At 33.7% G+C, this 57,671-nt stretch carries 56 protein-coding genes (1 of these 56 only partly in view); 10 read left to right on the top strand and 46 right to left on the bottom strand.

Features of this window, described 5'->3' with window-relative positions; genetic code table 11:
- From H0Z29_01785 to H0Z29_01760, 6 genes are all read right to left on the bottom strand, one after another.
- Positions 1 to 478 carry the start of a hypothetical protein gene (locus tag H0Z29_01785; protein ID MBO8130230.1) on the bottom strand. 689 nt of this gene lie to the left of the window's left edge, so the window shows 478 of its 1,167 coding nt (coding positions 1–478); the start codon lies at positions 476 to 478; the stop codon falls past the left edge of the window.
- 8 nt (positions 479 to 486) lie between these two features.
- Positions 487 to 1,431 carry a hypothetical protein gene (locus H0Z29_01780; protein MBO8130229.1) on the bottom strand — a complete coding sequence of 315 codons (945 nt, stop codon included), beginning with the start codon at positions 1,429 to 1,431 and terminating at the stop codon, positions 487 to 489.
- The gene (locus tag H0Z29_01775) at positions 1,419 to 2,345 is read right to left on the bottom strand and encodes a sulfotransferase (protein MBO8130228.1); all 927 of its coding nucleotides are present in this window, start codon (positions 2,343 to 2,345) and stop codon (positions 1,419 to 1,421) included. Before H0Z29_01775 ends, H0Z29_01780 begins: the two co-directional genes overlap by 13 nt.
- The gene (locus H0Z29_01770; protein ID MBO8130227.1) at positions 2,332 to 3,633 is read right to left on the bottom strand and encodes an oligosaccharide flippase family protein; all 1,302 of its coding nucleotides are present in this window, start codon (positions 3,631 to 3,633) and stop codon (positions 2,332 to 2,334) included. The genes H0Z29_01775 and H0Z29_01770 overlap by 14 nt, the downstream gene beginning before the upstream one ends.
- Positions 3,611 to 4,765 (bottom strand): glycosyltransferase, encoded by a 1,155-nt coding sequence (locus H0Z29_01765; protein MBO8130226.1) that lies wholly within the window; start codon positions 4,763 to 4,765, stop codon positions 3,611 to 3,613. Before H0Z29_01765 ends, H0Z29_01770 begins: the two co-directional genes overlap by 23 nt.
- 319 nt (positions 4,766 to 5,084) lie before the next feature.
- Positions 5,085 to 5,213 (bottom strand): 2-C-methyl-D-erythritol 4-phosphate cytidylyltransferase, encoded by a 129-nt coding sequence (locus H0Z29_01760; protein ID MBO8130225.1) that lies wholly within the window; start codon positions 5,211 to 5,213, stop codon positions 5,085 to 5,087.
- 282 nt (positions 5,214 to 5,495) lie between these two features.
- Here H0Z29_01760 and H0Z29_01755 point away from each other — a divergent pair, with 282 nt between their 5' ends.
- Complete coding sequence (locus tag H0Z29_01755; GenBank protein ID MBO8130224.1) at positions 5,496 to 6,449, top strand: sulfotransferase; 954 nt, start codon at positions 5,496 to 5,498, stop codon at positions 6,447 to 6,449.
- Here the strand turns inward: H0Z29_01755 and H0Z29_01750 are convergent.
- The 12 genes from H0Z29_01750 to H0Z29_01695 form a co-directional block, all read right to left on the bottom strand.
- Complete coding sequence (locus H0Z29_01750) at positions 6,426 to 7,268, bottom strand: glycosyltransferase family 2 protein (protein MBO8130223.1); 843 nt, start codon at positions 7,266 to 7,268, stop codon at positions 6,426 to 6,428. The two genes, H0Z29_01755 and H0Z29_01750, sit on opposite strands and share 24 nt — an antisense overlap.
- Complete coding sequence (locus tag H0Z29_01745) at positions 7,265 to 8,395, bottom strand: glycosyltransferase (protein ID MBO8130222.1); 1,131 nt, start codon at positions 8,393 to 8,395, stop codon at positions 7,265 to 7,267. Before H0Z29_01745 ends, H0Z29_01750 begins: the two co-directional genes overlap by 4 nt.
- Positions 8,392 to 9,333: a glycosyltransferase family 2 protein gene (locus H0Z29_01740; GenBank protein ID MBO8130221.1), complete on the bottom strand. Its 942-nt coding sequence runs from the start codon at positions 9,331 to 9,333 to the stop codon at positions 8,392 to 8,394. The genes H0Z29_01745 and H0Z29_01740 overlap by 4 nt, the downstream gene beginning before the upstream one ends.
- A gap of 10 nt (positions 9,334 to 9,343) precedes the next feature.
- Positions 9,344 to 10,024, bottom strand: a complete 681-nt coding sequence (locus H0Z29_01735) for a hypothetical protein (protein ID MBO8130220.1) — start codon at positions 10,022 to 10,024, stop codon at positions 9,344 to 9,346.
- On the bottom strand, positions 9,987 to 11,495 hold the full coding sequence (locus tag H0Z29_01730) for a tetratricopeptide repeat protein (protein ID MBO8130219.1): 1,509 nt from the start codon (positions 11,493 to 11,495) through the stop codon (positions 9,987 to 9,989). The genes H0Z29_01735 and H0Z29_01730 overlap by 38 nt, the downstream gene beginning before the upstream one ends.
- A gap of 24 nt (positions 11,496 to 11,519) precedes the next feature.
- Positions 11,520 to 11,720, bottom strand: a complete 201-nt coding sequence (locus H0Z29_01725; protein MBO8130218.1) for a hypothetical protein — start codon at positions 11,718 to 11,720, stop codon at positions 11,520 to 11,522.
- A 17-nt stretch (positions 11,721 to 11,737) separates the two neighbouring features.
- The gene (locus H0Z29_01720) at positions 11,738 to 13,492 is read right to left on the bottom strand and encodes a diguanylate cyclase (GenBank protein ID MBO8130217.1); all 1,755 of its coding nucleotides are present in this window, start codon (positions 13,490 to 13,492) and stop codon (positions 11,738 to 11,740) included.
- A gap of 181 nt (positions 13,493 to 13,673) precedes the next feature.
- Positions 13,674 to 14,261 carry a zf-HC2 domain-containing protein gene (locus H0Z29_01715; protein MBO8130216.1) on the bottom strand — a complete coding sequence of 196 codons (588 nt, stop codon included), beginning with the start codon at positions 14,259 to 14,261 and terminating at the stop codon, positions 13,674 to 13,676.
- A gap of 17 nt (positions 14,262 to 14,278) precedes the next feature.
- Positions 14,279 to 14,881 carry a sigma-70 family RNA polymerase sigma factor gene (locus H0Z29_01710; GenBank protein MBO8130215.1) on the bottom strand — a complete coding sequence of 201 codons (603 nt, stop codon included), beginning with the start codon at positions 14,879 to 14,881 and terminating at the stop codon, positions 14,279 to 14,281.
- 47 nt (positions 14,882 to 14,928) lie between these two features.
- Entirely contained in the window at positions 14,929 to 15,882 is a 954-nt protein-coding gene (gene holA, locus H0Z29_01705) for a DNA polymerase III subunit delta (GenBank protein ID MBO8130214.1), read from the bottom strand.
- 110 nt (positions 15,883 to 15,992) lie between these two features.
- Positions 15,993 to 17,456: a sodium-dependent transporter gene (locus H0Z29_01700; protein ID MBO8130213.1), complete on the bottom strand. Its 1,464-nt coding sequence runs from the start codon at positions 17,454 to 17,456 to the stop codon at positions 15,993 to 15,995.
- Between the two features lie 13 nt (positions 17,457 to 17,469).
- The gene (locus H0Z29_01695) at positions 17,470 to 18,273 is read right to left on the bottom strand and encodes an undecaprenyl-diphosphate phosphatase (GenBank protein ID MBO8130212.1); all 804 of its coding nucleotides are present in this window, start codon (positions 18,271 to 18,273) and stop codon (positions 17,470 to 17,472) included.
- Between the two features lie 38 nt (positions 18,274 to 18,311).
- Here H0Z29_01695 and H0Z29_01690 point away from each other — a divergent pair, with 38 nt between their 5' ends.
- On the top strand, positions 18,312 to 19,994 hold the full coding sequence (locus tag H0Z29_01690; GenBank protein ID MBO8130211.1) for a B12-binding domain-containing radical SAM protein: 1,683 nt from the start codon (positions 18,312 to 18,314) through the stop codon (positions 19,992 to 19,994).
- A gap of 254 nt (positions 19,995 to 20,248) precedes the next feature.
- Here the strand turns inward: H0Z29_01690 and H0Z29_01685 are convergent, their stop codons facing one another.
- The 22 genes from H0Z29_01685 to H0Z29_01580 all read right to left on the bottom strand — a co-directional run bounded on the left by H0Z29_01685 (position 20,249) and on the right by H0Z29_01580 (position 45,393).
- Positions 20,249 to 21,649 carry a DUF362 domain-containing protein gene (locus H0Z29_01685; GenBank protein ID MBO8130210.1) on the bottom strand — a complete coding sequence of 467 codons (1,401 nt, stop codon included), beginning with the start codon at positions 21,647 to 21,649 and terminating at the stop codon, positions 20,249 to 20,251.
- A gap of 424 nt (positions 21,650 to 22,073) precedes the next feature.
- Entirely contained in the window at positions 22,074 to 22,613 is a 540-nt protein-coding gene (locus H0Z29_01680) for a hypothetical protein (GenBank protein MBO8130209.1), read from the bottom strand.
- Positions 22,614 to 22,779: 166 nt separating this feature from the next.
- Complete coding sequence (locus tag H0Z29_01675; GenBank protein MBO8130208.1) at positions 22,780 to 23,121, bottom strand: carboxypeptidase regulatory-like domain-containing protein; 342 nt, start codon at positions 23,119 to 23,121, stop codon at positions 22,780 to 22,782.
- Positions 23,122 to 23,533: 412 nt separating this feature from the next.
- On the bottom strand, positions 23,534 to 24,172 hold the full coding sequence (locus tag H0Z29_01670; protein MBO8130207.1) for a hypothetical protein: 639 nt from the start codon (positions 24,170 to 24,172) through the stop codon (positions 23,534 to 23,536).
- A gap of 27 nt (positions 24,173 to 24,199) precedes the next feature.
- Positions 24,200 to 25,081, bottom strand: a complete 882-nt coding sequence (locus H0Z29_01665) for a hypothetical protein (GenBank protein ID MBO8130206.1) — start codon at positions 25,079 to 25,081, stop codon at positions 24,200 to 24,202.
- Positions 25,082 to 25,437: 356 nt separating this feature from the next.
- Positions 25,438 to 28,527 (bottom strand): right-handed parallel beta-helix repeat-containing protein, encoded by a 3,090-nt coding sequence (locus H0Z29_01660; GenBank protein MBO8130205.1) that lies wholly within the window; start codon positions 28,525 to 28,527, stop codon positions 25,438 to 25,440.
- A 445-nt stretch (positions 28,528 to 28,972) separates the two neighbouring features.
- The gene (locus H0Z29_01655; protein ID MBO8130204.1) at positions 28,973 to 30,064 is read right to left on the bottom strand and encodes a PD40 domain-containing protein; all 1,092 of its coding nucleotides are present in this window, start codon (positions 30,062 to 30,064) and stop codon (positions 28,973 to 28,975) included.
- Between the two features lie 91 nt (positions 30,065 to 30,155).
- Entirely contained in the window at positions 30,156 to 31,157 is a 1,002-nt protein-coding gene (locus H0Z29_01650) for a PD40 domain-containing protein (GenBank protein MBO8130203.1), read from the bottom strand.
- Between the two features lie 719 nt (positions 31,158 to 31,876).
- Entirely contained in the window at positions 31,877 to 32,728 is an 852-nt protein-coding gene (lipA, locus tag H0Z29_01645; GenBank protein ID MBO8130202.1) for a lipoyl synthase, read from the bottom strand.
- Positions 32,709 to 33,398: a lipoyl(octanoyl) transferase LipB gene (lipB, locus tag H0Z29_01640; protein MBO8130201.1), complete on the bottom strand. Its 690-nt coding sequence runs from the start codon at positions 33,396 to 33,398 to the stop codon at positions 32,709 to 32,711. The genes lipA and lipB overlap by 20 nt, the downstream gene beginning before the upstream one ends.
- A 2-nt stretch (positions 33,399 to 33,400) precedes the next feature.
- The gene (lpdA, locus tag H0Z29_01635) at positions 33,401 to 34,786 is read right to left on the bottom strand and encodes a dihydrolipoyl dehydrogenase (GenBank protein MBO8130200.1); all 1,386 of its coding nucleotides are present in this window, start codon (positions 34,784 to 34,786) and stop codon (positions 33,401 to 33,403) included.
- 10 nt (positions 34,787 to 34,796) lie between these two features.
- Entirely contained in the window at positions 34,797 to 35,645 is an 849-nt protein-coding gene (nfo, locus tag H0Z29_01630; protein MBO8130199.1) for a deoxyribonuclease IV, read from the bottom strand.
- A gap of 2 nt (positions 35,646 to 35,647) precedes the next feature.
- Positions 35,648 to 36,208 (bottom strand): GTP cyclohydrolase I FolE, encoded by a 561-nt coding sequence (gene folE / locus H0Z29_01625; GenBank protein MBO8130198.1) that lies wholly within the window; start codon positions 36,206 to 36,208, stop codon positions 35,648 to 35,650.
- The gene (nth, locus tag H0Z29_01620) at positions 36,205 to 36,849 is read right to left on the bottom strand and encodes an endonuclease III (protein MBO8130197.1); all 645 of its coding nucleotides are present in this window, start codon (positions 36,847 to 36,849) and stop codon (positions 36,205 to 36,207) included. Before nth ends, folE begins: the two co-directional genes overlap by 4 nt.
- A 123-nt stretch (positions 36,850 to 36,972) precedes the next feature.
- Positions 36,973 to 38,706, bottom strand: a complete 1,734-nt coding sequence (gene polX, locus H0Z29_01615) for a DNA polymerase/3'-5' exonuclease PolX (GenBank protein MBO8130196.1) — start codon at positions 38,704 to 38,706, stop codon at positions 36,973 to 36,975.
- A complete protein-coding gene (locus H0Z29_01610) occupies positions 38,699 to 39,553 on the bottom strand; it encodes an MBL fold metallo-hydrolase (protein MBO8130195.1) in 855 nt (284 codons plus the stop codon). The genes polX and H0Z29_01610 overlap by 8 nt, the downstream gene beginning before the upstream one ends.
- Positions 39,531 to 40,511 carry a TIGR01212 family radical SAM protein gene (locus H0Z29_01605; protein MBO8130194.1) on the bottom strand — a complete coding sequence of 327 codons (981 nt, stop codon included), beginning with the start codon at positions 40,509 to 40,511 and terminating at the stop codon, positions 39,531 to 39,533. The genes H0Z29_01610 and H0Z29_01605 overlap by 23 nt, the downstream gene beginning before the upstream one ends.
- Before the next feature lie 3 nt (positions 40,512 to 40,514).
- The gene (locus H0Z29_01600; GenBank protein ID MBO8130193.1) at positions 40,515 to 41,780 is read right to left on the bottom strand and encodes a histidine--tRNA ligase; all 1,266 of its coding nucleotides are present in this window, start codon (positions 41,778 to 41,780) and stop codon (positions 40,515 to 40,517) included.
- A 2-nt stretch (positions 41,781 to 41,782) separates the two neighbouring features.
- Positions 41,783 to 42,124: a DUF2007 domain-containing protein gene (locus tag H0Z29_01595; protein MBO8130192.1), complete on the bottom strand. Its 342-nt coding sequence runs from the start codon at positions 42,122 to 42,124 to the stop codon at positions 41,783 to 41,785.
- 11 nt (positions 42,125 to 42,135) lie between these two features.
- Positions 42,136 to 42,579 carry a PTS sugar transporter subunit IIA gene (locus H0Z29_01590; protein ID MBO8130191.1) on the bottom strand — a complete coding sequence of 148 codons (444 nt, stop codon included), beginning with the start codon at positions 42,577 to 42,579 and terminating at the stop codon, positions 42,136 to 42,138.
- Positions 42,580 to 42,757: 178 nt separating this feature from the next.
- Positions 42,758 to 44,836, bottom strand: a complete 2,079-nt coding sequence (fusA, locus tag H0Z29_01585) for an elongation factor G (GenBank protein ID MBO8130190.1) — start codon at positions 44,834 to 44,836, stop codon at positions 42,758 to 42,760.
- A 5-nt stretch (positions 44,837 to 44,841) separates the two neighbouring features.
- Positions 44,842 to 45,393, bottom strand: coding sequence for a nitroreductase family protein (locus H0Z29_01580; protein ID MBO8130189.1), 552 nt, complete (start codon positions 45,391 to 45,393; stop codon positions 44,842 to 44,844).
- Between the two features lie 203 nt (positions 45,394 to 45,596).
- Between H0Z29_01580 and H0Z29_01575 the strand changes: the two genes are divergently transcribed.
- The 8 genes from H0Z29_01575 to H0Z29_01540 all read left to right on the top strand — a co-directional run bounded on the left by H0Z29_01575 (position 45,597) and on the right by H0Z29_01540 (position 54,241).
- On the top strand, positions 45,597 to 47,045 hold the full coding sequence (locus H0Z29_01575) for an HD domain-containing protein (GenBank protein ID MBO8130188.1): 1,449 nt from the start codon (positions 45,597 to 45,599) through the stop codon (positions 47,043 to 47,045).
- 79 nt (positions 47,046 to 47,124) lie between these two features.
- The gene (locus tag H0Z29_01570; GenBank protein MBO8130187.1) at positions 47,125 to 47,805 is read left to right on the top strand and encodes a YIP1 family protein; all 681 of its coding nucleotides are present in this window, start codon (positions 47,125 to 47,127) and stop codon (positions 47,803 to 47,805) included.
- A gap of 14 nt (positions 47,806 to 47,819) precedes the next feature.
- Positions 47,820 to 49,121, top strand: a complete 1,302-nt coding sequence (locus H0Z29_01565; GenBank protein MBO8130186.1) for a TolC family protein — start codon at positions 47,820 to 47,822, stop codon at positions 49,119 to 49,121.
- Positions 49,122 to 49,137: 16 nt separating this feature from the next.
- On the top strand, positions 49,138 to 50,349 hold the full coding sequence (locus H0Z29_01560; GenBank protein ID MBO8130185.1) for an efflux RND transporter periplasmic adaptor subunit: 1,212 nt from the start codon (positions 49,138 to 49,140) through the stop codon (positions 50,347 to 50,349).
- Positions 50,346 to 51,092, top strand: a complete 747-nt coding sequence (locus H0Z29_01555) for a hypothetical protein (protein MBO8130184.1) — start codon at positions 50,346 to 50,348, stop codon at positions 51,090 to 51,092. Before H0Z29_01560 ends, H0Z29_01555 begins: the two co-directional genes overlap by 4 nt.
- Complete coding sequence (locus H0Z29_01550; protein MBO8130183.1) at positions 51,093 to 51,782, top strand: ABC transporter ATP-binding protein; 690 nt, start codon at positions 51,093 to 51,095, stop codon at positions 51,780 to 51,782.
- A complete protein-coding gene (locus H0Z29_01545; GenBank protein MBO8130182.1) occupies positions 51,779 to 53,014 on the top strand; it encodes an ABC transporter permease in 1,236 nt (411 codons plus the stop codon). The genes H0Z29_01550 and H0Z29_01545 overlap by 4 nt, the downstream gene beginning before the upstream one ends.
- A gap of 3 nt (positions 53,015 to 53,017) precedes the next feature.
- Positions 53,018 to 54,241 (top strand): ABC transporter permease, encoded by a 1,224-nt coding sequence (locus H0Z29_01540; GenBank protein MBO8130181.1) that lies wholly within the window; start codon positions 53,018 to 53,020, stop codon positions 54,239 to 54,241.
- A gap of 536 nt (positions 54,242 to 54,777) precedes the next feature.
- Here H0Z29_01540 and H0Z29_01535 read toward each other — a convergent pair.
- From H0Z29_01535 to H0Z29_01510, 6 genes are all read right to left on the bottom strand, one after another.
- Positions 54,778 to 54,999 carry a transposase gene (locus H0Z29_01535; GenBank protein ID MBO8130180.1) on the bottom strand — a complete coding sequence of 74 codons (222 nt, stop codon included), beginning with the start codon at positions 54,997 to 54,999 and terminating at the stop codon, positions 54,778 to 54,780.
- Entirely contained in the window at positions 54,996 to 55,145 is a 150-nt protein-coding gene (locus H0Z29_01530; GenBank protein ID MBO8130179.1) for a transposase, read from the bottom strand. Before H0Z29_01530 ends, H0Z29_01535 begins: the two co-directional genes overlap by 4 nt.
- Positions 55,133 to 55,321, bottom strand: a complete 189-nt coding sequence (locus tag H0Z29_01525) for a transposase (GenBank protein MBO8130178.1) — start codon at positions 55,319 to 55,321, stop codon at positions 55,133 to 55,135. Before H0Z29_01525 ends, H0Z29_01530 begins: the two co-directional genes overlap by 13 nt.
- Positions 55,322 to 55,801: 480 nt before the next feature.
- Positions 55,802 to 55,984: a hypothetical protein gene (locus tag H0Z29_01520; protein ID MBO8130177.1), complete on the bottom strand. Its 183-nt coding sequence runs from the start codon at positions 55,982 to 55,984 to the stop codon at positions 55,802 to 55,804.
- A gap of 37 nt (positions 55,985 to 56,021) precedes the next feature.
- A complete protein-coding gene (locus H0Z29_01515) occupies positions 56,022 to 56,501 on the bottom strand; it encodes a hypothetical protein (protein ID MBO8130176.1) in 480 nt (159 codons plus the stop codon).
- Positions 56,502 to 56,566: 65 nt separating this feature from the next.
- Entirely contained in the window at positions 56,567 to 57,562 is a 996-nt protein-coding gene (locus H0Z29_01510; protein MBO8130175.1) for a nucleoside hydrolase, read from the bottom strand.
- Between the last annotated feature and the right edge of the window lie 109 nt (positions 57,563 to 57,671).

Here is a 57,671-nt window from a genome sequence, read left to right as displayed (position 1 = left end):
TAAATCTATAAACACAATCCGAATAATGTCTCTTTTCTACTTTTTCTGGAGGAAAAAATAGTGTAGATCTGATATTACTCCTCTTCTCAACATTATAAATCAGATCAAGATTTGAATAGGGATCACTTGATTTAGTTAACCCACAAAAAACATTCAGAAATGAATCAACACCCATCGATAAATTCTTCTTCATTCTGCCTCTGGTCATTGTTTTAACAGCTTTGGTTATTGTTTTAAAATTTTGCAGAATATTATACCGACTTACATGATCAATGTCATGTGTTATGCATACAGCATAGGGCTTATTATTAGGCCATATTGGTTTAAAACCGCCTTTATTAAGCCAGTATTCATCCACTACTGGATAATATAGCTTTCCTATTATATTCAACGGAGAATATGCGAAATCGGGAACAAAATCCTTAACATTGGGATTATTATAATCACCAATTATAAGCTTAAATAAATTGATATCCATGTTATTTGTTACTTTAACCTCCTATAAATAAAATTTAATACACTTGGTTTTATTCTTGAAACTTCATAATAAGGATTAAGCTCACCACCGAAGGAACGAAAAAAATACTCGACTCCTTTCAAAACAGATCCCTCAAAATCAAAAACTAATCCTTTTTCCTTAGCTAGCTTAATTCCTTCCCATATTAAAAAAGATGATGTTAAACCTTCCTTATCTACTTTATCATCATATGCACCTATTAAGTAATAAAGAGCAAATTTGTCTTGTACGAAAAATGCTGTACCCCAAATTTCATCGCTATTTTGTTTTTTTGCATTAATAATTACACCTGAATCATTTTTCATGGATTGTTTATATATATCTGTCAACAGGTCTATTGAATCTGGGATGTTTTCATGCTTCCTTATAAAAGTTCTCATAATTAATTGCAGAAATTTTTCATTCACTGTACCCTTTTCGGCAACCAATACCTCAGAACCTTTTTTGATCTTTCTTCTTCTAGTAGCTGACATATTCTTAAAAATATTACCTAACATTTTTTGGCTCGTATCAATTCTATATGTATATCTTACCGAAGTATTAAATTTCTGCCAGATAAATGGCAGTAAATTCTTCACTCCAAGATTCAGTCTCTGTTTAAAAACATTATAAATGGAGATTTTTTTTAATAGAGACTCATAAATCTCAATTTCCTCTGAAATCGAAATTGACATATTCTTGTCTTTTAATATATAAGGTCCCAAATACTGAGTAAATGGAGGCATTCTTGAAATCTTGAGAAAAAATTTCTTCTCATGTAGTATTGGCCAAATAACGATTAAATTATTTTTCCTTGAAGCAATATAATGCCATCTATTGGAGGCGACAACATCAAGCCACCACTTTTTTAAAAAAATAGGCAGGTTTTCTTGAATTTCATCCGAAAAGAGTATGTCCTTGCCTAATTCTTCCATAGTAAGTTCACTTCTTTTACTATTCTGCTGAACATATCATCATCAACTCTTATTCTATTTGAATTTTGAAATTTATCAGGAGGATTTCTTTTCTGCTTTAAATTAACTCCAAATGCTTTCAATTTCTTTTTAAAATTGTTTAATACCACAAAAGGTTTTTCACATAGATACTCATATTCAACATAATATATTCTTTCAGTCCCTATACTTTTTAGGTCCTCTTCGATTTGCCTATATATTAGATAAACCTGCATAGCAACCTGTTTAATAGGATCCATCTTGATAATTTTTTCAACACCCTTAGGCGGTACAGACCACCATTTATTTATTCCACCTGTTTGGCTTATACGTGAAAGCAGTATTGATTGAATTATATAAACTGGATTTCTTTTACAAACTACAAAAATGGCTTGGTTAAATGCTTCATATAAAGGCTTTATTCTCATACTATTATACAAATTTTTAAAAACAACCGGTTTCCCAGAAATTCTTGAAATTAAAGAAATTCTATTTCTAATACTCTTCACTTTTCTTAATCCAATTTGATCTTTTTCTACATAAACATTCATCCCTTTTGGAAACCATTGATACCAGAAATCCGCTGCCTCGCTTGGACCAAGTGGACCTCTTGTTCTTCCATAATAAGATTTAAAATCCTCCGATCTTTCTACCGTGAACAATAACTTCTGAAGTATCCAACCTGTAATAGGGACTTTATAAAAATTGCTCATAAAATTAGATATGTAACACACGTCGAAACTATAAATAACAGATTGATAGAAGAGAGTTGAAGATGATCTTGGAGCACCAATTATAAATATTGGAGGATAAAATTTTCGCCCTCTATTGGCTACGTATAAAAAATATTCAACAGGTTCTAATACATTATTTATCGCTTTCTTAAATAGTCCCATCTCTTGTAATCTTTCTATCAGCTAATTTTACAACAATAATGACAAATAAAAATAATATGATATATAGAAGAGTAACAACCAGCGAGAAAATATTAACCATTTCAAAGAACTGGATGGAACCCCGTGGTAAATATAAGCACATAAAAATTCCTGCTAAGTAAATAAACTGCCATATTAAAGATACATATTGTTTATTTGTCGCTGCAAAAATAGAACTAATTGGTGAAACTGTCAATCTTGTCAAATATAGTGGAACCAATAGTGAAGCAACTTTTCCACTTTCTGACCACTCGTTACCAAAAACGAACATGAATATTTCTTCTCCCCAAAATTTAATGACTAATAATGGAAAAAGTACTATTATAAAAAGTTTCAAAGACGTAGTTATAACAAATTTTGTTATCTTAATATTATTTCGCAAATACTTCGAAATCTGCTGATAATAAACCTGCCCAATTGAATTTCCCAATATGTTAAAAGGAGTATTTAGAACTCGAATGCTTAAGGCATATAAACCGACTAGTTCTTTTGGATAAAAAGTCACAAGTAATAATACTGGCAAATTTAAACTCAATTTATTCAATAATATATTCCAGCTGGAGTATATTGGGAAATTTTTATATTTCTTTGCATTATATAACATTCGTGAAAAGCTTATATTCTTTAAAAACTCTGCCCATCCTTTTTTAAAATATTTAAACACAAGCCACAATAATTCAAACATTTGTCCTATAATATGTCCGAATATTAATCCTAATTTTTTCATTGCTATAACAAATCCAAAAAATAGTTGAAATGTCGATATGCTGGAACTTCTTATTACGGCACTCAAAGAAAGAGCCTTATAGTTTTCACTTCTAATATAAACAAACCTAAAAATATTTCTTAAAGCCTCAAAAAAAATAGACAGAGGTAAAATATAAATTATGTATTTATTCATTCTCAATTTTAAAATAAGTGAAATAGGTTCCTTAAACAAAAAGAAAATTATTGATATTATTGAAATTAATGCTAATGCCAGTAAAAAATTTAGAACTATTAGCGCATTACAATCCCTTTCATCTTTAACTAATGGAATAGCCATTTCATACCTTAGAGTAACAATTGAACCAATAATAGAGTATATAGATACGACTACAGCAAGATTAGCAAATGCCTCTGCTTGAAAAACCCGGGTTAAAACAGGTGATATCAAAAAAACAATCAGCTGTCCTAAAACGCTGCCTGAAGATAGTATTGCTACATTGGATGCAAAAGTACCTTTTTTAAGAATATTCTTTATTATCATAACGATTTAAATGTTCCTCTATAATTTGACAAAGTCTTTCAGAAATTTCTCTCCAGTCATTCTTCTTTGCAATCTCCAGCGATTTTGGAGGCAGTTCAGCTTTAATTGCTTTACCCACTAATCTTACGAATTCATCCTTTGTCTTTGCAACATAGATTATACCCTTTAGTTCCCTAATCCTCTTTGAAAAATCCATCGTAACTACCTTTAACCCTGCCGCTAAATATTCATAAAGCTTGTTTGGATTCAGTGATTTGGAAATTTCATCTTTTTTAAACGGAATTACAGCAACATCAAATGATTGAGTATAACAAGGTAATAAATGATAATCAACTCTACCCAAGTAATGAACATTCTTCAGCTTTCTCTCTATGATGTAATTCTTCAAAAAACTACCCCTTATTTCTGGACCTATTAATATAATACTGCAATTCTCATAAACACGTGATAGATCTTGAAGTAAAGAATAATCAATATAGTCTATAGTACCAGCATATCCAATTATTGGCTTTTTAAAATTTCTGATCTGTTCAGGAGGCTCTCTTCTTTTACTAAAATGTTCAAAATCCACACCATTACTTACAAGATAGGATTTTATTCTAAATACTCTTTGAATCTTTTCATTCAATTCTTCACTAACATAAGTCATAAAATTGCACGTCGATAAATATTTTTTTAGAAATTTCTGCGCCCACGGACAATTTTCCGCAAATTTCAAATGATCATCATTACAATCATAAAATTTTACTTTTGCTTTTAATCTGGAAGCAAAATCGCCCCAATGAATGCTACTAAGTGCTACAACTCTATCTCTCCCAGAAAATCCTAAAATATAGATCCAAAAAAGCGCTGTAAATTCACCAAAAATTTTAATAAACACACTCACTATTCTATTATATATAAATTTGCTTAATAATTTTTTATTGCTACCTCTCAAATAGGGAATCGTTACGATGTATATATTGTTTTCCCTTTTAGGTATGAAATGAGGTTTTTTATCTAATACTACAGGTTCAATAAATAATATTTTCCAATATTTTGGAAATCGTTTCAATATCTGCTGTTTCCGTGTCATCATAAAATCCCACCTAATTTCGGAAAACCAGACCATTTTCCTTTTATAATTTCCCATAATAATACCTTAAATTATAACTCAGTTTTCTCATATAGTAATACAATAAATCATCTTAAATCAAAGCGCCCAATTAAACAATAATTCTACTAAAATAATAACTATCTTTCCTTTATATTTCCATTACAAGTATAGGCTGGGCATCAATAACATCTGCTTTATCAAGTAAGTAAAATTCAACTACATCAATTGCAGTAGGCGGTTTCGTGATATTGGATAAGTCTTCTGTAAAATTTGCATCTAACATATCATAACATTCTAACAGAAACTCCAAATGGAACCGGGATTGTTGAAATATCGACTTTTTCTTTTACTTTCATTAATTCCAATACAAACTTGCTTCTAATGCATATATCATAATTGGCTTACCGTATACTCTTAAAAATTGTTTCGGAATTTTTTTCCTCATTCTAACGCCAAGTCCAACTGCTAAATAGATACAGTACATAGAAACATCTCCTTACTTAGAACTGATTATATTATTAAAATAAGCCCAAAATAGAAATAAAAAAACTTCGTCTATAGCATCATCAAACAATATGCTATCTGATTTTTGAATCGTTTTTAACAGTGAAAAAAGCATTATCGCGATTCTTTCATAACACTTTAACTATTCTAAATATTTACTATACCAGATTAATGAAATTCCTTTAAAATATTTCGCTAATACACTTTCCCAAAATATATTTCAAAATCCTCAACATTTTAGTTAAATTCACTGAGGATAAAAATGAATATTCATGATCTCATCCTACCTAACTTCTTCATAGTTGGAGCTGCAAAAGCAGGAACTACCTCTATATACAACTATCTAAAATCACACCCTGACGTATATATGTCTCCAGTAAAAGAGCCAAACTTCTTTAGTAAAGATATCGAATCAAGAAAATTCCGAAAGGATTATAAAAGAGAACCACTAATAATAAAAAACGAGGATAACATTCCAAATAAACATGTCGCTTTTATAAAAGATTTTAATTCATACAAAGCCCTATTTAAAAATGCAAAAGGCTTCAAAGCTATTGGTGAAGCAAGTACTAGTTACTTATACTCAGAAGTAGCTGCCATTGAAATAAAAAAGCACATACCATATGCAAAAATTATAATTTCACTGCGGAACCCTATAGATAGAGCTTTTTCGCATTTTCTAATGAACTTGAAAGACGGTCTCACGACCTATAATGACTTTTTAAAAGAGGTTTTTTATGACTATGAATCTATAAAAGATAGGTCTTGGGGAGTAGCTCATTTATATCTTGATTTAGGTCTATATCATAAACAAGTAAAAAGATATCTGGATAACTTTCCTTTGGAACAGGTCAAAATAATCCTATTTGACGACATCATTAATGACTTGCAAAACGTTATTCTTGAACTATTTGCTTTTCTGAATTTAAAAACTAATACTGACATAATCACAAATGTTTATAACAAATCTGAAATACCATCCCCACTATTCCAAAAAGTCGTTAGAATTCTAAATAGATACGGGATCAGAGAAAAATTCATAAGAAAACTTCCTGAGAAATTAAAGCAAAACATCTTAAAATTAATTCCCAAAACTAAAGAAAATCCCACCATAGATATTAATGCTAGAAGGGCACTAACCGACTTTTATAGAGAAGACATAGTAAAATTGTCTGATTTAATAGGAAGGGACTTATCTTTCTGGCTTGAATCCTAACTTTAAAATTAATAAAGCTACTACAGATGTTACCAAATACATTGTAATAGTGATGGGCAACATATAGTAAGGACAATGCCTTAGAAAAAATTTTATATTACTCTTGAATTTATTCCATATTTTAAAAAAAGAAACATTTCCTCCAGAGGATATAGAAAGCTTATGCCATATTATAGAATCTGACACATAAACAACTTTATATCCCATCTTTTTTACTCTAAAGCATAAATCCACATCTTCTGTATAAATACCAAAACTTTCATCAAAGCCACCAATTCTATCGAAAACTTGTCTTCTTATAAAAAGGGCACATCCACTAACATAGTCTACTTCACGAGCTACATTCCACCTACTGTCATCCTTCTCCCTTAGTCCATAATGTGCAATTTTCCCTGTCAAAAAATTCACATATCCACCTGCATGCCAGATCGTATCAGGTTTTTCACTGTAATAAATTTTCGGACTAACCACACCAACATCATTGTGCTTATCCATAAAATCTACAAGCCTTCTTAAAAATTGTCTATCAACTATAGTATCATTATTCAGAAAAAGTACATAATCAGGATCAAACCTTTTAGCATATTCATAACCAAAATTATTCCCACCTGCATACAATAAATTTTTTCCACTTCGTACTATCTTAATGCTTTCATTTTCTTTAATAAGACTTAACAATCTATTATACTTTTCAATATCACTTCCATTATCCACAACAATAATCACATGGTCTCTATACTCAATATTTCGTAGACTATCCACACATTCATGAGTAGTTTCTGGTTGATTCCAGTTCAAAACTATAATTGCTACCTTCATCTCAATTCACTATACAAATCCAATATCGTGGAGACCAATCCATTCCAACTATATTTTCTTTTAAACCTTTTTATATTATTGCTAAAAACATTCATATAATTTTCATTAAAAAACTTTATTATTGCCTCAGATAACTTTGTCACATCCATCGGAGGGACCACAAATCCTGTTTTTCCATCTATTACATCCTCCCTTAGACCACCAACATCAGTCACAACCACTGGTTTATCATAATGATAAGCAATCTTAATCACACCACTCTGTGTTGCTTCTCTATATGGCAATACTATTAGGTCAGTAGCAGAAAAATAAAGACTTACCTCTTCATCACTCACATATCTGTCAACAATGGTTACTAAATGCTTATTTTCTACGTTTTCAAGTATCTTTAGAAAGTCATTTTTATCTATATAAAATTCTCCAACAATTAAAACTCTTACTGGAAACACGGAGCATATCTTATCAACACTTTTTATCAGATAATCGATGCCTTTATACTCTCTTACCAATCCAAAATACAAAATGACTCTTTCCTCTTTTATACCAAGCCTATACCGAGCAATTTGCCTATCCAGTGCATCTGGGAAATGATTATATAAAGGATGAGGCGATATTCGATATAAGGGATCATCAACCAATAAGTTCAGTTGCTCGAGCAATTTCCCAGTGAGAAGAATAAAACCATCAAGTTTATTGAAAAATCTTTTTAAAAATAACTTATCAAAAAAATTCGGTTCATGGGGAAAAATATTATGGCATATTACTAAAAGTTTACAGTCTGTCTTCCTCTTTAAAAATGAACTAATCCTTGAGTATATTGGTGCAAAAAACGAATGCCAGTGGTGGAATATAACAAGATCTGGCTTCATAGTGGCTATTAATTTTCCGGCTTTATACCATGAAACTGGATTCAACGAATCTATAATTCGTATTGAAACATTTCGTGCCGGAGATATATTTTCTTCAAATTGAGTCTTACCAGGGAAAAAAATACCAGGATATAAACGCTTAAAGCTTATTGGGATAACCTCATACCCTTTTTTTCGAAGATGATAACAAAGCAGGCCATTAAATGTTGAAATGCCCCCTCTAAAAGGATAATAAGGACCTACTGAAATAATTTTCATCCAATTTTTTTCTTGATAATATATTCGTCTTTCTTATGACCATGAGCTATCATTTCAGCCAGTAAGCCGATTGAAATGAATTGTAATCCGACTATCATCAAAAGAATTCCCAAAAAGAATATAGGTCTATTGCCAATCCATATGCCTCGAAACCAACCAACTGCTAAATAAACTAATATTCCAAATCCAGCTAAAAAGCTTAATATTCCAGGCAAACCAAAAAGATGTAAAGGTCTCCTCAAATACTTACTTAAGAATAATACTGTGACCAGATCCCAGAAGCCATGATAAAACCTTTTACTACCATATTTTGATTTTCCATATTTTCTCGGATGGTGTAGTACTTCTTTTTCACCAACTTTATAGCCCATCAGATGAACCATAGCAGGGATATATCTGTAAAGTCCTCCATATATACTTAACTTACTTGCCACTTCTTTCCGATACACTTTTAAGCCACAATTAAAATCATGTATTCTAACACCAGTCATTAACGAAGTAGCAGCATTAAAAATTTTCGAGGGGATTACCTTTGTTATAGGATCTCTCCGCTTCTTTTTCCATCCTGATATAAGATCATATCCATCTTTTTCAAGCATTTCCAGCATCTTCGGTATTTCTGCTGGATCATCCTGTAAATCAGCATCTATTGTAGCTATGTAATCACCAGTAGCAGTTTGAAACCCAGCTGTTAATGCCACTGCCTTACCATAGTTTTTATTTAACTGGATTACTTTAACTCTTGAGTCTTTTTCTGCAATCTCTTCCTCAATATCACACGAACCATCCGTGCTACCATCATCAACAAATATTATCTCTATCTCATATTTACTATTTTCAAATACTTTACTTATCTTCTCATATAATTCTTTTAAAGATCCCACCTCATTATAAACTGGTATCACAATTGATAAAAGTTTATTTTCACTATCAACCATTATCTCTCCGTTACATTATTGTTAAAAAATCCTTCTTATACTTAATCTTTCTATACTCTAACTTTAGCTCAAATCCGAAATCATCACAGTTAATTTTCACCACTCCTGGAAATATAACTCCTTCTAAAAACTTATAATCTCCGTACTCAATTCTCAAGTTACACTCATCCTGATGGATTACCATATTCTTAACAAATGGTTTTTGTTTTAAAAGATATTCTGAACTAATACCAATGTCATTAATATCTCTTGCCAGTAGCAAATTACCAATATAATCAACTTTTATTATTAAAAATGGAATTAACTCCCACTGGAAGATCCCTCTTCCATTGTATGTCTTATTATCTCTCGTCCATATCGAATAATCATTCCCATTTACCACAACTTTTGAAATTAATCTCCCTATCTGATCATATATAAGCAATTTATAAATTGACATATCATCAATAGTAATTTTGAATTTAAATGATGACTTCTTACCTTCAACATTATTAGAGATAGTACCTATGCCACGTATTTCATACTCACCGCTTTTCAGGAAACTATTTATTCTATCTTTACCTAAAACCTGACTATTTCTTAACTGAAAATTATATCTCCCACAGGTAGTGAGAAAAAATTGAAAAGTTAAAATCATAGCTATTAAGATGTTTTTAATCGAATTGTTGAAGTTTCTTCCTAACACCTTCATATTCAGGATCGATTGTTAAAGCCTTCTTATAATATTCAAAAGCTTTTTTCTTTTTGTTTAGCTTTATATATAAATCACCGAGATGTTCAAGCACCTCAACATTATCTTTCGCTTTATTATATGCCTGTAGAATATATTTTAAAGCGTCTTTATACCTTCCTTCCTGATATAATATCCATCCCTTGGTATCAAGATATGACGGATTCCCTGGATTTAGCTGTAATGCCCTTTCTACCATTTTATAAGCTTTATCCAACTTCGCACTACGGACTGCAAGACTATAAGCATAATTATTCAAGGCGAGATGATCGTTGGGATTCTCAGTCAATATTATCTCATATAAGCTATCACTTTTTGTATATTTCTTTAGCTGATCCCAGACTATAGCTAACTGATGTCTTAAGGCAATATTGTTACTATCAATCTGCATAGCTTTTAAATAAACTGCCTCTTCCGCCTGGTAATTCTTTAAATTTCTATATACAATTCCTTTTTCTATATAAAGCTCCACACCATTAGGGAATTTACTAAGTGCAGAATCAAGGATAGCTATACACTCTTGAAATTTTTTATTTCTTCTCAGATAAGATGAATAAATAAGATATAACTCTTTTCTATCACCATGCTCCTTCAATAGTCGGTTCATATAATTAATAAAATATTCTTTATAGCTGTCATCATCCACATTAGCAAGTATCTCTGCAAATTTCATCTTTAACTTAATATCCTCAGGATCCTCATCAATCATTGTCTTGTAAACTGCAATTGAACTATCATAATCTTTTTTGAAAAATAAAATATCTGCAATAGCTTGTTTATATCTGCTATTTGCAGGATCAAGCCTTGATAACTGCGTAAAATATTGCAAAGACTTATCGAACATACTATCTATAAAGGTAAGCTGTGCCACTTTCTCTAAGGCTTCCATTTGCGTTGAATCGATACTAATAATCCTTTCAAATATAGAAAGAGCTTTCCTTAAATCCCTTTTATTCAAATAGACATTCCCCAGAAGATATAAGGAATGGATATCATCGGGCTGCAAGGAAACTAACTTCTTGTAATATTTTTCAGCTCTATTTAAATCTCCGCTAAGTTCATAAAATTTTCCCATTATTTCATTCGCTTCAATATTTTCTGGATCAATCCTAATTACTCTCTTCACATACCTTATTCCATTCTCTACCTTTCCCATATTAAAATAAGTTCTAGCCAGAGCAAGATACATAGTAGGAGATGATGAATCTGCCTCAAGAGCATCAAGAAATTCTATAACGGCCATTGGAAAATTCCCATTATAATAGTAAAACATACCATTCATAAAATGATTCATTGCCTCGGGGTTGTATGATGCATAATAAGATTTCATAGTTTTCTTTTCTGCTCTTCCACCATTAACTAATAATCCACTATAACATCCATAAAGGATCAGCGATCCAAACACTATTATAATAAATATTTTATTTTTCACAGGATTTTCTACCTCAGGCAAAACTTATTTAAAAATTTCCTGCCTTGTGCACTTACAAACTCTCTCCACTTTTTCTTTGAATCTGATCGATTTTTTCTTCTCATCTTCTACACTGATGATATGTTTGATAAATTGTATCGACTCACCACATACAGGGCAATGTGTGCTATAATCGGTCATTTGCTTTCTCAATTTATCAGCGAAACCTGAGACTTTCCTTGCCATTTCAACTCCTCCTATTGTTAACCTTTTAATTTATAAACTGTAACAGTGTTTCCACCTTTTCTTTTTGATTCATACATAGCCATATCAGCATTTTGAATAAGCAACTTTTCATCATCACCATCGATGGGATACTCTGCAAGTCCAATTGATATTGTTATATTCAATCTGATATTGTCTTTTTCAAAAAGAAAATCCTGAACATTGCTCTTAATTCTTTCTGCAGAAATAACAGCATTCTCTTTATTGGCATTTACAAGGATTACAGCAAACTCTTCACCTCCATACCTGGCCACGGTATCAACATTCCTAACGCTACCCCTAATAATTTTCGCCAATTTTTTTAAAACAAAATCGCCCATGAGATGACCATAGGTATCATTAATCCTTTTGAACTTATCCACATCAATAATCACAAGGGAAAAAATACCTCCGTATCTGCTCGCACGATTAATCTCTTCTCTTAGCCTTTCTCCGAAAGCTCTTCTGTTATATATCCCGGTTAAACCATCAACCATAGAGAGACTTTTTAACACATTGTAAGTTCTCAACCTACTGTACGCTGCTCCAACACACTTTCCAAAAATCTCAATAGCAAATATATCCTTTTCTGTATAATTATTTCTCTTCTTACTTTCAAAAATAATCCCACCGAGCATTTTATTATCGGACTTCAAGGCTATTCCAACACCTGATAATAAAGAAGTCGACAATATATCATCCGGCTGGAATCTGAAATCGACATTTTCGCTATCGTAATCGTTGATTACAATTGGATTATCAGTACTCAAAATATTTTGCCAGATACCACCAATTAAATCAATCCTATCCCCTATCGTAATGTCAGACTCTATACCGGAAACATATTTTATCTCCAACTGATTCTTATCTTCATCATACACTGCAATAGTCATTTTATCATAATCAATAAATTTTATTGAAATATCCCCGACTTTCTTGAAAAACTCCAGCTCATCCATACCTAAATGCGTAGCAGCCTGTAGTTTGTTGAGTTCCTGGTAAAAATTTACAATAGATGTTAACCTTTCAATTATATCAACCTGCCATAGAGAATTAGATAACAAATTTGAAAATTTTTCACCAATTTCTATATCTGATTCTCCCCAGGCACCTTCATCATTAGACGTAAGTAAGATAATACCTACAGGAATCCTTACACCCATACTTACTGGTATTATAAGTACAGAAGCAGACTTTCCAAGATCCAATTCACCAAAATTGGAGACATTTAATTCTGATCCCGAAAGTACCTTTGCCTTTTTTTGCCTGACTATGTCATAAAATATAGTATCCTTATATTCTATTCTATCATTAACCTCCAGATTACTTATATTGCCTGCCTCATAGTGCAGTATTCCTTTTTCCTCATTAACCAGAAAAAAAGCCGATAGGTTGGCAAAGAATGTGGCTCTCATGATCTCCAGTAAATCAGTAATAATTATACTGTAAACTTCCTCTGGGCTTTTATTAACTACTGTCTGAATATGTTTTATTCCTTCCGTCTCTTCATGGAGTTTTTTACTCAACTCCTCTGTTTTCTTACTCAAAGCTTTTGCCTTCCTGGAAAAATTCAGCAAGTCTATCAACAATAAAATAATCAGTCCGCTTGTACCAAGTGTTATAAATAATTTCATAAAAAGATAAAAGGTTGATCTCTCTCCACCAAAAATAGAGCTACTTGGATATACAAATGTCACCAGAGCAGCTAATATTAATGTAATTCCCACAAACCAATATAATTTTATATTACTCATAATTACAAAGCCATTCCAAAACAGAGTTAAAATACAATTAAAACATTATAAAAATCAATAGATTATAAAAAGCTGAATTGAATTAAACGAATAATATGAACATTTTTACCATATACTACAATGTCACCTTTTATGACTTGTTATAAATATTGATTATTTATTATACAGGTGGTCTTATTCCCTACTTACTATACTGAACAGATCTAACTTTTTTATCAAAATTTTGTTGCCTTTCGTTCAAATACATCTGTGCGGTATCAATCTGTATATATTGGTTGTCATCTCCATTATATTCATCACCGTCAATCGGTACAACTTGCTGATTTGATCGATCATGTGGCTTTAGAGGTCTATTCGAGGCACCTTTATTCAACATCTGCTGCTTAACATATGGCGGCACATTATAAGTCTCAGTATTTCCCTGCATTTTCATTACAATGAATGTAATAACTATAACAACGACTGCCGTAGCAAGACCGTAAATGGGGATAGGAATGGAAGAAAGTCCGAACTTTCTTTTCTTGAACTTTCTATTGATCCTTTCTCTTTCTTCAATAATTCTGTTCCTAAGATTTAAATAGAAATTTTCACTTACACTTACCTCTGGAAGATGATGAAGGTCTTTAACTACCACACTGACCGAATTAAAAAGCAGATTACAATGCTGGCAGGATTGCTTGTGTTCTTCAAATAACTTCCTTTTAGAATAACTTATTTCACCATCCAAGTACTCAGAGATTAACTCACGAAACTGGTAACAATTTAACATGGGCTCATAAGCCTCCTTTATCTTTTCCCCTTTAAAATTTTTGATATCTCCTTCTGGAGTCTGAGTCTTGCACGATTTATTCTCGACTTCACAGTCCCAATTGGAATTTCTAATATATTACTAATTTCTTCATAAGAAAGTTCCTGAATATCTCTTAAAATTAAAATCGTCTTAAAATGTTCCGGTAATTTTAACAAAGCTCTCTGAATTGTTTCCTCGTCAACTCTCATATCTTTTTCTATAATCCTGATCTCCTCTTCATCTTTAATCTCGAAATCTTTGTTCTCATCCGGACCCATTTGAGATAGGAACATTACTTTCCTGTATTTTTTCTTCCTCAAGAATGTTTTAGCCAGATTTGCCGCTATAGTATATATCCATGTGGAAAATTTTGCTATCTCTCTGTAGGCATGACGATTCATATATACTCTCAAAAATGTATCCTGAACTATATCTTCGGCTTCCTTTTTATCATAAACAAAACGGTATACAAAATTTAACAGCCGGCCAGCATATCGATGCACAAGTTCCTCAAAAGCACCTTCATCCCCATTCTGAAATTTTGCAATCAGTTCTTCATCCGTAAATTCATATTTATTATTCTTCTCTTCTTTAGTCATACATCCCAACTATTTTATGCATCAAAAAATTAATCTAATCAACAATTCTATAAAAGGCATAATTCCGCAAAAAATGGTAAAAGTAAATCCTTCCCGGAAATTCCTGTAGTCTTTGATTTCAGATCAATCTCAAGTAATCTTTTAAAAACCCTGCCGAAGTCTAATTTCTTATAATTTTCATAACCCATCTTACTTATTGTACTAAAATTACTCCTATCCTTAGCAGAATCATATAGCCAGAGATCGGTAAAATAATTCGTTAGAACAGAAACAATAAAAGGTACACTTGCGCCAGCATCAAGCATAAGCAAAATACATTCTATCATTTTTTTATGGTCCTTTTTCGAAATATAGTACAATAGATTATTTACGTTATATTGCCTTGTGAAACCTATTATTTTTTCTATATCCTCAGACTTTATATCTTTTCTATCACCAAGATACACAGTTATTTTTTCAACCTCAGATATAAGAGTACCCAATTCTTCACCACATCGCATAATTAACAAGTCCACCGCATCTTCATCAATCGTATAACCATGAGATTGTATATAGCTTTTTACCAGATCGGGAATTTTGTTATATCGGGGAGTCGACAGATCGACTATTTGAATAATTTCTCTATAATCTTTTATAAATTCTGGGACATTTTTTCCTTTGAATATAATTATAAGAGTTATTCCCTCAGGAACAGTCGCAATGAATTGTTTCAATAACTTCTCTTCATCGGTACTTATTCTAACAACATTCTTATAAACAATAAATTTATTTTGACTAAATATTCCATAATTAAACAGCTCATTGAAAACAGCCTTATTATTATTTTCATCTCCATAATATACATGACGTGATAGGTTACCTGCGAATTTATAAAGCAATTTCCTATGTAATAAGTCTATTAATCTCTCCTGTAGAAAGTAATCATCTCCATATGCAAAATATATTTTTTTTAATCTACCCTGCTCAATATCAGTAAAAACTTCAAGTGCAGATTTAATCATCGCCGTTTATACTTTTTTATTTCTTATTTTGTTCGAAAAAACTAAAAGTAATAAAAATCCGCCCCAGTAAAAGGTAAGAAAAAATATTAACCAGATTAAACTTCCTAAGCTCATTTTTCCAGCTCATGCAATTTAACAATTTTCTTATTAAAAATTATTGACAAAAAAATTATCAACAACCACTGACATAAAATAGTAGCAAGGGAATACTTCTTCAGGGGATTCCACCAATCATTTTCCCATCCAATTGATTTAGAGAACCACCATACTATAAGTATACCAAATTGTACAGGTATCAAAAAAATCAAATATTCAAACCACTTACCAATTCTAATTACGTTACCTCTATTTATGAAGTTCTCTCTGAATTTATCAACCCCATATTTTATAACGATTATAGAGAAAAATAGCCCATTTAATATCAGACCCATCCCCCATACCCAATCCTGATTTTCAAAAAAATCAATCAAGATTGCTGAAGGTAATCCAAATAACATTCCTAAAAGAGTTACAATAAGAGTTGCAATTTTTCTATCTATACCAAAGTCAATAAAAATTCTTGTACCCATTTCAACCATTGATATCAATGACGACATTGCGGCAAATGTTAGACCAAGAAAAAATAAAAGAGATAAAAAATATCCCATGGGAATGTGGGCAAATAAAGCCGGTAATGTTTCAAAAGTTAGACCTGTTCCCCCTCTTCCCGAAATAGATAAAATACCCATTGCTTCACCAAGAGATGAAGCTGTAGCGAATACAGTCCCGAAGACAACCATCCCTGCAAGTAGCGAAGCACTATTATTTCCAAATCCAGTCACCAATGAATTAAGGAAAACATCCTCATTCTTTTTCATGTATATAGCATACGTTAACACAAGACCCCATCCTGCACCAGTTGACCATGCCGACTGTGTAAGTGCCTCCAGCCACACACTATAATCTTTCAATCGACTGAAGTTAATGTCGAAAAGATATTCTATTCCCTTAAAGCCATTCCTGATTGTAATCACTCTTATTAAACACAATAATAATAGTAAAAATAGTGATGGAATAAATATAATATTCGCCTTTTCTATGCCTTTAACAACACCCTTATAAACAATAAATCCTGCCAATGAAATTGCCAGTATATGAAAAAATACCTGCCATCCCCCAGTAACAAACTTTTCAAAAAGTAACGAAGTGGATGGAAGATCAATATCAGTAAATCGACCCTCAGCAGAAAATAATAGATACCTTATACACCATCCGGTAACACTGGAGTAATAAAACATAATAGAAAGAGTGGTATAAACAACGAACAATCCCATCCAGGTTAGTTTTCCGTTTGAAATAGCCGAAAAAGAGTAAATCACCCCTCTCTTTGTACTCCTTCCTATCGAGAATTCAAGAATCATTAAAGGTATACTCCACATAAAAAGAAATATTGTCCATGGGATTAAAAATGCACCCCCACCTGTTGATGCAACAATTCTTGGGAACCGCCATATATTGCCAGTCCCAATTGCCATACCAAGCATTGTTAAAATAAATCCCAGATGGTAGGTAAATTCTTCCCTTTTTTCTTTCATTTCCCCTGCTAATTTATAGAAAGATTAAGATAAGTATCCCGAGAGATATACAATAAATACTGAATAAACTAAACCTCCCCGTTTGAACCATTTTGATCAGTACTTTAATAGCGATAAAACCCGAGATAAATGCAGAAACAAAACCAACTAAATAAAATAAAAATGGGATGGATGATTCTTCATTCCCCACCTGCATCAGCTCGAGAACGTTAGCACCCAAAATTGCTGGCAGAGAGAGTAAAAATGAAAATTTTACTGCCTCAGTTCTCGATAGCCCCATAAAAAGACCGGTGCTTATTGTAACCCCTGATCTTGATATACCTGGAAGTACTGCAAATGCCTGACTTATACCAACAATTACTGAAGATAGCAGACTAACCCTTTTATTGCCTATATATATAATCCTTGTGATGAATAAAATTACTCCTGTAATTATCAAAGTTATTCCAACAAGGTTCAAATTGTGAAAAATTGCTAAAATTTGATCCTTCAAGAACAACCCAACAATGACAGCAGGGATTGTACCAATAATTATATACACTGCCACTCTAAAGTCGGAATCAAGTTTTATATTACTGATTACATTCTTGCTGAAAAGCCCACGGAAAAAGCCAATTATCAAAGATATAATCTCTTTCCGGAAGGCAATCACAACGGCTAAAAACGTCCCGAAATGCACAATAACTTCAAATGTTAAACTCTGAAACTTTAACCCCAGAAAATGTTCCATAACGACAAGATGCCCTGAACTGCTCACCGGTAAAAACTCTGTGAACCCTTGTACTACCCCCAAAATTATCGAATCCCATATACTCATATGACCTCCAATAGAAAAATATTGGTTAAATTATAATCATGAAAAATGTTTATTTTATCCAACCGCAAATAGAGGATTTTTACACAACACCTATAAGAAATATCCCCCTTGGACTTATTCAAATAGCAACAACAGTAAAAAATTGCTATAATGTCAAAATTTTAGACTTTAGAAACAATAAAAAGAAGAAAATTAATCCACCGGAAATATTTAAACCGCTACTCCAATTTTATCATGAAAATACATCTCCATTTTCCCTTTATAAAAACTATTACCGATTTGGACTCAGTAAAGATGAAATGATGACCAATATACCAGATGATGGAGAAATTTTTTGTATCTCGAGTATGTTTACCACATACTCAAAGACTACATTCGAATTAATCGAATGTATACGAAAAAAAGTGCAGAATGCGAAGGTAATTGTAGGAGGTATTGATGCCTCAATAAGACCAGATGTATACCTAAAGAATGGCGCTGATTTTGTAATAATTGGAGAAGGTGAATTAAGTTTAGGAAACCTATTGGGCTATATTGAGAATAAAAGAGCTCCAATAGAATCCATTCCAAACCTTGCATATATAAAGAATGGAAAAACCACAATTAATAGAACATCTTTGATTGAAGACCTTGACTCAGTACCCCACCCTGATTACAATATTGATTATGTCAGTGATTTCACTTTAAATGGTAAAAAACATGCAATGATTATGTCATCCAGAGGATGCCCATACAAATGTAAATTTTGCTCAATTTATAAAGTAATGGGAGACAGGACAAGGACAAGAAGCGTCGAAAATGTGATTGATGAAATAGATGAAAAAGTAAAAAATGGTTTTACATCTTTTGACTTTGAAGATGATAATTTTGGACAAAATAAAAAATGGCTAAATAACCTTCTTGATTGTATCATAAAATATTATCCAAATAAAAATTTATCTCTTTATGCTATGAATGGAATCACTGCATCAAATCTTGATAAGAATACAGTACACAAAATGAAAAAGGCTGGTTTTGAATATCTAAACTTATCGCTTGTTCATACAAACGAGAACTTCCAGCAGGCTCTGATGCGACCTGTAACAACGGGATATTTTTCGGAAATTCTAAGATTTTGCGAAAAAATCAATTTACCGGTAATAGCCTATATTATCCTTGGTATGCCAGGTGATACAATAGATGATATGTTAAAATCAATCCTGTTTCTTTCTGGGAAAAAATGTTTGATAGGACCTTCAATATTTTATCTAACCCCCGAATCCGATTTATATAATAAAATAATCAAAGACAGATTTGAAATAGACTGTGTTGAAATACTAAGATCAACCTACATTGCTTACGAATGCAATGAATTTAAAAGAAAAAATATAGCCACATTATTTATCATTACGAGAATTATAAATTTTATAAAGAAGATTATTGATGAAAGTTTAAAACCATGCGAATTTAATATTGAAAATGGGAAAGTATATATCAAGGAAGAACTACCCGGCAAAGAAATAAAAATAACACTGGGATTTGCAATTCTTGATATACTTTTTAAAACAGGTAAACTTTTTTACACTGGCAGGAAAGAAAAAGGCAAATTTTATCCACTGATTGAAGAAAATGTTAACCAAAATATCATAGAAAATTTTCTAAATGCCGACTGGAATATTTGTGGCTTTCTATCAGGAAAAATCATGAGTAAAAAGCAGGTTATAAATATGTTCAAATCATAATAAAACTAAATTATGCCTTAAATTGATTATCGTTACTATACGCTTACCTCAGGTCATCACAAATAGATATAATTTCCGCTACAATTTCAAGAAAATTTTCAAGTGCTATCACATTTTACTAAATTGATCTTCATTGTAGCAGGATGTAGAATCCCAAACTATCTTTTTCATTTTCAGTCATTTAATATTTAACTGCAATACAAGATAAACTATCAAGTACCTTGGAAAATAAGGTGAGTCAAAGGAAAGATATTTTATTTTAAATACATCATCTTAACTGATTTTACCACTCTTCCTGCTCGTAGCTTTGCAAAGTATACACCTGAGGGTAAACCGTTTGGCTTCCAGACGAATTTATATTTACCAGAATATAGAGTCTTATCCACAAGCCTTACAACTCTTTGCCCCCTTATGTTGTAAATATCAAGCTTTACTTCCATATCTCTTGGTAGATAGAATTCAATGATCGTAGACGAATTAAAGGGATTGGGATAATTTCTATGTAGTTTAATTTCTGTGGGATTTACTCTTTCTCTACCACATATTGAAAGACCTACATCTTCAGCACCATCTCCAACAAGTTCTATTGTAGATAGTACATTCGTCCCCATACCAAGTTGATTGGCAAGATAAAGGTGATTATCACACTCATCACCTTCAGGTCTTTCTATCTTTTCACCTTCTGGATTCCTGCCCATTATATATGTGGCAATAGAATCTGTAGCTACAGGGTCTTTACCAGCAAGAAGGAAATGATACTCAGCTGGCTCAAAGGTTGGATTCCATACACCTTCTCCACCATTCGCACTCTTTATCCCATCGATTACTGCAAGGTGAACCGGTCGTGCTCTATTCAGATCAACAATAGATCGTGGGAGATATGACTTCTCCTCCTTTTTATCTGGAGACGTTTTACCACAGTGAAGCACCTCTCGTCTATATTCACCGGTATATATATCTCTTGGAGCTATTCCTACCTGATTTTTTAAAGACTGCGTAGTGCCTGCAGCATAGTGATGTTTCATTTTGGGTATTGAGATATAAACATCAATTTCTGTCAGGATTCTGTTGAGTGTAAATTTTTCATAATTGTAATAATTTTTACCAACCGGGACTTCTACAAATGAATCGTATGGCTCCTTATAGTTTATGTTTATAAAATTCAAACCTAATTTATCTACAACATACTCGTATCCAAAATCAGAGTATGATGTATCATCTCTACTTATTGCTTCCAAAACATATATATCCGATGCCTTCACTCCACTATCAATTATTAATTCACACACAGCCTTTAAAACAGCTGGATGAGTCCACATTACTTCTCCGATATCCTTTCCCTTCAATTTATCATGGAATGCAAATCCAGCTCCACCTGTGAGATTAATTTTTATACCCACTTTTTTACCGGACGATACGATATCGCTTATTCCATCCAGAGACTCAAAAAGATGCTGAACTTTATTTTTTATCAGACTATAATCATCATAACTGTTTGCACGAGTTACTGCAACTGCCGTCAGATAATCAAGTGAGCTATGTTTGCCAAATCCATATATTGATGATATTCTTCTAAAAGGATTTACAACAGCACCAGCTGTTAGTACTCCTAAACTTGCTATAAATTTTCTACGGGAAATCTTGCTACCACTCATATATGCCTCTAAATTTTATCAAAATTCATAATAATTAATATAACATTTTAAAGCGATTAAAAAAATATTTTTATAGAAAAAATATTTTACAAAAAATTATGTTTTTGCTAAATATAGTTAAAACATAGATTAATTCAATAAGAAATTTATAGTATAACTCTATACTCTAATTATTTCTTACTCACTACCAAATCGCAAGAAAAAGCCGACCCTTCAAGGTCGGCTAATATTAGCGAGACATCACTATTTTATTTTGTCAGTAAAACCTTTCTTACAAAAACCTTTGATTTACTGCCTTCATCCATTGGATCATAATTAATCCTTATAAAATATATCCCACTCGGCAAATTTTTACCATTGAAACTGATACTATAAACCCCTGGAATGTATTTCCTTTCTGTAAGTATTGACTCCCTCCTTCTTTTTATTTTGTGTTATTAAAATGAAACGAAAATCGAATTGCACTAACATTCTTTTCAAAGTTTAAATTATAGTAGAGTTCAACTCCAAGTCCTATTTCTGCAATGGGTTTAATAAACAATTGAGTATTTATAACAATACCGACAGTCTTTTTACTTCTCTCGCTCCCTTTATATTCCCTTCGGATATATGAAAATGCTGGACCTGAAAAAATTGATATATGTAAGAATCGGTTGGTTTTCCTCACACCCATACCGTAATTGATCGCACGTACGATGTGGAGAGGGGTCCCAAAAAGAGGGTGATCTTCAAAAAAGTTATATGCAACCTGGTGAAATGATCTATATCCGAAGTTATAACTTATAGCCATGTTTATCACAAAAGGCAGGGTCCCATGCCCTAATCCCATATTTATCCACTCTTTATAAATTTTTGTATTATTAGATAAATTTTCTGGAATTTTTCCCGAACTTCCATGAAGGTTTACAAATAATGAAAATGAAATTAAGATTAAAAATATTTTAGTTTCATCATTTCCTCCCAATTTTATTTTTCAATTATAATTTTTCACTTACTGTCACAACCCGAAATGAACACCTCATACCCACTATTTTCTAATAATTGAAAGCTTTTATTTTTTGATATGCTATGCCATACATGTCATAAATGATTGTACCAACTATTGAAAGCTCTGATATTTCAAAAGCTACTCACATCCAAGGAATGAAAGGATCAGGATAATTTTGATATAGTTTATATCCAAGTAGAGTGTTTTGCCCTTTTTTATCCCCAATTTCTATTATTGAAAAATTTATTGTATAATTACCCTCATTATCGGAATAAGTTGAAAATGTATCTTTGTATTCATTTATAAAACTAACCTTTGCTCCTTGAATACCGATTTTAGAGTAACTATCAAGTACTTTACCTTTTACTATTACTGAAGTTTGTGGACGTGATTTGGCAATTAAAAGTATTGTAAAAGTGGCAATAGTTATTATTTTAAAGGAACAGCATACAAATAGATGTAATCTCCCCACTGAATTAATCATAAGATTTATCTCCTTACAACTCTTCATTCTTAATTTTACATTTTACATTTATTATTTTACTCCCCCCATAATCTTTTGTCAAGTCTTTTATTAAATCTTTCTAAAATTTGTTTCTCCTCGAATTATAAAATTCTATCAAATATTTAAGCTTTTATGTCAATACACCTAATATTTATTAAACAAAGTAAAATGGTTCCAAAGAAGTCATAAAAATCACATTTTTTATAACCAAGCATGCAATGTAACCACGATGGAATGTAGTTGAATTAAGGTTACACTATATCACAAATCTCCGGCTTCATATTTATACCCCAACCTTGTTTATAATCACTGTACTCCATACTCATCATCACTACTAACCTCAAAAAGGATTTATCATCAATAATTATTCTAACAACACTAATTTTTCTCTCTATTCCTGATTTATTCTCTCTAACATCTTTGTACTTCCTCTCCTTATACAATCCTTCTCGCTTATTCCATTTATTCCAGAACAATAATCTATTTCTTCATATACCCATTCTGCTATGAGATACTCACCATCAACCACATTATCATCATTCATATCTCCATCATTGTAAAGATACCACTGTTCCTGAGAGATCCCTCCGTCTCCATTTATTGAAAAATTGTAATATGGATCATCTGGATGATTCTGTTCTGCTAACAATTCAGGAATTTCTATTAATTTAATTGATTCTATTATAGGTAAATTTAAATATTTCTTCTTTAATATCTTTAAATTTTTAACAGTATCTTCAAAGATTATTCTGTAGTATTGTGACATTTCATTATTAATTTCATCATTAAATACTTTTTCCATTCTCAAAACACTCTTCTTTATATTCAATCCATCTAAAGATTTTATCCCTGACGTATACCTGTACTTTTTACCTATCTTCATTCTCCTAGGTTTTACAATAACACCACTTTTTAGTTTTATCAAAAGTCTATCCTTAAAATATTTTTGTGCCATAATAGTATTACTACCTATGAACAAGATCAATGATAAAATTAATGTTATCAATTTACTTGGATTTTTTAGATACATCTTACCCTCCCCCCCTTCATCGTTTAGTTATCTTATAAATGTAATCTTTTCCTTATGCGTTTTTGCACTTGCTCCTTTAAGAGATACTTTGTACAAATAAACCCCGGTAGGCACTATGATACCATTCTTGTTTCTACCATCCCATTTTACTTCATTATAACCTGGTAAACAACTTATTATAGAATATTCCTTTATTACATTACCAGTTAAATCATAAATAGTTAACAATATATCCGAAGAAAAAGGTAAATAAAACACAATATTGGTTGAGATGTTAAACGGATTTGGATAGCTATACGTTAGAAACTCCAGAGGGTATTCAGCACCTACTTTCTCATTTATTTCCATTCCTTCGTATTCTATAACTGCCTTTATAAAAAGCCCAGGAGCACCTTTTTTTACCCATCTCATATTGGAGTATACAAATGTGTTCTCATTGAAAGTTGATAAAAAGGGGTTGTGCACCAGGCTTGATAAAACTGTCAAACCGCTAACCCAGAAATCACCAATAAGCCCACTTAGCTCTGAGTAACTTGATAAATCAATTATTTTCCAATTGGGATAAATCTCTGAACTACCATTAATAGTTACAGGAATTTCTAATAAAATTTTCCCCGGAGATGTATCTGTACCAGCACTATGAATACAAATAGGTGCGGTATCGCCAATTGAATAAAACCCGGATGGGTCAGGGGCTATAAGAAGGTGAATCTCTCTAATTGAGTAACTACGATTGCTTATAGGTTCAAACTTTACCGCAAGATTTACAATGCTAGCATGGAGTATTAGTGGACACGCTTCTATATTGTATGGATCATAGTAATACAATGTATCATAATTAGATTGAGCACCTACCTGTTCACTAAAAAAACAAATTAGTATTAATGTTAATAAAATTACCCTTAACATATTTAAATATTCCTCCTTATTACAGATAATACTACCACTATTAATATTTTAAAAACTCGTTTCCATTATTCACCATCTTTTATTATCTCTAAAGATATATCGAAATTATTAAAAGTTCTATCCCTCAAATTACTCACAATCTTTATCTTCTGATAACTTTTCATTTTTAATTCCGCTTTTTATATAAATAAATATAACCCCCCATAATCTTTTGTCAAGTCTTTTTTTTGAATTTTCTAAAATTTTTTCCCCTCGAATTAAACAATCCTATCAAATATTTAAGCATTATATCAATAAACCTAAATTTTATTAAACAAAGAAAAAGCCGACCTTTTAAGGTCGGCTAATATCAGTGTTTATTTTGCCAGTAAAACCTTTCTTACAAAAACCTTTGATTTACTGCCTTCATCCACTGGGTCATAATTAATCCTTATAAAATATATCCCACTCGGCAAGTTTTTGCCATCAAAACTGATACTATAAACCCCTGGAGTGTATTTCCTTTCTGTAAGTATTGACACCCTCCTTCCAAGTATATCAAATACCTCTGCTTTGAGCCTTGCTTCTTCGGGTATTTGAAAGGATATTGTGGTTATTGGATTGAAGGGATTGGGATATGGTGAGTTTAAAATAATATTATCATTTCTTGAAACAAGCATTCTTTCTTCTTCTGAGGTTTCTATCGGTTTTATATATCCTTTATTATATTCATATTCAATATTTTTAACTGTCTCTTCCATGAATACTACTCTATCATCGATTCCACATTTTTCTTTATATTTTTTAATCAGTCTTTCTGCCTTCTTAAATTCAAACATATTTGAGTAAAGATAAGCTAAATTTAGCATCATATATCTTTTCTCTTCACCTGCTTCACAAGCCAATGCTTCCTTTGAATGTGATATCGCTTTATTATAATCACCCTCTAACATCTTCCAGATTATCATATATTCAAGTGACTTTTTGCTAATCTTTGTATCAGGATACTGTTTCCGTAAATTTTTTAGGAAATTATAAAAACTTTTCCTTAAACCATATTTGTTTTCTCTAAAATCTTTCCTTGCTATTACATACATCCTACTTAAAAGTGAATCAGCTTCTGGAAAATATGGATTGCTTAATATTTTTTCCTTTAAACTCTCATAAGTTATATTGTCATCATCAGGATTATTATTATCTAAATTCATAGCCACTATCTTTGATAATCCTCCAGATCTCGTCTGACCTTCCCAGCTTGGTCGACCATATAGATATCCTACTATAGTTACATCTCCATAAAATTGAGAATAATCTGGCGGATACTCTCCCCACCAGGAAAAATAACAGAATATCTTCCCACTATTACGATTGTAAACTTCATATCCATTGTCATCATGTATTGAACTGTATCCTACCTCTACTTTATCATCATAATACGCAGATACCTCAGATGAATAATTATTTCTGATTGTATTACAGGAGACAATATAGTAAATATCATTCCAATTTGTATATATCCCATTCCTTGTACTTGAACTGCCCAATCCATTATTTTCTATAACATTCCCATATAACTCTACATAATTCCCATTACTGCTATAAATACCATCCCTGTCTCCATTATAAATCCTACATCCTTCTATGTCTACATCCTGATTTCCTATTAAAACTACGTTATGCCTGTTGTCATATATCTGACAGTTCCTTACATCTACTGTATTATTCTCTATTCTCAATCCTTGATCATTTTTCCTGAATATACAATTTTCTACTACATTACCACTTGCTGGTGAGGGCGAACCTCTTAATTTTAATCCCCAATCACCATACTCAACTATACATTGTTTCAAAATGTTATTACTCCCATTAACAAATAGTGTCCCCCAGGTACGCCTCCCAGATGGATTTGCTGCGGTGAAATATATGGGCTGATCTTCTGTTCCTTCTGCTATGATTTTTCCACCTTCTTGAACAGTAAGATTGTAGTAACCACCAAATTCCACTGTTACTCCAGGTTGAATCGTCAGTGTTGCACCTGATGTAACAGTAACATTCCCAATTATGATTACAAAATGGTCAATTGTAATATCTCTTTTAATTTTTCCTGCTAAATAAGTTCCATCTATTTTATGGTTGTTAATAAACGCATCACATATTTGATCATCATGGGGGGTACCATTGTAAACATTACCATCATCATCATCATCTGCTAAAATCATGTTATCAAGAAAATCAGCAAAATTATAGGCATGATGCTGCATTTGAAGTGCATCAAAAACGATCTTATTGGTGATGCTACTGCCAATTTGTTCTCGTAAATCCCAGCAAGCACCTCCTATTACACGACAATTATAATACTTATTTTCACTTGGATCCCATTCTAATATGTTATTCAAATCTCTACTAACACCAACTGACTCACCTTGGATATGATCATTGTTTATCGTACATGCAAAAAAATCAGCGAATCCTTCGTCCATTGCACTTCCTTGAGTATACCAATTATTCGGATCACCAATCCAATTGTTTCCATATAAATGATAAATTGTATTATGTGTATATTCGTGGTAAACTACGTCACTCGATCTTGCCCAATATTGTCCGTATTGGGAACCAAACCCTATACTATTTCCATCAGCCCATCCATTATAAGAGCTTCCTTGATTGATGAATGCATCCATTCTATAATCCATACCATCATAATTAAATGGTGAATTCTTAAAGAAGTCATGAATTAAATTAACATGATGATAAACATTACTTTCATCTGTTGCATCCCACGATAGATTATATGTTCCTGGAAGCAAAGATTTTGTAAGACCATTAGTATTTCGAAGTCTTACATAGGAATTCTCAAATTTAGCAGTGAGAAAATATGTATTATATGCTAAATTGCAAAAACTAACATAACCAGTTGAATTAGTATTTTTTGTATCCACTGCTTGACCCAATAAATTATAAAGTCTAACCTTTGAATTTCTATATACTTGGTCACCACTTTGTTGGTCATAGTAATGTTCTGGCCAATATTTATAATTTAACGTTGCATTAATACAATCATTCATAATATTTGAATATTCCTTTATAATTTCGCCTGTTTTAGCATTAATAAAATATACTTGACTGTAAACGTTTAATGAGTCAATATATTCCAATTCAATATTGTACGAAAGAATATAACTGAAATTTTTTTCATTCTCTACTGGGAAAATAATGAGCTCTGGCTCTTTTCTTATTACCAGAGAATCCGTACCGGTTAATTCCATGAAGTTGGATTGAGCGATCTTCAGGGCTTCATCCGAGGAAATGGAAGGAGTAGCATCGATGGAAATATCCGGATATACGTCCGATCCCACCAATACCACATTTCCATTTTCGTGGACTGTAAATCCTACATTCGCTCTATAGACCGGAACTCCTTTGTATTGCTGCTTAAAGTTGATGTACCATCTTCCCTTGTTGTTCACGGCACTCTCAAACTTTAAAGCCCCTGGTTGAATCTTCAGCAACTTGGCATATTCTGCTAAAAATTGTCTGCTGAGTCCCTGTACGTTTTGCTCCGTGATGTGTCCGTAACGGTTGTTGAAGTTTACTTTCAATCAGTACAGACGGTAAGGCGCTCCAGTTTTGCTGTTGACCTTCATACGGATTGCATTTCCTTCTGAATCTGTAGTATTCACCCAAGTGTACTGGGAAAAAGATTCGCTGAAGAATAAGGCCAAAAACAGCAAAACCGAAATCGTGAAATAACTTTTAGTTCCACACATTTTAAACACCTCCTCTCAGATTAACGATTAATATGTTGATATAATATTATCCCGACAATTCTTTCCTGGGACAAATAATTAGAGTTGACTTAATCGTTATGTAAAACCTGAAAAGAACATTTTCATCATAGCGGTCACCTATTTTTTATTTCCAGTCCATTACCGCATTACTGATGCTATCCTGGGCTGTATTCGTTAATCTATTAACAACCCCTGTCTGAATATCTATGATAAAAATATCGCTATAAGGATTATAACCTTTTGACTGATCGGATTTTGAGCAAGCTATTTTTCTCCCATTAGGTGACCAGTTGAAAAATAGATAAACATCTGTAGAACCAAAAGTTAGTTGTCGGAGACTATCTCCGTTTGATCTCATTAAAAATAAATTATTTGAAGGAGAACCAACATTGCATGTTGAATACGCAATTAAGCTTCCATCTGGAGATATTTTAGCCCGACCTTCTTCTAAATCATTATCTGTGAGATATTGTTTGGTATTGTTTAAAAAATCATAGATAAGTAGCTCATCATCAGTTTTTGTTTGTTTGCCAGTTGAGTCCTGATAAGAATAATACTCATTTAAAATTAATTTTGTATTATCATCAGGAAGTATATCTAAAAGTTGATAAATATATCCTGAATTACTACCGGGTGGCCCTGTCTCTGCAAATAGTAATGTTTCTTCATTTAAAGTATTAATATTTATCTTGTAAATATCATTCGTAAGAGAAAAATATCCTCTTCTTCTTGAATAAATAACATTTTCACCATCTGAAGTCCAAATTGGTATGTTACCATTCCATATCAATCGATACATTAGATTGCCTCCCATATCCATCAGCCACAGAGGGCAATATTCTAGTGTGCTATCTGGGCCTCCCTGCACCACAATTTTTGATTTATCCGGTGACCATCGAGCAAACATGTACCCTTGGGGATAATATACGTCATCACTATAATCATGATGTGCGATAACTTTTATACCAGACCCATCCGGTTTCATGGTGCATATTTGACTTAGTTTTCCTTTAACATTCCTGATAAATAAAATCCGCTCTTCTTCAGGGGATGTTGGTTCGTTATTATCCACTGGATTTTTTTCACAACTCAATATTAAAACTATCAGACCGAAAACAAATAGTGCTTTTTTCATGATAATCCCTTGTTTTCTTGGTTTAATTATAGCTGCACTTAAAAGTAACACTCCTGCTAACAAAATGGATCTCTTAATCATCGGTAACCTTCATTAAAATTGGTTAATAAATTGTTAATTTGTTATGAAAGACTTATTGGTTGTTATTTCATCACCTCCTTCGTAACACTTTTTATTTCCAGTCCATAACATAGTTAGAAATTGAATCTTTAGCTGTATTTGTTAAGTTTAGAAATGCTTTTGTATTAAGATCAATTGCATAGATATCATAAAACCTGTTATTTTCAATAGAACTATCTAAAATTGAAGCTAAAACCTTTTTTCCATCCGGAGACCAACATAGATGCAAAAATTGTTGTTTTTTATTAGTATTTGCTATCACTTCTTCAATATTTTCACCAAATTTATCCATCAAATATAGTCCATCATTAAGATGATATATTATAAAATTACCATCATTTGATATTCGTGCCCAACCTTCATTCAGATCATTATTCGTGAGATATGTTTTTGCTTCAGTTAAATAATCATAAATGAGCAGTTCAGAATCTTCTCTTATTTGTTCACCACTGGTTGTATCACGATATGTATAATATTCGTTTAATAAAATTTTGTTATCCTCTCCAGGAAAAATGTCCAACAACTGATATATGTAGCCAGAGTTTGGCCCTGAAGTCCCTGTTTCGGCCCACAATATGACTGATTCTTCCCCTGTGTTAATATTAATTCGATATATATCGAACGTCTCAGAAAAATATCCTCTCCTGTGGGCAAAAATTATATATTCTCCATTTGATTCCCATACAGACATAAATCCATCAGTTGCAATCTTTCGACAAAAATTCCCACTCATATCAATAAGCCATAATGGGAAAATATCAGGAGAACTTTCAGGGCCACCAACAACTACAACCTTTGATTTATCGGGTGACCATCTGGCTTGGATATAACCAATGTTATGTAAATTAACTTCTGTTTGTGAAATAACCTTTATGTGTGAACCATCAGGCTTCATGGTGCATATTTGACTTAGTTTTTTTTTAACATTCCTGATAAATAAAATCCGCTCTTCATTTTGGGTATTCGAATCATCATTATTGTCACCATTAACAGGGTTTCTTTCACAATTGATTAAAAGTAAAGAACAAAATAAAACTATTATAATACGCAACATGGCTATGTCCTTGCATTTTTTACCTTCATTTATAATTATAATACTTTCTATATCTCTTTGTCAAGCCCTTTTTTAAATTTTTATGGGAAAGTTCATGCACATGGTGGTACGTTAGAATTGATTAAATTAAGGGTAATGAGTGATGAGAGCATAGCCCGTGGACAGGCTATGCTCTGTAAAATTTTTTAAAAAGAGATTTGAAAAATCTCCCGATGAAAAGATAAAAAGAAAAATCTTAAAGATCTCTATGGAAAAAGTTAAGTAAGATAAATGGATTTGAAGTAAAAAGATTTAAGTCCGAAGTACCCTTTATAGTATGGGAGCTTAGTCTTCCTGTGAATTCTGACGCTATTTACAGGTTATTAAAAGAAAATAAACTCATAGAGATAATCAGAAAGAAATATAAAATGAAAAAAGAAATTAAACCACTTTAGCCAATATAGAAGGTTGAAAAATATTTTGATGATTTTTCTGACACTACCGTAAGTAAAAATTTCCAAGATATCAAGTCACAATAAGGGTTGTTTGCGATGGAACGCTACTTTTTAGTATTAAATCTCTCACGAGAATCGTTCAGGTATAAAGCTTCATACTACCAATTCCATTTTAATTTCTTAGGGAAAAACTTACATATAAAATTCAATTTTAATTAAATCACAAGTTGTTGCGCCACATTAGATTGAATTTCTCTGGCTGCAAAGCCAATTTATCATTTTGTATTATAACAATACATCTTCCGCATGATAAGAACTCCTTACAAGGGGTGCCGAAAAAACATGCTTAATTCCCTTACTAACAGCATAAGATTTAAATTCATCAAATTCATAGGGGGGAACATATCTATACACAGGTAAATTATCTTTTGTAGGCTGGAGGTATTGACCAACGGTAAATATATCAACCCCTATTTCTGAAATATCATCAATCAAAGAAAATACCTTATCCTTCGCTTCACCAAGACCAACCATTATACCTGTCTTTGTTATAAATCCTCTATTTTTTGCTATTTTTAATAAATCGAGAGATCTATGGTAATCAGCTTGCGGTCTGATTTTTTTATATAATTCTTTTATGGTTTCAAGGTTATGCGCGAATACATCGGGGTTTGAATTAAATACGCAATCTAACGCTTCCTTATCCCCCTCAAAATCAGGTACCAGCACTTCCACTTTAATACCTGGATTTACCTTTCTTATCGTTTCAACTGTATCTGCCCAGTGTTTTGCTCCCCCATCCGGAAGATCATCACGGGTAACAGATGTGAGGACACAATATCTAAGACCCAGCTTCTTCACCACATTTGCAATTTTTTCCGGTTCTTTCTCATCCAGTGGAGAGGGTATTCCATGCTTCACCGAGCAAAACCTACAATTGCGTGTGCATATATCACCACAGATCATAAAGGTTGCTATTCCTCTGGCCCAGCACTCATGCAAGTTAGGGCACCTTGCCTCAACACAAACAGTATTTAAATTATTATCTTTTAAAAGATTTGATATAAATTTTAACTCTTCATTTACAGTCAGCTTTATTTTTAGCCAATCAGGTTTTCTAATTCTCATCTCGCTCAATATCCTCTGTATATTCCTCCCTTACTTTATAGCTTTCAAAATTGAAATTATATAGAAATTTGTTTATCAGTATATCTTTCACCATTGATAAGCTAACTTCAGGTTTTAAATCAATAATCCGAATTATTCCCTTATCCCTTATCCCGCATGGTATTATCCCGGAGTAATAGGATAATTCATTTGCTACATTTAATGCAAAACCATGCATTGTAACCAATTTAGAAACCCTCATACCTATTGCTGCGATTTTATTATCCCTGACCCACACTCCAGTCAACCCTTTGATTCTATCAGCTTCTATACCTATCTCTTTTAATGTATCAATCAAAACCTGTTCGATTTTATTTACGAACCAGGATACACTTTCCTTATGTTCCTTCAGATTGAATATGGGATATCCAACCAGCTGACCCGGTCCATGATAGGTTACATCACCACCTCTATCTACATGATAAACCTCAATTCCCCTTTGCTTAAGATACTCATCACTTACAAGGAGATTCTCCCGTGTGGCATTTTTACCAAAAGTATAAACATGATTATGTTCAACCAGAATCAACGTATCTGGAATTACACCTTTTACTCTAAGAAAATGTAGCCTTTTCTGTAACTCCCAGATTTCTCCATAATTTCTGTATCCAAGGTCGAGCACTTCTAATATTTTACTCATATCTAAATGTGAATTTGTTCATTATAGGCTGAGAGAATCGCTTCATGGATAGCCTCAGATGCTGTGGGATGAGCAAATACCGATTTTTTCATATCCTTATATTTCAACTTATTTTCAATCGCATCTATGAAGATATGAACTAACTCTGATGCCTCATGACCGACAATATGAGCACCTAATATCGTATCATCTTTTTTATTGAATAAAACTTTAACAAAGCCATAAATATCACCGGAAGCAGTGCATTTGCCATTTGCACTAAAGGGGAAAATTCCAACATTATAATCAACTGCACTATCTTTAGCCTCTTTCTCAGTTAATCCTACGCCAGCTACCTGTGGCTTTGTATATACAGCATAGGGGATTGCCCGATAATTTACCAGTGCATGTTCTTTGCCTGCTATCTTTTCTACTACATACAATCCTTCTTTCGATGCAACATGTGCAAGTGCCGGTTGCCCTATTACATCACCAATAGCATATATATTGTCTATATTCGTTTTGAATGATTTATTTACTTTTATAAAACCTTTTTCTGTTTCTATTCCCAGATCTTCTAAACCCAAATTCCCAGTATTACCAATTATTCCAATAGAAATTAAAGCATAAGCAGATTTTAGAATTTCGGTTTCATTCTGATTAGAAATTTCCACCTCTACGCTATCCTTATTTTCTAATATATTTTTAACTTTTGTAGAAGTATATATTTTAACACCATGTTTTTTTAGCGCTTTTGATAGCTCAGTTGATACATCCTCATCTACCGCTGGCAGCACCTGAGGTAGAAGTTCAATCAAATTTACCTTAGAACCCAATGAAGAAAAGATATAGGCGAATTCCGTCCCTATTGCACCAGATCCAATAATAGTTATGGATTCCGGTAATTCATTTAAAATCAATGCTTCTTTTGAGGTAAGAACTCTATTTGATATTTTTACGCCGGGAAGTAAGACAGGTCGTGCACCAGTAGCTATTAAAATATTTTTGCCGGTTATTTTTTTACTGTATCCATTACTGTCGATCTCAACTGTATTACTATCAAATATTTTACCCCAACCTTTTTCTACACTAACTCCATACTTTTTAAAAAGATATTCAACGCCTTTTGAAATTTTTTTTGCTACTATCCTGGACCTTCTGATGATATCAGAAAAATCAAAACTCAGCCTGTCTACCTTTATTCCATATCTGTTTGTATCTTTTAAATCATTAATGAGATCGACGCTCTTAATTATAGCTTTTGTGGGTATACATCCCCAGTTGAGACAAACTCCGCCAAGCTCTTCTTTTTCAACACATAATGTTCTCAGACCTAATTGAGCAGCTTTTACTGCAGAAACATATCCTCCAGGACCAGAACCGATAATTATTAAATCATAATCTTTCATCTGTTTTCTCCTATTTATTTTTTAGAGCTTTCTTCAGAATTGCAATCTCCTTTGCATAATTCTCATCACCACCTGGAGTTTCTAGTATCATTGGAAGTTCCTTAAACCTCTCATCATTAATAATTTTGTAAAAGGTTTCCCATCCAAGGTAACCATCACCCAGATTACAATGTCTATCAATACGAGAACCTAACTCTTTCTTTGAGTCATTTAAATGAAAAACTTTTAACCTTTCAAGTCCAAGAATATCATCGAATTTCGTCCAGGTATCTTTGTATCCTTTAAATGATACTATATCATAACCTGCTGCATATGCATGACAGGTATCAAAACAGATTCCGAATCTTTCAGGATAACTTGAAAGTTCAATTATCTTTCTCAATTGCTCAAAAGTGTATCCAACATTGGATCCCTGACCGGCTGTTGTTTCAAGGACAAAAGATATATTAGAATCAGGACGTTGTTCTACCATATAATCAATACTTTCTGCTATTATCTTCAAGCAATAATCTTCGCCTTTACCCATATGACTACCAGGATGAAATACAAGAAGCTCTATCCCCAGTTTATCACATCTATCAATCTCTTCTAAGAAAGCCTGACGTGATTTTTCCAGTTTCGCCTTATCAGGACTGCCAAGATTTATCAGATAAGAATCGTGGGAAATCGTAACCTTTATATTATTTTCTTTCATAGATTTCAGGTAATTTACCTTAGCTTCATCAGTAATTGGACGACCTTTCCACTGCATCTGATTAGAAGTAAATATTTGCATGGCATCACAGCCTAATTGTTTACCTCTTGCTGGAGCATTTTCTACTCCACCACTTATCGATATATGACATCCAATTAAAGGCATATCTACACCTCATAATTTTTATTGACAAGGTTTAAAAATTCGTCTCGAGTTTTCTGGTCATTTTTAAATGCACCGAGCATGACACTCGTCTTTATTTTTGAATTAACCTTTTCAACACCTCTCATCATCATACAGAGGTGCTGAGCTTCCACAATAACCCCCACCCCCTTTGGTTGTAAATGATCCATCAATGTTTCTGCCAGTTGCTGGGTTAGTCTCTCCTGAACCTGCAACCGTCTAGAAAATACTTCTACTAATCTTGGGATTTTACTTAAACCTATAATCTTTTTATCAGGAAGATACCCAACATGAACCTTCCCATAAAAAGGCAGGAGATGATGTTCACAGGTACTGAAAAAATCTATATCTCTAACCACAATCATTTGATCATATTTCGATTCACATACCGATTTAGAAAAAAGTTCCTCTATATTCATCTTATATCCAGATGTCAATATCTCCCACATTTTTTTAACCCTTCTCGGGGTGTCTTTAAGATATTCATCATTAGGATTTAATCCAATGCTTTCAATTAAACCGCGTATAATAGCTTCTATTTTCATATATCCCTCTTATTATAAAAATCACATAAATCTTCCAGGAAACATACCTCACACTTTGGGTTTCTTGCATTGCATACCTTTCGTCCATGATCAATCATCAAATGTCCCAGTTTTATCCAGGTATCTTCTGGAAAAATTTTCATCAAATCAAATTCAATCTTAACTGGGTCCTTTTCATTCGTTAATCCAAGTCTTCTCGATATTCTTTTCACATGTGTATCAACCACTATACTAGGAATCCCGTATCCATCACCCAGGACTACATTCGCCGTTTTTCTACCGACGCCAGGAAGTTTTATGAGTTCTTCAAGGCTTCTGGGTACATTTCCATTATAATCTTTTACAATAATCTGCATCGATTCTTTTACCGCTTTTGCCTTGTTTTTAAAAAATCCTGCCGGCTTTATAAGCTCCATCAATTCATCCATATCTATCCTGACAAAATCCTCCGGAGTCTTACATTTTTCAAAAAGTTTTGGAGTAATTTTATTAACCTGTTTATCAGTGCATTGCGCAGATAAAATAGTAGATACAAGCAATTGAACCGGGTCCTTGTGGTTTAAAGAGCAGGCCGCATTCGGATAGTTAGTATTTAATCGGTTATATATCTCAATCGCTTTTTTCTCAAGACTTTCGGCCATTATTTTGTTTCACAAATATCAATAATTACTACGTTAACTTAGTAAAAATAAATAGTAGATTCAGAAAAAATATCATCCAAATTTCTCTTATTATATATATTTAACAGATATACTCAAATAGTGCTATTTTACTCTCTTTCTAAAAAACTCCTCCAGCTCTCCTACTTCCCACGTATTTAGTATATTTTTCTTTGGTATTCCTGATTTTCGTGCCACATACATACCATATTCTACATCTGTAATATCATCGATATTGTGAGCGTCAGGATTTATTGCCACTTTTAAATTAAGCTCCCTGACCAGCGGTCCCCATCTCCAGTCAAGGTCAAGCCTATGGGGACTTGCATTTATCTCTACTGCCTTATCCAATTTTGCAAGCTCTCTTAAAACTTTTTCCAGGTCAACATCATAACCTTCTCTTGCAAGAAGAAGCCTCCCCGTTGGATGACCTAAAATTTTTACAAAGGGATTCCGGATTGCTCTTAAAATTCTGTTTGTTTGTTCTTCATTTGATAGATTAAATCGAGAATGGACTGATGCAATTACAAAGTCAAATTTGGCTAATATATCATCCGTATAATCAAGACTTCCATCAGCAAGGATATCGGATTCTATACTCTTGAAAATCTTAAAATCTGGATATTTCTTATGTACCCTCTCAATTTCTTCCCACTGCTCTTTAAGTCTTTCCTCATCAAGACCATTCGCATAAAATGCAGACTTACTGTGATCTGCAATTGAGATAAAACTAAATCCTAATTCCCTTGCCTTCCATACCAGTTCCTCTATCGTCGATATCCCATCACTAAAATTGGAATGAATATGAAAACAACCTTTTATATCTTTCCATTCAATCAATTCTGACAATTTGCCTGAAGAAGCAAGTTCAATCTCTCCAATATTTTCCCGCAGTTCTGGCGGTATAAATGGAAGTCCGGCTATCCTATAAATATCTTCTTCATTTTCAATAGTCACCTTACTTTTACCTTTTTTCAAAAGAAAGCCATCAAAGTCAAACCCCTTTTCTATCAATCGGCCTTTAATATTATTGTAATGCGCTTGACTTCCAGTATAATAAAAAAGTGCTACAGGAAATTCCTCATCTGTAACGATATATAAATCAACAGATAAGCCCCCAGGTGATGAAAACTCTATTCTGTTCTTTTCTATTTTTGCTCCTCTGTCAATTTTCTCCTTCATAAAATTAAAAATCTTCTCGAGATCAAATGGTACAGATGATATTACCACATCAATATTTCTAACTATCTCCAGTTTTCTACGTATAGAACCGGCGACTGAAATTCTATTTATTAATTTACACTCTTTAAGAGCATCTATAACTTTTTTTGCTTGATCAATTCCTTCTGATATATAATGCTTATCTGAATATTTTTTTAAAAACTTTATTCCCTCAAGTATTTTCTGCTGTGTTTTTAAACCAAATCCTTCCAGGCTAACAAGCCTATTAACATCGCAGGCATATTCAAGCTCACCAATATTTGTAATACCAAGATCGACCCATAACTTTCTGATCTTCCGTGGACCTAAACCCGGTATTTTTAGCATTTCAAGAAGACCTTCAGGAATACTACTTTTTAAGTCTTCATAATAAGGTAATTTTCCTGTTTCAATCAGTACTTTACTTTTTTTAATTACCGCATTCCCTATACCCTTAATATTGGAAATTTCACCTGAATCTATCAGCTCTTTCATCGGCACTGGAAGTTTTTCAATAATCCTTGCAGCGTTATAATATGCTCGAGCTTTAAAAGGATTTTCTCCCTTTATTTCCAGTATAGCGCCAAGTTCTTTAAATACTTTTGCTATATCTTCATTTTTGATATCCGATTTATTCATTATCTCTTTTTTCTATTATTTCGCTTATCTCAAAATATTTTTCACCTTTTTTTACCTTAACAGCTTTAATATACGGATCATGAGGAAAAATTATTGTCCAATTATTTCGAGCTGCCTGATCAAGATAATATTTTTTTTCTTTTATGAGATCAACAGGAAATAAGTCAAATGCAGTAATCCAGGTAGTGGGTATATGATGGGACATTGGAATCAAGTCACTGGCAAAAAAGACAGGATTTTCACTATCCCTAATAAAAACATGTTGCAGACCAGGTGTATGACCATCTGTTACATATACCACAATATCACTGGTTAAATAAAATTCTCCATCTATTATATCAAGCACGTTATTTTCCAATAGGGGCATAAAATTTTTCTTCATAAAGCTTGCTCTGTCTAACTCAGTTGGATTGTTTGCCCAGTCAAATTGCTTCCTTTGCACGTAGTACCTCGCATTTGGAAACGACGGAATGTATCTGCCATCAATTTGCTTAACGCATCCACCAACATGATCAAAATGCAGATGCGTAATAATCACATCGGTAATTTCTTGTGGTTTTATACCAAAATCTGTAAGGCTCTTTTCGATATCATAATTAAAATCAACTTTATAGATTTTTTTAAGTTTCTCCTCAAGCTTATTCCCGACGCCAGAATCAATCAGAATTTTTCTATCTTTTCCTATAATAACAGGGGTAGTAAGGCTCATTGTTACTCTATTTTCCTCATCAACATCGACCTTTCTACTCCATAGCGGCTTTGGGATGACACCAAATACAGCTCCGCCGTCGAGAGCAAACCTCCCGGATTCGAGCAGGTGAATTTCATAATTTTTTATCTTTAACATCTTCCAATACCTCCAATTTTTCTTTTCTCTCCATATACTTATATCCCTGAAAGGTTTCACGAGATTCCAGTATTTTCTTTATTTCGGCAACTATTTTTTGTTTTGGCATTTTCCATCTTGGCGCTACAAGTGTATTGTTTTTGGCTTCACCAATAAGTCTTTGAATTACTATATCAGGTCTCAACAATTCAAGGAAATCAGCCATTAATAAAATCCATTCTTCTTCGCTATATAATTTAAAAGGTTTTTTCTTATAATAATTCTCAAGCGGCGTACATTTTACCACGTGCAAATTATGAATTTTAATAGAATTTATAGGCAGTCTATTTATTACTTTCGCAGAATTCAGAACATCTTCATTACTTTCATCCGGAAAACCAAAAATTATATGAATTGCTATATCCAGTCCGTATTTATAGGTTTTTTCTATTGCAATTATAGAGGTTTTAAAATCATGCCCACGATTTGCCCAAAGCAAATTTTTGTTATAAACAGACTCAACTCCATATTCAATGGATACAAAGTAATCCTTATTAACATTTGAAAGCATAGTGAGAATATCATCATCAATGCAATCAGGTCGCGTACCAATACAAATCCCTACAACATCTTTGAAGGTTAAAGCCTTGCTATAAATTTTTTCCAGTTCGCTCACCGATGCATAAGTATTTGTATACGATTGAAAATACACAAGAAATTTTTCAACTTTTTTCTTTCTTTTTAATATCTCAATTGCTCGCCCAACCTGTTCTTCAACCGGCATTAAACCTTCTCTTCTATCGGTAGAAAAGCTCAAGTTGTTACAATAAAGACACCCATTAGTTCCAAGAGTACCATCTCTTGTAGGACATGTAAATCCCGCATCTACCGTGATTTTATATACTTTGGCACCAAATTTTTTCCTTAAAAAATAATTATAACGATAAAATCTATCCTGTAGAGGATAAGGAAGCTGCATATACTATGTAGTTAGTTTCTCTTTTAAAATTTTTATCAATGAATCTACAGAAATCAATTCCTGGATACCCTCTTGCATATCTTTTAAAACAACCATATTCTTTTTTAACTCTTCATTCCCCACAATAATTGAAAACCTCGCCCCCTTTTTATTTGCATCCCTCATCTGCGCTTTTAAAGACCTTCTCAATAGGTCAACCTCGTATGATATACTATTCTCAGACAACTCCCTTATAAGATTAATTACAAAATCTTTAACATCATCGCCAACAGATGCTATGTAAACAAAATCTTTATTATCAGTGGGGAATTTTCCAATTTCCTCAAGAGCAATCCAGAGTCTTTCTATACCTCCTGCCACTCCTACTGCGGGTGTAGGTTGTCCTCCCAGGTCCTCAACAAGATGGTCATATCTTCCGCCACCGCACAGGGCATCCTGAGCTCCCAATAGATTGCTTGTAATTTCAAATGTTGTACGGGTATAGTAATCAAGTCCTCTTACAAGCTTGTGATCAATTACACATTCCACACCAGCTTTTTCTATAAATCTCAAAACCTCATCAAAATGTTCTCTATCATCTTTACTAATATAATCAATGATCCTCGGAGCATGCTCATCAAGTATAGCCTGACAGGATTGTTCTTTACAGTCAAATAATCTCAATATATTTCTTTCAAATCTTATCTGGCATGTCTTACACAATTTTTTCTTTTGTGGTTCTAAAGATTCTCTTAGAATTGATAGATATTTCTTTCGTGATTCCCTATCACCAATCGAGTTAACTTTTACCGTCATGTTTTCGATTCCAAATCTTCTTAGAAGCTGATACGATAAAAATATAATTTCGGCATCTGCTTCGGGATAGGAACTGCCTATTATTTCAAAACCATATTGATGGAACTGCCTGAGTCTACCCTTCTGCGGTCTTTCCTGCCTGAATAATGAATCAATATAATATAATTTTATAACCGACGCCAACTGATTTAATCTTTCTTCAATATAGGCTCTGATAACAGGAGCAGTCATCTCCGGTTTCAATGTTAAACTGTTATTCCCTTTATCTTTAAATGTATACATCTCTTTTGAAACTATATCAGTATCATCACCAATACTTCTTATAAATAGATCAGTTACTTCAAATGCAGGTGTTTTTATATATTTATAATTATGGATATTAGCGAAGTTCTTTATCTTGTCTTCAATATACAACCATTTATACGAATCCTGGGGAAGGATGTCCTTTGTTCCCCTAACCCTTCGATACTTCATTTTCAAGATAAATCAATATCCATATGTTCCTTTAAAATCTCTCTTGCCTTATTAACCGATCCCTCTGGAACATAAATCTTTGCAAAAGTACCGGCCAAACCTGTTCCTGAAGTCGCCAGTGCACCATGGAAAAAGTCAGTAACGACTAAAGCCGGAATGTCATTCTTTTCCAAAAGCTCCCTCGCCATATCACCGTACATGGATGATTTTAATGTTCCAACAGGTACCCACTTCACATCTACAATTTCATCTTCATTTAAAGTATCTACAAGTTTCTCACCACAATCGGGGCATGTTTTTACACCTTCTGTGAATTCATACTTACATTTCGGGCAAAAGGGCATTTATATTCTCCTTAAAATTTTTCATCATATTTATAAAAAATCTTTGCTATCTCCTCGGGTGAGTTTGCTTCAAGAATTTCCTCCCGAGCTTGAACAGTACTTAAAATCCTAGAAAATTTGCTCAAAAGCTTCAAATGCTTGGTAGGTTGTTTCTCGGGTGTAAGTAACAGAATAAAGATGTAAACAGGTTGACCATCTACTGCATTAAAATCAATACCCTTTCTGGAAATACCAACTGCAACAACTACATCATCTATATAGGAATACTTGCCATGTGGAATGGCAACTCCCCGTCCCACACCGGTACTCATCAATTTCTCTCTTTCAATAACAGCCTTTTTTGCAGAATCGGGATCCGGTACCTTCCCTTCTTTGTAGAGCAAATCTACAAGTTTGGAGATCACTTCTTCTTTTGTACTCGCCTCCAATGGATAAAGAATAAGATTAGGTGTCAAAATCTGTGAGAGCTCCATTTCAAATTCCCATCAAAATTTACAAAGTGAAATTTACGCCAAATTTTAACCAACTTCAATTTAATGACTAACAGAATGAAATATTTTATTTCTTACCGATTTTTATTGAGGTTATTTACTTAAAAGGTAATCATTTTATAAATCAGATCAATAAAAATTATTAACGTTTGGCTCTTTTTCTTGCTTCCTCTACTACCTTACCTTCTATATTTGGAGGTAACATGTCATACCTGAGAAATTCCATGGAATAACTTGCCCTACCACTGGACAGCGTCCTGAGAGCCGAGGCATACCCAAACATTTCCATTAAAGGTACAATTCCTGTCAACTTCTGGGACCCTTTTCTGTATCTTCTCATTTTATCAATTCTACCACGTCGTCTATTAATATCACCTATTATATCACCCATATATTCGTCAGGAGTGTTTATTTCTATTTTCATAATCGGTTCAAGTAGCCTAGGTGATGCCTTCATTACCGATTCCTTTAAAGCCTGTACAGTGCAAATTCTAAATGACATATCGCTGGAGTCAACTGGGTGGTATGAACCATCAATAAGGACAAACTTAATATCCACAAGCGGATAACCAGCATATACTCCCTTCTCTGCTACTTCATAGAAACCCTTCTCTACCGATGGTATAAACTCCCTTGGAATATTTCCACCTTTTACATGATTGACAAACTCCAGGCCACAATCAGGATTAGGTTCAATACGGTAAATAATGTGAGCATATTGACCTTTACCACCTGTTTGTTTTTTAAATTTATGCTCGTGTCTATACTCCGCAGTAATAGTTTCTCTAAACGCAACAGACGGCTGTCCTACCTTAATTCCAACATTATACTCCGTTTTAAGCCTATCAATTATTATCTCTAAATGCAGTTCACCCATACCAGAAATAATAGTTTCTTCAATTTCCTCATCATATTTTACCCTGAATGAGGGGTCTTCTATTGCAAGTTTACTTAGGGCATGAGATAATTTATCCCTTTCCTTGGTTGAAACAGGTTCAATTTTAAGATCGATAACAGATTCAGGTACATGAATCTTCTCAAGTAGTATTGGATTATCAGGATCACACAGAGTATCACCTGTTGTTGTTATCTTGGTCCCTATAAGAGCACCTATATCTCCAGCTTTTAGTTCCGATACTTCCTCTCTTTCATCAGCGTGTATTCGTAAAATCCTGCCTATTCTTTCAAGTTTACCTTTTGTTGAATTTAGTACCATATCACCTGTCTTTATTTTTCCAGAATATACTCGTATAAAAGTCTGCTGTCCTACATAAATATCATTAGTAATTTTAAATGCAATAGCACAAAATGGTTCTGTAACCGAAGGAATTCTGGAAATAGTCAATTCAGGATTATTTACATCTGACCCTGTTATAATGCCTCGGTCTATAGGAGAAGGAAGGTAGTTCACAATTGCATCAAGTAGTGGCTGGCAACCTTTATTCTTAAAAGCAGAGCCACAAAAAACCGGAGTTATACAAAGGGACAGAACAGCATGGCGTGCAGCATCCATTATATCTTTAATTTCAATTTTCTCATCGTTCAAATATTTTTCCAATAGTTTCTCATCAAAATCAGCAAGTTTTTCTATAAGCTTTTCTCTATATTCCAGAGCAGTTTCTTTGTAACTATCAGGGATTTCCTCTATCAACAAATCCAGGTCATTATAGGTTATATATTTCATGGTTACCAGATCTATCATCCCTCTGAATTCATTTTCTTTACCAACAGGTAACTGGAAAGGAACTGCATTGGCTCCAAGCATTTCATTCATCATATCAACAACGTGGAAGAAATCAGCCCCCTGTCTATCCATCTTATTTACAAAAGCAATTCTCGGCACTTTATATTTATCAGCTTGGTGCCATACCGTCTCACTCTGCGGTTCTACACCTCCAACGGCACAAAAAATCATAACAATACCATCGAGAACTCTTAAAGACCTCTCAACCTCAATAGTGAAATCAATATGCCCTGGTGTATCTATTATATTTATCTGGTGCCCTTTCCAGCTGGTAGTAATAGCGGCCGAAGAAATTGTTATACCGCGTTCCTGCTCCTGCTTCATAAAATCCATTACCGCTTTGCCATCATGAACCTCACCCATCTTATAGGTTTTCCCTGAAAAGAAAAGCAATCTCTCTGTCGTCGTAGTCTTACCTGCGTCTATGTGGGCTACCAGCCCTATATTCCTTATCTTGGATAAATATGAATTTGGCATAGTCTTTATTTCTCCTTCTCGAAATAGGTTCTTATCTCATCTATCCTTTTTCTCTTCTTTTCTTTAATAATATATCCTTCTGGAGGATATCCCATTGCAAGCATTGTTACTACCCTTTTAGTCCTCGGTATATTCAAATATTTCTTTACTCCCTTTTCATTAAACCATCCAAGCCAGCAGGTGCCAATACCTAACTCTTCAGCCTGTAATACAAAATGCTCAACCCCTATCCCAATATCAATAAGGCTGAACTTCACATTTCTCATTACACCTGCAGCTCTAGCAATAATATTTTTACTGTTATCCAGAACCACAACTAGAACGGGAGCTCTCTTCGCAAAAGAATTCATTGAATATACCCCTGAAAAAGCTATATCTGCTAGCTCGTTCTTTTCCTTTTCTTTATCAACTATAATAAAATACCATGGCTGAGAATTATCCGCTGATGGAGCAAGTCTCACAGCTTCAAGACATTTTTCTATATCCTTTCTTTCTATTCTTTTATTAGAATAATTCCTCAAACTAAATCTCTTTTTGACTAACTCTAAAAATTCCATAAAAATAACCTCCCATAAATCAGGCACGAATTATAACATTTAAATTTCAAATTGTCAAGAAAAGATATTACGGCGAAAAAAGAAAAACTTAATACAATATTTACCCTTTAATGTAAGAGAGATGTTTTATAAAAAACTGAATATTGTTGTATACAATTTTTGCTTATATTAAGCTTCTTTGATAAATTAGAGTGATTTTAACCATGGCATTTTTAAAGTACTTATTTCCTGAGGAAGACAGGTTAACGAAAATAATAAAACGAATAGGGAAATTAGCCGATCAAAATAATGTAGAGGTCTATCTTGTAGGCGGTGTCTTAAGGGATAAGCTTCTCGGTAGACCCACAAAAGATATAGATATAACAGTGATTGGTGACGGTATAGACTTTGCGAATAAAATTGCTCATTCATTTAGATTAAAAAGGGTAATAGAATATAAAGAATTCGGAACCGCCTCTATACCCTATCGCAACGTAAATATCGAAGTAACAACCGCAAGAAAAGAAATCTATAAATCAAATACTCGCAAACCTATTGTATTTGAAAGTGGGTTGCACGAAGACATTGCAAGGAGAGATTTTACTATTAATACACTTGCAATGCCACTAAATGAAGATAGAATCTTCACACTCATAGACTATTTCGATGGGCTAAGGGACCTGGATGCTGGTATTATACGCACGCCACTAGATCCAATAACTACTTTCTCTGATGATCCTTTAAGAATATTAAGAGCTATAAGATTCGCCACCCAGCTGGGGTTTAGAATTGAGCAAAATACTTTTAACGCAATCAAAAAGGTTAAGGATAGACTGTCTATAATATCCCAGGAAAGAATTACCGAAGAACTAAAAAAAATTATAATGGCTCCTTTTAGACCATCACAGGGATTTATACTAATGCAAAAAGCTGGTATTTTATCTCTGATTTTACCAGAAATTGATGCTCTCAAAGGGGTAGAACAGAAAAATGGGTATCACCATAAAGATGTATTTTATCATACTCTTCAGGTACTTGATAATATTTCCAGATACACTGATAAATTTGAGCTCAGATTTGCTGCTTTAGTTCATGATATTGGTAAACCTGTTACAAAAAAATTCATTGAGGGTAAAGGATGGACATTCCATGGACATAATGAAGTGGCAGTCCCAATGATAAAAACCATATGCAGAAGGCTTAGGTTGCCAAATAAGGTAATGAACTACGCTGCGAAATTAACAAAACTGCATCTACGTCCTATCGCACTGGCTGAGGACGGTGTTACTGATAGCGCAGTTAGAAGATTAATTGTTGATGCGGATGAAGACCTTGATGACCTGATAACACTTTGTAGAGCAGATGTAACTTCAAAAAACCCCGAAAAAGTTGCTGAATATATGGGTAATTTTGACAGAGTTGTAGAAAAAATAAATCAAGTAAAAGAAAAAGATAGATTAAGGGCATTTCAATCTCCAGTGCGAGGAGATGAAATCATGAAAATCTGCAACATAAACCCTGGTCCTGCCGTCGGATATATAAAAAAGAACATTGAAGAGGCTATTCTTAATGGAATAATACAAAACAACCACGATGATGCTCTGGACTACCTATTAAAAAATAAAGATAAATGGCTAGAGGAATTCAATAAAAAAAATTCAAAGGACAACTAAAAGACAAAACCGCTATCTAAGTAATTGATTTTTACCAATCCAATAGGCAAAAGCCATAACAAAAAAGTAGGGGGTAAAAATGTTATATTTAAAAAGAATAATTAGCCTATTCTGGGAACCAACCAGATCCTTTACCTCCATAAAGGATGAAAAAGTTAACTGGATGGACTTCCTAATTCCATTTTTAATAGTAACGATCATCTCTTTAGCCACACTACCATATGTTACACCAATAGCAATTAAAGAGCATATTGCCCGGATAGAAAAAAGCGATAAAATTCCTGAGGCTCAAAAGGAGCTCGCTATAGAAAGAATTGAGAGTGGACAAGGCAAACCCTTTGCTTATATTATGTCACCTGTAGGTATTGCAATATCATTGTTTTTCATTGCACTACTTGTACAACTCATTTCAAATTTTTTACTCGGAGGAGAGATAAAATATTTGAAATCATTAGCAATAGTATCATATACACAAATTATTCCTACTATCGGATATTTAATAAAAGTTCCTCTCATGGTCTCAAAAGACTCAACCCAGGTTTACACTAGCCTTGCTCTTTTCCTTGAGCCAAATGGTTCTTTTTTATTCAAATTTTTTAACTCAATTGATATTTTCACTGTTTGGAGGGTCTTACTCATTGGCCTTGGTATAGCTGTACTGAATGAAATAAAACCAGGGAAAGCAATTATCACTTTTATCCTATTATGGCTGGCATTTGCAGCTATAATCGCTGCAATACCAAATCTTTCCGCATTTTAATTAGGGAGTAAGAAATGAAAAGAGTTCTTGTTTTATTCATCATTTTATCAACATTTATAATTATAACCGCTCAAAATACTCCATTGACGCTTGAAAAATGCATTGAAATAGCTCTAAGGGAAAGTCCTGACTACATACTGGCAGATTATCAGGTAAAAATCTCAAGAACTGGTATCCTTTCTTCTTATAATGGTATTTTACCTAGAATATCAACTGATTTGAATGCGACCAGATCAACACAGGGTCCAAGTGAATATGTATATAATAATATTGTTTTTAGTAGAGGAGATACAACTACATACTACTATAGAACAGGATTATCTCTATATCAAAATATCTATGACGGGGGAAAGTGGTGGTATAATATCAAATTAGCACGGAATTTATACCTGAATTCTGAAATATATAGAGAGCAAATTCGACAGTGGATTATTTTGAACGTCACTCAGAAATATTACGAAGTATTAAAAGCTCAACAGATGTTGTATGTTTACCAGTCTGCTTTAAAAAGCAGTGAAGAACAATTGAAAAAGTCAGAGGAATTATATAAAGTAAAAAAGGTCTCTCAGCGAGATGTATACAAAGCCAAGGTAAATCTTAGTAATAACAAACTCAATTTATTGCAACAGAAAACAGCTCTTGAAAATGCTAAAATGGAATTAAACATTGCGATGGGTAGAGATGCATATATTCCTATCGAAGTGGTCGAGAAAGAGTACACACCTCCTGTGAAATTTGATGAGGAAAAAACAATCGAGACAGTACTTGCAAACAATATCGAGTTAAAATTACTAAACATTGAGAAAAAAACTTCTGAAATTCAGTATAAAATAAACAGGGCAAATCTTTTCCCCAGTCTTTATTCAACATTTTCCTATTCAAGAGGCGGTTCAGATTTCTCGAAAATTTATAAACCAATGGATAAATGGTGGAACACCTCTATAGGAATAACTTTGAGCTGGTCAATATTTGATGGATTCTCCAGAAAGGCAAATATTACAAAAAGTTATTTGGAATATAAATCATATGATGAACAGATAGAAAAGAAGAAACAGGATATAATAAAACAGATTGAAATTCTACTGAACCAACTTAACACCCTTCTTGAGATGTACAATATCAGTAAAATTAGCGTAAAATCAGCTGAAGAAGACCTCAGGTTAGCTCAGGAAATGTATAAGCTAAAATCTGCCACTCTACTTGAGGTACTCGACGCTCAGGCTTCTCTTATAAGGGCTAATGCTACTTTAATCTCAACAATGTATGACGCTAAGGTAATAGAGGCACGAATTCTGTACTTAATGGGAAAATTGTAATAAAAGGAGTCCTTAAATGAAAAAGATATTAATCGTCGGAATTATCATTGTGGTTATTATTGTATTTATATTACTTAACTTAAGCAACAATAAAGGAAAAACAATCCCTGTGCAAACCGGCAAGGTGGAACGTGGTAATATTGTCCAGAAGGTAAATGCTTCTGGATTAATTGAGCCAGTAACTGAGGTTAAAATTAGTGCGAATATAAGCGCAAAGATCATGAAAATTACTGTTGAAGAAGGTGATAGGGTAAAAAAGGGGCAGCTACTTGTAGAGCTTGATAGCGCACAATATAAAGCTGCCTATGATAAAGCACTTTCAAACCTTGAAAGTGCAAAAGCAAGCAAAAGAAAAGTTGACAGTGATCTAAAAAGAATAAAGGCTCTCTATGAAAAAAATCTTGCGTCAGAGTCTGAGCTGGAAGCTGCTATCGCACAGGCTGAACTGGCAAAAAGCCAGGTAATTCAGGCGGAGGCTATGGTTAAACAGGCAGCTGATGATTTAAGCAAGACAAAAATTTCATCGCCAATCACAGGTACAGTAACTGACATAAGAAAAGAAGAAGGTGAAATTGCCCTTGGTTCGGTATTCCAAGCAGATGTAATTCTGGTTGTATCCGATCTTTCACAAATGAAAGCAAAAGTTGAAGTTGATGAAACAGATGTTGTAAATATAACTGAAGGTGACTCTGCCATAGTTGAAATTGACGCAATCCCGGATAAAAAATTTCGAGGAATTGTCGCTGAAGTCGCACACAGTGCAACTATTAAAAATCCGGGCACAATGGAGCAAATAGCAAACTTTGAGGTCGAAATTTCCCTTCTGGATATAGATCCCAAAATGAGACCAGGAATGTCGGTAACTGCAGACATTATAACCGACAGAAGAGATAGTACTATTGTTGTACCTATACAATGCGTAACTTTCAGGGAAAATCAGAATACTAAAATTCCTTTAAAAATCAAGTCTCCTCAGGAAATAGTATTTGTTATTAAACAGCCAGACGAGCTTCCCGATACATCAAGATACAGAAAATATAAAACACCTGTTGCTATTGCAAGACCGGTAAAATTGGGTATAAGTAGCGATACACATTTCGAAATTTTAGAGGGATTGGAGGAAGGGGAGCAAATAGTAACTGGTAGCTTTAAAGCCATCAGCAAAGATTTATATGATGGTGCACCAGTCAAAATTCTAAACAAAAAGGCTAAGGAGGAGAGAAAATGAAAAAATTAATTACAACAACATTAATCGTAATTCTATTAACTGGACTGATGACAGCTTATGCAGACGACGAAACGAGACCGAAATGGAGGCATAAGGGTGGATTTTTTAGAGGCGGTGCTGGAGGCTTTGAGTTAATGATTCTGAAACTTGACGTACCAGCACTAAATGAGCAATTGAAAAACATTGGTGTCCCTGCACTTGATGATATGATGATCCTGACTGGAGGAGGCGGATGGGCATTCCTAGGAAAAGGAATTCGAGTTGGCGGCTATGGATTTGGCGGATTCAACTCAAAAAGTGCTAAACCCGGAGAAATACAGAAAGAAGTCACACTCAGCGTAGGTTTAGGTGGTATGCTTGTCGAAAAAGTTTTTCATCCTTTTAATAATTCGGAACTTTACATTGGAACAGGATTCGGAGGTGGTGGAATGAGCATAGATATCGTACAGTGGTCTGGACCTAAATCATGGAAAGAAATATGGGATGGATTTTCCATAGACTCTCTTAATACTGCTCACAGTTATTTTGATTATGATATAAGCTTATCCAATGCCTTTTTCTATGTATTGCCTACTATTGGCTTCCGATATAATGTATTTAGATGGTTCGCAATCGGTATAAACGTCAATTATCTGTATTGCTGGAACGACAAATGGAAACACAAAGACAAAATTGTCACTGGAGTACCAGAGATTGACTTATCAAACATCAGTTACAGGTTAAATTTTTATTTCGGTGGATAGATGAAAAGATTAATTGAATTAAAAGGGATTAAAAAAATCTACAATGTTGGCAAGGTACAGGTTCACGCTTTGCGTGGAGTAAATCTCACGGTAAATCATGGTGAATACATAGCTATAATGGGACCATCGGGCTCTGGCAAATCAACTCTTATGAACATAATTGGATGTCTCGACACACCAACAGAAGGTATATATGAGCTGGAAAACATCCCTGTTTACAAGTTTAATGACAATCAACTTGCTGAAATAAGGAATAAAAAAATCGGTTTTGTCTTTCAAACATTCAATTTACTCCCGAGGGCTTCAGCTTTGCATAATGTGGAACTACCACTAATTTATGCAGGTGTTCCTGCCTCAAAAAGGAAGAAATTAGCCGAAGAAGCACTGGAGATGGTTGGACTTGGAGACAGAAAAAACCATAGACCAAGTGAACTTTCGGGAGGCCAAAGACAGCGTGTGGCTATTGCCAGAGCCCTTGTGAATAATCCTTCAATACTTCTTGCTGATGAACCAACTGGGAATCTTGATTCAAACGCTGGTGAAGAAATCATGAAAATATTCAATGAATTACATGGTAGAGGTAACACCATAATCCTTGTAACCCATGAAAAATACATAGCCGATCATGCTAAAAGAATTGTACATATAAAGGATGGGCTTATAATAGATGATACAGGGCAAGTAGAATGAAGCCGGTTTCAGCAATAATCACATTCTGGGAAAATATAAAAATAGCTTTACAGGCACTTTTAGCTAACAAAATGCGTACATTTCTTACCACTCTTGGTATAATTATTGGGGTACTCACTATCGTCTCAGTTGCATCAATAATTTCTGGACTAAATAAGGGATTTGCTGAGCAGATTTCGAACATTGGAAGCAACATCCTGTATATAAATCGGTACCCATGGATTATAATGGACGACTGGTATAAATATAGAAATAGACCACGAATAACACTAAAAGAGGCAGAATTTATTAAAAGCCATTCACAATATGCGGAAGCAGTTGCTCCAACAACATCCACTTCCTCAACACTGAAATATATGAACAATTCATTAGAGGACATATCAATTACTGGAATAACCTACGAGGAAAATTTAGTAGATAATTTTGAATTGGAAGAGGGCAGGTACTTCACTCCCATCGAGATTGATAGAAAAAGACAGGTTGCCATTATAGGTTATGAAATAAAGGAAAAACTCTTTGAAAACGATGATCCCATTGGGAAAAAAATACACATTGGAAATCAAAAGTTTACAGTTATAGGTGTGAGAAAAAAAAGAGGTAAAATCTTCGGCGAATCAATTGATGTAGTTGTATATATTCCTCTGCGTACTTTGTATGCAAAATTTGGACAAAGAAGAAGCTTGCAAATAAGAGTAAAGGTAAAAAATCCAGATATGATTAATGACACCATCGAAGAGCTAAGATTCTGGATGAGAACAGCAAGGGCTCTAAAACCCTCTGACCCTGATAACTTTTCAATAAACAGACAGGAATTATTGCTTCAAACATACAAGAGATTGACAAGCGGGTTATACATAGCAGCATTAGGGATAGGAACTCTTTCTCTTTTAGTAGGTGGAATTGGTATTATGAATATCATGCTTGTATCTGTAACAGAAAGAAGAAAAGAAATTGGCATTAGAAAAGCTATTGGTGCAAAGCGCAGAACAATAATTGCCCAATTTCTGATTGAATCATCCACCTTATGCACAATTGGTGGTCTTATAGCTGTTATTCTGAGTTATTTCATATCACTCCTTATCGATAAATTAACACCTTTTCCTGCCTCGGTACCACTCTGGTCTGTCATAGGTGGAATAATTTTCTCATCATTTGTAGGAATATTCTTTGGTCTATATCCAGCGGCAAGAGCTGCAAAAATGAACCCGATCGAAGCCTTAAGGTATGAATAAAACATGAATCTTGATGAAGGCGTTAGAATAGCTTTTCAGACAATAAAGTCCAATAAACTTAGGACGTTTTTAACTACACTTGGAATAGTGATAGGTGTAACATCGGTAATTGGTATGATGTCGCTAATAAATGCCTTAGAAGCCTATATGAACAAAACACTCTCCGTAATAGGAGGAAATACATTCTGGATTCAAAAGTACCCCGCAGTTCGGCTTGGAAAGCTTGATAAAAAATATAGACTCAGAAAAGATATTACTGTTGATCATGCAGAAGCCATTAAAAAATATGCTAGTGCTGTATCCGTGGTTTCACCCGAAGCCTATTCATGGGGTAAGGAACTTAGATATAAGGACAAAAAGACAAATCCAAACATTCTTGTCTACGGTTCCGATGAAAACTGGTTAGAAATCAACATGAGATTCTTAAAAGAAGGGAGGTTTTTTAACAGAGATGACATACACTATAAAAGAAATGTTGTAGTTATAGGCACAGAAATTGCCGAAAAGCTTTTTCCGTATACTTATCCGATTGATGAATTTATAAAAATTGACAATATAAAATTTAAAATAATTGGTGTACTTGAAGAAAAAGGGAGTATTTTTGGGCAGAGTCAGGATAATTTTGCTGTAATTCCAATAAGTACTTTCATGAAAATATACGGCAAGCATAGATCAATCGGAATAGCGGTAAAGGCTATAAATTCAGACTTTTACCAAGAAGCCATGGATCAGAGCATAAGCATCTTAAGGACGGTCAGAAAAGTACCTCCCGGAGATCCAAATGATTTTGAGGTAGTAACGCAGGATTCGATAATGCAAACGCTAAAAAACCTTACAGGTTTTATTTTTGTTGCTGCAGTAGTTATATGCTCGATATCTCTAATAGTGGGTGGCATAGGTATTATGAATATCATGCTGGTAGCAGTTACTGAAAGGACGAGGGAAATAGGTATCAGAAAAGCCATTGGTGCAAAAAGAATTCACATTCTCTATCAGTTTCTTACTGAAACAATTGTAATATGTCTGGCGGGGGGTATCATAGGAATAATACTGGGCTCTATCATAGGTGTAATAGCAGGCGTATCTTTAAAACTACCCCCAATCATACCGGTCTGGTCTATATTTCTCGGTGTAGGGTTTTCAATATTCGTCGGTCTTTTATTTGGAATATATCCCTCCATGAAAGCTGCAAGATTAAATCCTATCGAAGCACTTCGCTACGAGTAGGTCTTATACTTACAACTTTTATTCTTTAGAGGGCACATCTAAACAATAATATTTGCCAAAAGCAGTAGACAAAATATTACCACTTTTATCTTTAACATAAGAAGAAGCTATTGCAATTTTCTTAACAATTCTTTCCTTTTTGCCAAAAAACCGAACTCTAGCCCTCTCACAAATGGACTCAAATTCTCTAAAGATAAAAAAGGATCCTTTTTTGCATACAATTACAAATCTCCTACCACTATTAGTAATACTATAACCTCTCTGAGATTTACTCCAAAACATTGCATTGCAGATGTTCTAATATAACTTCCGCAAAAATAGAATCATTTGTTGAGGTATTCTCATTATCGAAAATCACAAAAGCTAAACTAGTTCTGACATCTCTTACTGTATAAATTTGGAGGAGTTATTAGGTAGAATTGAGAGTTATCTTGATGGATAAGATAAGCCAGAAATAGGTTATTTTTTAGAGGAATTATTCCTATAAATGTTCTTCGAAGAGACTGTTTCATTTTTTGTGTAAATACCTTTTTTCATTAGAATTTTAGGCTTAACCTTCCTTTGAAATGGATAGCCAATTGGGCAATAATTTTTGTCCAGTCCTTGATGGCTTTTTTCCATTTCTTCTCTAATTGGGCTAATTCCTCTTCTGCCACTGCTTTGGTGGGAGCTTGATAGACTCTCCGCAGGTCTTTCATAAATTCCCGTTGATCTTTATACGAAATATAGCGCAGACTATTGCGTATTTGATGAATCACGCATAATCCGAAGGATCTCTTCGACACTGGACACGTGTTTGTGGGAAAACAGTCTCAATGGCTTCAGGGAATCCCTTTAAACCATCCACACAGGCAATTAAAACATCTTCTACACCACGGTTCTGTAATTCAGTTAACACCGACAACCAGAAATGTGCTCCTTTCCCGAAGGGATTCTTCGAACACTCTCACCAATCCAGATACCCAATAAATCCCGTTGCCACTGAACATCAATACACAGACAGGTATAGGCAGACCTGGTTTGAACTTTCCCATCACTGCGAATCTTATAGTGAATAGCATCAAAATATACCAATAACATAAACCGACTCTAACGGATGCTGTTGCCAGTCTTTTCCCGAATAGGGATCCTACGGAGACTTCTTGAAGCACCCTATCGGTAAGACGACTAATGAAGACAGTGGATAACTCCAGTCCATGAAGGTCTTGTCCCGAAGGGATTCTTCGAATAAATGCTCCTGGATATCCCGTCCCGAATAGGGATCCTATCCCGAAGGGATTCTTCGAACGGATACACTCATCCATTTGGCATACAAAGAGAGAATCTTACCTTTCCCGAAGGGATTCTTCAAACCAGATCACCAAATTCACATTTGTGCTTGGCAATCAGCAATGGTTCAAATTCACCTTCACGGTTCAGGTGAACTTGTCTCAAAAGAGATCCTTCGGATATTGCAATACTACCATATTCTCCTTTTAGATTTTTGGTACTACTCCCGAAGGGATTCTTCGAATACCATTGCGTGAGTTGCTACCCTGATGCTCTCTCTTCTGATAACGTTCATAACCCAGATGGTGAGTCAGCTCTTCCTGTCTCAAAAGAGATCCTTCGGATAACAGTTGCTATAGTTAAGTGTTTGATGAACTTTTTAATGACGCCATTTTTACCAAGCAAGTCATCCATAGTTTTGACAGTTTCCAGATCCTTTTCCAGTTTCTCGATGATGGCTTTCTCTAATTTCATGGTAAATACCTCCGTTTGTTAAATGGTTAAGCGTAACTCATAGAATGCATTTACGCGAGTAAGAAACAGTAAGGAGGATATTTTCTTTGTCCCATTTACACAAAAATTGAGACACTCCCTTGTGAAAATATAGGTTTTCCACAATTACATAATCACCTCTTATCTGCATGGCGTTGCCATTGTGGTCATTATAATTAGGATTCGTAAATTTTGGTGGGTCTCCGCTTCCATACGCGCTAACTGTAATCGGATTGTTTTTAGTTCCATCACCCTTTATAACGGCACAACCTGAATACATAGTACCCCGCTTAAAATAGATGTTATCTCCAGGTTGAAAAGTCATCCCCGATACTCTTCTTAATGTCTTCCACGGACTATCTGGACTTGTCCCATCATTATTGTCATTCCCATTGTTACTATCAATGTAATAATCAGTCGCAAAAACTATCACACTACCATTTAAAAAAAATACAAAAAACATGAAAGAACAAATCCTCCTAAAAATATCTGCCAGCATGATTAATACCCCCTCCCCATTAAAATTTGACTATAAATATCATATTTAGTCTGGAACGAAAAATATCATCCCTTTACTAAAGTCTTATAAAAATCCTCTATTATATTCTTACAATCTAAATTCTCCCAGATTAAAACTTCTCTGTCTATGTCCCTATACTTTACCCACTCCCCATTTTTATATCGCAAACCTTTGACAATAAGACAGTCAGCCCACAACGGATTCTTTAACACCGCTACAGCCGTCACATCAAACAATGGCCTCTTCTCCGGCCTACCTGGAAAATTCTCAAATAGATTAACCAGATAATCCCCTATGCAATTAAACTCACACCCGTGTCTACCTACTATCGGCTCCTCTATCCGAGGTCCTACTCCCTTCATCTTACTTCGAAAAGTCTCCAAATCTACCTTCGCCGCATCTGCCCCAGTATTCTCCCCATAACGTACAACTACCATCTCAAATCGAACATCAGACTCTAAAATCGCACCCAATGCCGACGTGTCATTCTCTAAATTATACTCCCCAAGCATCGGATAATTTGACCCTAACCATACAACCCGAACATTCTTAATTATACTCGGATCCTTATATATAGCCAATGCAATATTGGTCAACTTCCCTATACCCAATAATACCAACTCCCTCTTATCTGACTCCTTAGCCCTCTGAATAATGAAATCTACAGCCTCATGACCATCAAAACCCTCCTCATTAACATAAGCAATTATATCCTTAAACGTACCATTAGCTCCCCTGTAAACCCTAACCCTATCCTCAAAACCACATAACTTCACAATCCTCTCCGCTTCCTCAAAATGTTTGTTTACATCTCCACCATTATATGTCCTATTAACTGTTATCCCCTCGATGTCAAAAACATCATCATTAAAAAGTAAATACGCAATCGCATTCTGATCATCCATCTCGTTGTTGGCATCCGTATCAAGTATAACCCGTATCTTTTCATGGGACCTCAACACTGAACCCTCTTTTCCAGAAGAACATGAATGAAAGAAAAAAATTAACGCCGTTACACTAATAAAAAGTATCCTTCTCATTTCTTAACCCCCACTTTTCCTCCAATTTAAATGATAAAAAGCAAAAAGACCATAGAAACCAGGAATCCCAATTTCTGAAATAGCACATACAAACATATTAAAATTTATT

Source organism: Candidatus Neomarinimicrobiota bacterium (genome assembly GCA_017656425.1).
Classification (GTDB): domain Bacteria; phylum Fidelibacterota; class UBA2242; order UBA2242; family B5-G15; genus JACDNV01.
This window is presented reverse-complemented; position numbering and strand designations above follow the sequence as displayed.

Excerpts from the sequence above, each read along its gene's own strand:
- H0Z29_01690 (MBO8130211.1), top strand. The coding sequence starts at position 18,312 with ATGAAAAATGTTTATTTTATCCAACCGCAAATAGAGGATTTTTACACA.
- H0Z29_01580 (MBO8130189.1), bottom strand. The coding sequence starts at position 45,393 with ATGGAATTTTTAGAGTTAGTCAAAAAGAGATTTAGTTTGAGGAATTAT.
- holA (MBO8130214.1), bottom strand. The coding sequence starts at position 15,882 with ATGATTAAATCTGCACTTGAAGTTTTTACTGATATTGAGCAGGGTAGA.
- H0Z29_01560 (MBO8130185.1), top strand. The coding sequence starts at position 49,138 with ATGAAAAAGATATTAATCGTCGGAATTATCATTGTGGTTATTATTGTA.
- H0Z29_01700 (MBO8130213.1), bottom strand. The coding sequence starts at position 17,456 with ATGAAAGAAAAAAGGGAAGAATTTACCTACCATCTGGGATTTATTTTA.
- H0Z29_01760 (MBO8130225.1), bottom strand. The coding sequence starts at position 5,213 with ATGTACTGTATCTATTTAGCAGTTGGACTTGGCGTTAGAATGAGGAAA.
- lpdA (MBO8130200.1), bottom strand. The coding sequence starts at position 34,786 with ATGAAAGATTATGATTTAATAATTATCGGTTCTGGTCCTGGAGGATAT.
- H0Z29_01665 (MBO8130206.1), bottom strand. The coding sequence starts at position 25,081 with ATGTTAAGGGTAATTTTATTAACATTAATACTAATTTGTTTTTTTAGT.
- folE (MBO8130198.1), bottom strand. The coding sequence starts at position 36,208 with ATGAAAATAGAAGCTATTATACGCGGTTTAATTGAAAGCATTGGATTA.
- H0Z29_01545 (MBO8130182.1), top strand. The coding sequence starts at position 51,779 with ATGAAGCCGGTTTCAGCAATAATCACATTCTGGGAAAATATAAAAATA.
- H0Z29_01720 (MBO8130217.1), bottom strand. The coding sequence starts at position 13,492 with ATGAGTAATATAAAATTATATTGGTTTGTGGGAATTACATTAATATTA.
- H0Z29_01655 (MBO8130204.1), bottom strand. The coding sequence starts at position 30,064 with ATGATTAAGAGATCCATTTTGTTAGCAGGAGTGTTACTTTTAAGTGCA.
- H0Z29_01745 (MBO8130222.1), bottom strand. The coding sequence starts at position 8,395 with ATGAAAATTATTTCAGTAGGTCCTTATTATCCTTTTAGAGGGGGCATT.
- nth (MBO8130197.1), bottom strand. The coding sequence starts at position 36,849 with ATGGCCGAAAGTCTTGAGAAAAAAGCGATTGAGATATATAACCGATTA.
- H0Z29_01740 (MBO8130221.1), bottom strand. The coding sequence starts at position 9,333 with ATGGTTGATAGTGAAAATAAACTTTTATCAATTGTGATACCAGTTTAT.
- H0Z29_01550 (MBO8130183.1), top strand. The coding sequence starts at position 51,093 with ATGAAAAGATTAATTGAATTAAAAGGGATTAAAAAAATCTACAATGTT.
- H0Z29_01725 (MBO8130218.1), bottom strand. The coding sequence starts at position 11,720 with ATGGCAAGGAAAGTCTCAGGTTTCGCTGATAAATTGAGAAAGCAAATG.
- H0Z29_01755 (MBO8130224.1), top strand. The coding sequence starts at position 5,496 with ATGAATATTCATGATCTCATCCTACCTAACTTCTTCATAGTTGGAGCT.
- H0Z29_01510 (MBO8130175.1), bottom strand. The coding sequence starts at position 57,562 with ATGAGAAGGATACTTTTTATTAGTGTAACGGCGTTAATTTTTTTCTTT.
- H0Z29_01750 (MBO8130223.1), bottom strand. The coding sequence starts at position 7,268 with ATGAAGGTAGCAATTATAGTTTTGAACTGGAATCAACCAGAAACTACT.
- H0Z29_01600 (MBO8130193.1), bottom strand. The coding sequence starts at position 41,780 with ATGAAGTATCGAAGGGTTAGGGGAACAAAGGACATCCTTCCCCAGGAT.
- H0Z29_01675 (MBO8130208.1), bottom strand. The coding sequence starts at position 23,121 with ATGATTAATTCAGTGGGGAGATTACATCTATTTGTATGCTGTTCCTTT.
- H0Z29_01565 (MBO8130186.1), top strand. The coding sequence starts at position 47,820 with ATGAAAAGAGTTCTTGTTTTATTCATCATTTTATCAACATTTATAATT.
- H0Z29_01650 (MBO8130203.1), bottom strand. The coding sequence starts at position 31,157 with ATGTTGCGTATTATAATAGTTTTATTTTGTTCTTTACTTTTAATCAAT.
- lipB (MBO8130201.1), bottom strand. The coding sequence starts at position 33,398 with ATGAGTAAAATATTAGAAGTGCTCGACCTTGGATACAGAAATTATGGA.
- H0Z29_01765 (MBO8130226.1), bottom strand. The coding sequence starts at position 4,765 with ATGGGAAATTATAAAAGGAAAATGGTCTGGTTTTCCGAAATTAGGTGG.
- H0Z29_01525 (MBO8130178.1), bottom strand. The coding sequence starts at position 55,321 with ATGTTATTGGTATATTTTGATGCTATTCACTATAAGATTCGCAGTGAT.
- H0Z29_01735 (MBO8130220.1), bottom strand. The coding sequence starts at position 10,024 with ATGAAGGTGTTAGGAAGAAACTTCAACAATTCGATTAAAAACATCTTA.
- H0Z29_01780 (MBO8130229.1), bottom strand. The coding sequence starts at position 1,431 with ATGGAAGAATTAGGCAAGGACATACTCTTTTCGGATGAAATTCAAGAA.
- H0Z29_01555 (MBO8130184.1), top strand. The coding sequence starts at position 50,346 with ATGAAAAAATTAATTACAACAACATTAATCGTAATTCTATTAACTGGA.
- H0Z29_01515 (MBO8130176.1), bottom strand. The coding sequence starts at position 56,501 with ATGCTGGCAGATATTTTTAGGAGGATTTGTTCTTTCATGTTTTTTGTA.
- H0Z29_01540 (MBO8130181.1), top strand. The coding sequence starts at position 53,018 with ATGAATCTTGATGAAGGCGTTAGAATAGCTTTTCAGACAATAAAGTCC.
- H0Z29_01715 (MBO8130216.1), bottom strand. The coding sequence starts at position 14,261 with ATGTTAAATTGTTACCAGTTTCGTGAGTTAATCTCTGAGTACTTGGAT.
- polX (MBO8130196.1), bottom strand. The coding sequence starts at position 38,706 with ATGAATAAATCGGATATCAAAAATGAAGATATAGCAAAAGTATTTAAA.
- H0Z29_01685 (MBO8130210.1), bottom strand. The coding sequence starts at position 21,649 with ATGAGTGGTAGCAAGATTTCCCGTAGAAAATTTATAGCAAGTTTAGGA.
- H0Z29_01570 (MBO8130187.1), top strand. The coding sequence starts at position 47,125 with ATGTTATATTTAAAAAGAATAATTAGCCTATTCTGGGAACCAACCAGA.
- fusA (MBO8130190.1), bottom strand. The coding sequence starts at position 44,836 with ATGCCAAATTCATATTTATCCAAGATAAGGAATATAGGGCTGGTAGCC.
- H0Z29_01520 (MBO8130177.1), bottom strand. The coding sequence starts at position 55,984 with ATGAAATTAGAGAAAGCCATCATCGAGAAACTGGAAAAGGATCTGGAA.
- H0Z29_01670 (MBO8130207.1), bottom strand. The coding sequence starts at position 24,172 with ATGTATCTAAAAAATCCAAGTAAATTGATAACATTAATTTTATCATTG.
- H0Z29_01595 (MBO8130192.1), bottom strand. The coding sequence starts at position 42,124 with ATGCCCTTTTGCCCGAAATGTAAGTATGAATTCACAGAAGGTGTAAAA.
- H0Z29_01770 (MBO8130227.1), bottom strand. The coding sequence starts at position 3,633 with ATGATAATAAAGAATATTCTTAAAAAAGGTACTTTTGCATCCAATGTA.
- H0Z29_01775 (MBO8130228.1), bottom strand. The coding sequence starts at position 2,345 with ATGGGACTATTTAAGAAAGCGATAAATAATGTATTAGAACCTGTTGAA.
- nfo (MBO8130199.1), bottom strand. The coding sequence starts at position 35,645 with ATGCCTTTAATTGGATGTCATATATCGATAAGTGGTGGAGTAGAAAAT.
- H0Z29_01610 (MBO8130195.1), bottom strand. The coding sequence starts at position 39,553 with ATGTTAAAGATAAAAAATTATGAAATTCACCTGCTCGAATCCGGGAGG.
- H0Z29_01605 (MBO8130194.1), bottom strand. The coding sequence starts at position 40,511 with ATGCAGCTTCCTTATCCTCTACAGGATAGATTTTATCGTTATAATTAT.
- H0Z29_01575 (MBO8130188.1), top strand. The coding sequence starts at position 45,597 with ATGGCATTTTTAAAGTACTTATTTCCTGAGGAAGACAGGTTAACGAAA.
- H0Z29_01710 (MBO8130215.1), bottom strand. The coding sequence starts at position 14,881 with ATGACTAAAGAAGAGAAGAATAATAAATATGAATTTACGGATGAAGAA.
- H0Z29_01695 (MBO8130212.1), bottom strand. The coding sequence starts at position 18,273 with ATGAGTATATGGGATTCGATAATTTTGGGGGTAGTACAAGGGTTCACA.